This is a genomic window from Vibrio sp. R10-SG3-ISO10, assembly GCF_059834185.1.
The window spans coordinates 345175-402845 of sequence record NZ_JCBDHG010000022.1; the positions used below are offsets into that span (position 1 = coordinate 345175).

Here is a 57671-nt window from a genome sequence, read left to right on the forward strand (position 1 = left end):
TGCAATCCCTTCAATCCCTAAGCCATTATTACGCTCAGCGGCAATGATACCCGCAACGTGTGTACCATGAGCACCCACTGGGCCTTTTACATCATTGTTGCCGTAGCCTTTTTCCCAAGGGTTAGTGATATCGTCCATAACGATGTCTCTACGGGTATCAAAGTCTAGATTGTAGTGATAGTCCAAAGATTCCTTATAACGGCTTGTACGTGACTCTAGATACTCAAATGAATACCAAGAATCAAACACGCCAAGTAATCCTTGTGCCGCTGCAACTACATCAGCGTTAGAGTGAGAAAGCAGAACTTGTAGACCATCAACAGTAAAATCTTTGTGCTCAACCAAGGCTAAGATTTGCGCTTTGTAGCCATTAGCTTGTTCAGTCGCTGCTGTCACTTGTTCTAGAGCCGTGGTGTAATACTCAACGTTCTCTAGGTAGTCAGCCTCAACACCTTGATAGTATTTGCGTTTCTTTGGCGGAATCCAGTGGTTACCCTCTTTAAGTTCTAAGTACTTTTTGTACTCACGGGTCACTTCTAACGTATCTTGATCAACGTTAATTCCTAGCGAGTTACCCAAGAAGTTCCAACCATGCACATCATCAATGTAGCCGTTACCGTCATCATCGATGCCATTACCTGGGATCTCATCTTCGTTGGTCCAAAGTTTGTTTTTTAGATCTTCGTGGTCAATGTCGACACCTGAATCTAGCACCGCAACAATGATAGGCTGAGGTTTAAGTGGTGGCAGCATGAAATCATAAACAATATCTGAGCCTACACCTTGAATACTTGAGTAATTGGCCGACATATTGAACCAATCACCACGATCTTCAGCAGGTGTACTGAACATGCGCATAGACAAAAACGCAGGCTCAGCTGGCTTGGCCGAATAATCTTCAATGATATTGCCTTTAACATCTGTGATGAAAGGAGAATTAACTGGAGTTGGGTCAGCACTGACGTTTGCTGAAACCGACGCTGAAGCCAAAATAGCGACAGCAAGGGCGGAAAGTTTATATCCGTTTTTCATTATGTTACATCCTATATTTTTATATGCTTAAAAAGCGAGCAAAAGATAAAATGCAACAATACGAATATCATTCATGAAATTGATTAATTGAGTTTAAGATCTCATTGTGAGTGTTATTTTTCTGTCAAAGTTTGAGCCACATTCTATTAACATATTCAACACTTACCCTTACCGCCCTTTGTATTGAAAACTCTTTGTAATCAACACATTAGACAATAAGGATTGATTGGATTTTATAGAAATTAGGGATTAATCAGTATGGAAACACATCTAGGCTTTACCTACCACTCAACAGAGAACTGCGTTCAGATCTACCGTGATGGGAGCTTGGTGACGACACTGCGAGGAAAAAGTGCAATTCACTTTACAGCGCGGGCTGCTGAAATGAACCATCAACAACAGCAACAGCTGATGGCGAGAGAAACGGGTAACTATAAACGTGGTAATGAAAAATCAGCCAAATCTAAACACCAAAACAAGTATCGCTAACCACTAGGGTTATCAACAATTACAGGGAATATCGTGAACAGAATGGAACAAACCGCTCTTAGAGCCATTACCAACAATCAAAACTGGTGCCAGCGTGTAGCTGAAATACACCAAGTGGAAACAGAACTTGAAGCGAATTACTGGTGTTCAAAAGACCCAATGCCGACCTTTTTCCCCAATCTAGTCACACTCAATACGTCCGCTGCACAAGCGCTATTGGAAGAGGTTATTCCCGTACAAGGCAGCTACTTTGTAAAAGATTGCTTTGCCGCGCTAAGCCTCGACTCATTAGGGTTCACTAAGTTATTTGATGCGAATTGGTATATCAAGAAAGCTCTGCCGCCGCTTCGACAAAGCGATAGTGTCCAAATCTCAGAAGCGACGAGCGCTGAAGGGTTGGCTGAATGGGAAACTCGCTGGCGTGGGGAAGAAAACTATACGCCTATTTACCCTAGCAGCGTGCTAGATTCTGAGGCCATCAGGTTCTTCACTGCTGAGTCAAATGGGCAAGTCTCGGGTATTACGAGTTTCAATGATACATACACGCTCGGCATCTACAACTTATGGGGTGAGCCGTCGTTATTCTCCGCTCTTATTAGGCATTTGCAAATGCTTTACCCTAATCAAGACATCGTCGGCTATGGAGATGAAAAAGAAGTACAGCGACTAGAATCACTTGGCTTTGAGATTTTAACACCTTTAACAGTGTGGGGACGTTTCACTTAACCGTTCAACTGTTAGTTTTAACGCCGCAGCCGTTGATAATAAGCTGAGTGATGAACTGAGCGGCTTGATGATAATCGTCGTTATCTAGCTGCTCTTTTTTCATGACATTGCAGATTTGCCAGCCAAAGTCGGCATAGGTTTGAGTGGCGGCCCAGATGGTAAACATCAAGTGGTGTGCTGGAACGTCATCCATCAACCCTTGCTGTGACCAGGTTGAAAACTTATCGATGATCATTTGTGACTGCTTAAACAGCTCTTGACCAATATCTTCTGGTAGTGCCTTGGCCCCTGACATCACTTCATTGGCGAATACCTTTGATGCATAAGGATGGTCTCGTGAAATACGGAGTTTCGCTTCGATGTACTCGGTTAGGGCTTGAACTGGGTCTGTCAGTTCTTCAATTGGTCGTGATGCTTCAAGCAATGGCTGGGTTACTGTCTTTAGTACCGCGTAATAGAGCTTATCTTTAGAGCTGAAGTAGTAAAAAACGTTCGCTTTAGGAATATCAGCCGCTTTAGCGATATCGACAATTTTTGTCGCCGCATAACCATGGGTAGCAAACTGTTCACTGGCTACTTCAATAATTAGCTGCTGATTTTTCTGCCTAATACGACTCATTCGATACCCTTATACGTTCACATCGAAATCAGTGTAAACAATATGTTATTTAAGGCAAGACGAGAAACAGCTCCACGTAGCCTACATCACAGTCATAACGAAGAAGTGACGACCGATTGGTCGCCACTTCTTCGTGTGCCTAGCATAGATTTACAATGTAAATTATCGCCATACGCCCCACTCTCCCGTGGTTCCAGGCTCTTCTCCTTTTGTCCACCATTGCGCTGTCCACTCTCTACCATTATGAGTCACAACATCTCCCGTGTCGTAGACCTTATCTCTATCCCAAAGGTTTGTGGGTTCGACAGGGGGTGTATCTGCTTTGATGAGCGAAAGGGCATAACTGAAGGTATTGTTGGGTGCTAAGACTTGGTTGGCGTAGATATTGTTGGTATCAAACATATAGTGGTTCATTTCTGCATGCCAAATCCCCACATACCAATCACCTGTTTGCTGAGAGTTAAACTGATCAGCAATTTCAGCCGCCCATGTTGTGGTATTGTTGGCACTAATAGCTAAAGATACATCGGCAATTTCTGCCCCAGTCGCATCAAATGTGCGGAACCTGATCGTATCGCCAGATTCTACAGGACCAAACCCTTGTGGCACAAAGTAGCCCAATGCCGTCAGATTGTTGTTCGGATCCGTTGGGTCAGTAGGATCGGTTGGTGGATTGGTTCCACTACCTCGCAAGGTAATATCACTACAGTTGTAAAAACCCTCACCTGCCACATCGATACGTTGCCAGCGAGTGTATAGGATCGCGTCGCCTGAGCGTTCTGCCGGAAAGGTCACTTTCATTCGGTAGCGCTTTTGCGCATCGACTGCAATATCGCCTGCGGTATCAATTAGCTCAAGATCATCCCATGTTAAAGGTAACGTAGGGTCGTAGCTTGGCTTGGTTAAGTAGAACTCCCAATAAGAAGGATTGTGTGGAGCTTGGCCGTAGAATACAAAATCTATTTGATTGTTGGCATCCAATGCGACGTTAGTACGCTGCCAATGCGGAGACACTGCATTAAGCCCTTTCTTGGCCGAATCGCCAGCAGAACACAACTCACCGTCAGGCACTATGGCTTTGACATGAGCCATGTCTCGATAGTTAGCCACATTCGCGGCCACTTCACTACGCTGCACAAAGGGATAAGCCCCCGATTGATCATAAGCAGCCTGACACGCTTGATTGGGTATTTCATCAGTCCAAAAACCGCCATCTTCATAACATGTATTTTGGCGCGCGCTAGGGAACTCCGCCCAGCCATGAGCACTCACATTCATCGAGTTCAATGCGGCTAATGCACTTAAACTCATTAGAGGTAGGGTTAGATTCATCTTCATTTTTCATCCTTTTTATTCGCTAACTGACTGCTCAAACAAAGAGTGATCCCTTTGTTTGTCCATCAAAGCTAGCAGGATGAATCGAAGTGACAGGTTAGATTGACGTGATGAATTGTTAGACTTTCGCCTGCTTTCCAAGATTTTTGTCGCCTGACTAAAGAGCCAGTTCACTCTTTCGAGTCACTTCAAACTCTCGGCACTTTAGAACACTGCGCCGATATTGGAGTTAAAGCCGCCTTTTTACTCTCTAATCGCTATAACTGTATTATTATTAAGGATAAAGCCAGTACGCATGTTCAATCATTTACTAAGGACAGTAATACATGCCGCATTTCATCAGAGTATTCGCGATAGTTGGGCTCTTTTCCTTACTCGGCTGCACCGAGCCCATCACTCCAATCAAAGTTGGTGTCGTGTTACCCCTTACCGGAACTTTCAGTGGCTATGGAGATAAAGCGCTGAAAGGGGCTCAGCTCGCAGTAGAGCAAATCAATGCAAGAGGAGGCGTCAATAACCGTCAGATAGAACTGATTGTCCGAGATAATCAGACCGATCCGGCGAAAACCGTTGCCTACACCCGTGAGCTAATTCAACAACACAACGTCCATGCTTTGCTCGGTCCCATAAGCAGTTCATCGCGATATGCGATGAGTGAAATTGCCAGCAAATACCAAATCCCCATGCTTTACGGTATCGACTACGAGGGGGGACACCATGACAACTACCTAATTTGCTATAGCACAATTCCAGAACATTACATCGACCCTGTTATTCCCTATTTCATCGCTAAGAATCAACAAAAATACTTTATCTTTGGTTATGACTATATCTGGCCCCATAAAATGTCACAGCGCATCAAACAAGCTGTAGACGCTAATGGAGGCGAGGTAACGGCTGTCGAATTCACCGCATTTGGTGTGACTGACTATCGCCCTGTTCTAGAAAGGTTGGAAGCCTCTGAAAGTGATGTATTAATGCTCATTCTACCTGGCACGGATGGTTTCGAGTTTATTAAGCAGTTTCGCCGCTACGCTTTTAGCCGACCGATAGAAGTCGTGGCTTTCGCCGCAGACGAAACTTATCTCGACGCTGTAGATGCAGAGCTATTAGAAGGCATCTATACACCCCTGCACTTTTTCAGTGACCTGCAAACTGATTTCACCAAACAATTCACTAAGCAGTATCGGCACTTTCATGGCGAAGAGGAGATAATCACATACTCATCCAAAGCCCACTACGACTTAATCTACCTACTCAAGGCGGCAATAGAAAAATCTGATCTTGCAACCCATCAGCAGGTAATGAATAACTTACATGGTCTGACTCGCTATTCAGGTGCAGAAAAAATACATCTTCGAGAAGACAATCATTTTGACTTACCCATGTATCTTGGACAATACCAACAAGGCACGCTAAAAGTAGTCAAGCAGTTTGGCGTGATCTCTCCACCGGATCAACGAGTAGGAGTGCAATGAGCCGACTGAGATATAAGATCTTTTTACTGTTTGTCCCTTTAATAGCCTGCATATTCCTGTTTGGTCACGGCTACTTCGTTGCTCGCAAAAACCTGATGCTAGAGCACATAAACCAAACCAGTCGGCTGGCAACAGCCCAAGTCGCCGTCGATATTGGCTATTTCGCTGAAAGACGATTTGGCGAATTTGATGATATAAGCGCTCAACTCCAGCAATGCCATCAGATTGAAGTTTCTACTTCACCGATTTCTATCGCCAGTGCGCTGAGCTATTCTGCTGGTTTCTCTGCACTTTTTGTTTCAGATATCAACGGCCACGCCAATCAGTTCACTCTTTCCGCCAACCCTAGTAACCGCTATGTACTGCGCAAGAACTTAAATGGCGCGTCGTTGCTCGACAGTCATCATTTATCACTACTGATGCGATCTGCTGCAGATTGGAAGTTGGCAGCACCGAAACGAGAGAAGCAGCTAAAACAACTGGTCGCTGCGCTATCACAGCTTAAAATCCGCGGTGAAGAGAACTCTATAGCAAGCCGTAACTTAACCCAAGAACTGATTAAGCTCCGCCAGATGAAGCACTTACCCAAAGCGGTAGTGACCATGGTTGACGATACAACCGTTGCCAAACTCGGCTTGATCTATAATACCTCAACCTATTTTTTCTCTCGTCCTCTACTGGATTGCCAGCACAATCTCATCGGCTTTTACACCGTTGTTCTTGATCGAACGATACTGGAAGATCAACTGTTTGCCGTAAAACAGAGTTTTCTAAAACAAGGGTTACATGCGATAGATGTGGCGCTTGTGCGCAATAAAGATCAACACATCATCACTGGCTATCGGTACTTAGAGCAAAATAAGCTCTCAGAGAACAAACTCAACCAAAATACCACGCCCGTGATGAGAGAAGATCTTGGTGGTGTTCTGACTAATCAAGCGGTTGATATTAACCCCACTATTGCCTCCTCACTGTTATTAGACACAAGTCATTCACATAAGACTGGCATTAGTGTGGTTCTTTTTGTCGACCAAGATGAAATCAATCGAATCAGCCAAACCATCAGAAAAGAAGTAGATATCTATATCGCTGTTTCAATCACGCTCTTCATACTGCTATTTCTATTTGTCTCCCGATACGTTGCTAAACCAATCATCGCCTTGCGTAAGCAAATACGCCTTCTTTCTACAGGCGGTAACCCCAAAATAGAGCGAACCACACGAAAAGACGAAATTGGCGAACTGCTCAACGCGTTTGAGAAAATGACCCAAACCATTCGCCATAAAGAGCAGCAGTTAACCAAACTTGCCCAGTATGACCCTCTGACAGGGATCTTTAACCGAAGGGCACTGATGGATTCAGTCAAAGATATAGAAGCACTTCATCACCATACGACCGTCGTTTTTATGCTCGATTTAGATCACTTTAAAATGGTTAATGACCAATTTGGTCATGCAGTCGGAGATAATGTACTGCGCAATGTAACTGCATTAATCAAACAAGATATTCGCCATAGTGATATTTTTGGTCGAATGGGAGGGGAAGAATTTACCGTGATACTTCCAGAGACAAAACTTGAGAAAGGGATACAAATTGCAGAGAGAATTCGAAAATCGATTGAAGTCTTCTTGGGTGATTCTCTTCCAGAGCCTTCGTCACATCACCCTCTTACGATAAGCATCGGTGTCAGCGTTTGGCAAGGAGGAAGCTTTTCAAAAGCCCTTGCTAACGCAGATAAATATCTCTATCGCGCTAAAAAGCAAGGGCGTAATCAAGTGGTTTATGAGGGCAAATGCGAATCCAAATAAGCCTGAGCCTGCTCTTTGCCCATATATTTACCTAATGTTCGAGCCGGCACTGCCGTCAAATCAACCACAATCAAACCATCTAGAGCAAAATTGAATGCAGGGTCCACATTAAAGCAGACCAGTTTGCCATTCATACCTAAATACTGCCTGAGCAAAACAGGCAACCCCATCCCCTGCTCTAAACGACTTAACACTTTAGACAACAGAGGTAACTTGGACAAAGAGCTAAGCATATCTGGGCGCCAGAATTCCTGACCACTTTTTTCTAGTGGAGTTGTCGGAGAGACTAGCTTAGCTTTTTCATCATCGTAATAGTGCACCGACATGACTGATGCAATTAACTGGCGTGCGACTGGGCTGTAGTCATTGCTGATACTGACTGGGCCAAACAAATGGGTGTACTTAGGGTTACGTTGAACAAAACTAGCAATCCCTTTCCACAGTAGAAGTAGAGAGTGCATGTTCCTTTGATATTGCTTTGCGACCACGGAGCGCCCTAATTCTATAGATTGGCCTAAACTATCAACGAAAGCCTCATCATATTTAAACAAGCTCGTCGAGTAGAGCGCTTCAATGCCACCTTTGGCAAGCAACTCATCAACTAAACCCAAACGGTAAGCACCGACTAGATCACGGTTGGCCTTATTCCAGACAAAGAGCTGATAATAATGCTGGTCAAACTGGTCGATATCACAACTGCGTCCACTGCCTTCGCCTACTTCCCTAAAGCTCTCTTCCCGAACTCGGCCAATTTCGCGCATCATGCTTGGCATGCTTGGCGTTGGCGCGCAGAAAACCTCGAAATCCCCCTGCTCTAGCAGCTTATAAGACTCGAGTGCGAGCAATTCGCTTTCTAATGTCTCGACAGACACAGGAGCAATAATAGGCTCAGCGTTCTCATCTTGTAGGGTCGGCGCTTGCTCGTTGCCCATACTCCCCATCAGATAAGTGTTTAATCGAAAGTACTGAGTAATATCCTCTTCGTTATCGAAGTCTTTAATCTCACTGTAAGGAATAGGATTACCCACTGAGACAGAGATGGTTTCTCCCGACTTGTTGAGTAGCTCCCGACCTAGCATCGCCGTTCTGAGTAATGGATGAATTCGCCCTGCCTGATAAAACAGTTTACTGTTCATTCCATTGATGAAAAGCGGAACAGTGGTCGCCTCGGCATGCTTAACAAACTTAGCGACTGATTTACTCCAAGCTTTGTCAGTAATCTTGTTCTCACTGGCTTGCCACGAAGAGACTTCGCCAGCAGGAAAGATTATCAGTACTCCTCCTTCCTTGAGGTGATGATTGGCCTCTTTGATCGCTTGTCGATTGGTTCGCTTGGCTTTTTCACCACCAAATACATCAACTCCAATAAACAACTCATCAAGCTCTGGTATGCGCTTGAGCAGCTCATTCGCCAGCACTTTGACATCTTTGCGTACTTTAGAAATCAAAGAAGCGAGAATAATCCCTTCGATACCACCAAATGGGTGATTGGCAACGATTAAAACCGAGCCTTCCACTGGGATGTTCTCAAGGCTGCCATGATCAACCTGATACTGAGTACCAATTCGAGCCAACGCTTCATGCATAAACTCAAAACTGTCTTCCGGTAACGCATCTTGTTTGTACAACGAGTCGAGCGTAGCAAGACCTGTCGCCCACTCTACGACGGATTCTCCAATACCAAATGGTGTTTTGCGCGGTAATCGAAAAGGACTATCAATCATACTAAGCTCCTTTCGCTAACAGGCTGTGAGTGAATGTACCTTGTGTTTTAACGTCGCGAATAAACAAGAAGACACCGCAACTCCACACGATACACGCCATACCAAACAGTAAACCTCCGTCGCTGCCCACCACTTCGCCCATCGCATTAAACTCTGGCATAACCACACCTAACGGAGTAAACAGGTGGAAGAAGATCGCACCGGTCATAATTCCCGCGCTCATGGCAGCTCCAACACCATGTAATCGAGTGAACAGCAAGATAGAGGCGATGAGCTCAGCAAAGCCAATCATGTAACCGCCATAAACCCCAAACCATTCAATTCCTGACCACTCACCTAAAGTGCCGAAAATATGCTCGGTTTCGTAAGAGCCAGAAAACTTAAAAAATAGCGATTGAATAAACACAAAGGCGATAAAGGCAGAGGGTATATGCTTTAGTGGCGCAAATTTCATGGGTTAGGTCCTTATTATTGTTATTGGATTAATGTCGGCCAGTTTTTATCTGCTGCAGAGGTGTGACCCGCACGGTCATCGTCCCACCAGCTTTTAACTTCTGCGTCATAGTTAAGGTAAAGCTTGCCATCAACGATTGCCCACTGCTTGGGATCGGATGAAGCAAAGTCATTCTTGGCTGAAATCGCCCATGCACAGTAACCACCGTATTGCGGTGCGTATGCATCTGGGTCTGCTTTGAATTTATCGAGATTTTCTTGTGAAGAGAAATACCAGTCAGCGCCTTTATATTCGGTTTGCCATTTGCTATCTCCTTTCACTGGCTTACCTTGGGTAAAGTAGGCTACGGTGTCATAGCCACTAACGGCTTTGTTGCTAAATATTCCGGTATAAATCTCATCCGCAGCAAAGGTAGGAAAACTGAATAACATGATCAGCAGGGCGAATAACTTTTTCATTTGAAAACTCCTTGTTCGACAATGTCGTTTTTAAGGCAACTTAGGCTAGTGCGAAAATCAACATTGCGATGATTGTCGATAGATTGGTAATTCATTTCTTGTTTAGAAGAAGACACGACAACCGAGGTAAAACTTACAGTACGCGCATCATTTCTTTCCATTAATGGTGAAAGATGCGGATAGTTTGCGTCGTAGGTTTGGTGGAACAGGCGACCCACTTCTTGATCAGGCATGGTAGTGATCAACTCATTAAACAGTTTGAGGCGATACTGACGCGCCTCTTCAAAGTGCATCGCTGCAGACACAATCGGGGCAAAAGCATGAGAACGCCTCAGTTGCTCGCCATCCCAAGTCCAAAGTACGGTTTCGTTGGCGGTACGTCTGGTATCAAAAGAAACGACGGTAAAAGGAGCAAACGAGCTTAAATCCATATCGAGCAGGCGGCTATCGACAGTTTGGCTCGAACAACTGCTCGCCAGTCGCTTTATGATAAGACCTCGACTAGTTAACTCTCCATTTGGCGTCATGCCTTGATAAAAGTTGAGCAGACAGACGGTGACACCATGTTCATTGGTTGAAATCCAACTGCCACCACCGACAGGATCAATCGGCATCAGACAATGAACACCGTCAATCAAAACACTTTGAGGTTCAAGTGCAGGCAGGCGAGAACGTTGCTCATCTCGATTAAAGTAAACTTCGTAATGATTATTGCCATGATAAACCCAAGATAATGTACACATACCTATTGAGCCCTCTGGTAAGTTGCCGTTGTGGGAGCGACGCCAAAATGGCTGTCAGAGTCGACACCACGCAAAGAGGCAACGACTTTAGCCATCGCAAAATGATGGGTAGCATGTAGCGCAGCAAACGTCAGCTCACGAACGAATGTTGAAGAGACTTCCTCGACATGGGTTTGCGACAACATGACTTCCGTTTCAACATTGACGGCTTGGTGAAGTTCATTGGACGGTAATTCAAACAGCCACTCGACCAGCTCTCTGATTTCCTGTTTGGCGACGTCTAAGCTTCTTTCTACCGCGTGTCCGCGACGGCGAACGTTGTAGTCGATTTTGAGCGGATCAAGCTTGATGGCGTGAAACAAATCAAGCCAGTGACGAAAGTGCTCACCTATCGAACTACTTACATGCGGTTGAGCAATAAAGACATAATCTTCCTGACTGAGCGTTTCTAAAAACTCGTAACCTTGATTGAGTGTTTCAATGCATCCCACCACAGCTTGGGAAGGGCGCGTCTGAGCATTTGTCGCTAAGCGTGTCATTACATTTTTCATGTTTTTCTTCCTAAGCGCGGCGGTTAATCGGTCATTGGATAAAGCTGAGTTAAGAGTTTCTCTTCCCGCCAAGCTTGCAGTAATGCACCCAATGTCGGGGTTTTGTGGCCTTGTTTTTTATGCTTAGAGCCAATCTGGTAAAGCAAACGATACTGTTTTAAAAGCGTAGTAAAGATATCGCTTAGCGGTGTATCGCTATCCCAAATATGCGCGGCTTCGCTGCTCGCCCCATTGATTTCCAAGATATCAAAACTCTCACCATTCATTAGGGTTTGGATGTCTTGGAACTTGATATCGAGACGACCATAGTGGAAGCCTTCAAAGTCTCCGAGAATCTGATCTAACTTTTCTTCCAGCGCTTGTGTGATGAAATGGTTACCGTCTCGGAAAATAGCACCGCGAGAATGGCTACCTGCAAATGCCAACTGAAACTCGTCCTTATCTGCAACCACCAGATCGAGATGTTCACTATGACGAGGAAGATAAAGATGCTGAAGTTTGCCTGCTCTTGGACACTTTTCGATTAGCTCTTTCAGAGTAGAATGGCCATCTCCAATCACCCTTGGGGAATACTTCAAAGTGATAGAGATGATTTTCCCGCGCGACTCTCCAGGCTGCCGGACATAGAACACGCCAGCTTCGGCACTGTATTGCGACTTCTCTTGCAGTAAGAAACGACCAGAGACAGGAAAGGTTTCAATATAAGTTTGCAGTTGCTCGTCCGAATGAATAAGTTTCACTCCAACCCCACGGCAACCCAGATCAGGCTTTGCCACTAACGGGTACGTCAGCTCTGCTTTTTCAAGTTGGCTTTTAGCATCACTGAGTAAGTCTTGAATACGTTGTTCAGTTTTAGTCAAAGTGATAAATGGAAGAATCCATTCTTTGGTTTCTTTACCCGCAGAAGTGAAAATATCGTGCTTTGACTCCCCGACCATACCACTCAATTTGATGGCTGGATTGGCGATCAATGGCAGCGCCCAATCTCGATGGACGACACTCAACGCCGCACTTTGCAGCACAACGGGTGTGTAGAAAAACCAAGCAGGCAAGAATTCAAACGGAGAAATTACTCGTTTAGGCTCTTGGAGTACGGGCATACCCGCATTGACCATTCCCTGTGGAATCATTTCAACGTTAGCGAGCTGTGTCATACGCATCCCTTAAAAGTGTTTTAGTAATCAGTTTGTTTAGCAGCAACATCAGGCACAGACCCAGTGGAATAAATAGCCAGCTCACTTGACTATCTTGAAGCCATTGCGCGTTGCCAAGTTGGAAGAAGGAGCCAAAAACCAGCGCTGTCCACAGACCCGTCGCCGTCAAGACAGCAATAAAGAATTTAATTTTTGGCACATCTAGAAAACCACTCAATGTGAAACCAATCGTTCTGAGACCAGGAATAAAGCGCACAATGAACAAGGTCATAAACGCTTGTTGATGAAGCTTGCGCTGCATGCTCCTTGCTCGCTGATAACGGAACAAACGATAACGAAGAAAGCGCACTTTTTGCGCCGCCTTGCCCATCAAGTAAAGGCCAAGATCACCAGTACTGATACCGACAAATATCGCCATCAGGGCAACAGAGGTCGGCATCAACTGCTCGACCGCTAAGGTCGCTGCGGTCACTATCGCTAGGTCTTCTAATAGGTAAGAGAGTAAAACGATGCCAATAAATAGCATCGTCACAGAGACATTGTCTTGAAACAGCCAAGCTTCTATTGTCGCCGCTAACTCTGTCATAACTCGCCCCGAACTGCCCTTACCTAAAAACAACACGCAACTGGCGTGTTAACTGAGTGTTATCTTCTGCAGCAACGATTGGGTTAGTAAGTTTATGATTCACACCCATTTCATACGCCACATTGATAAAGATAGGATAGTCCGCAGAAAAATTTCACTCAGGGGCAAATTTTAAGAATTGGTTCATTTGGTGTTGACTGTAAATATGAACCACACTACATTATGAGCCATTACATCAAATGAACCATGATAAGCTGACTATGGCCACTTACATCTACACGCGTTTTTCTCCCAAAAACCGAGCCTACACTGAACACCTAGAATTACTTCAAAGTGCTGCTGCAGAGAGTGAACACATTGAAGATAAAGTCCGTGGTAATGTACCGCCACTGGAACGCCCAGGTTTCAAGCTGTTACTTGAAAAGGTCAAGCCCGGCGACACCCTATACATCTGGTGGTTAACGGTGTTTGGTCGCGACTTTTCTCAGGCCAGAAACACGCTAGAAGCACTACTTGATAAAGGGCTAACCATCAAAACCCTGTGCGAACCATTAACTCTGCAAAGCGGCTGCACTCACACTCAATCAATGCTCAGCTTGCTGTCTGGTTACGCGAAAGTTCAAATCCAGCATCGGCTATTTGCTGCTGAGTTAGGTCGAGAAGAGTTAAAGGGAGATCCCGAGCGCTGGAAAGAGAAGTTTCGTGGTCGGCCTGCCGACAAACACAAGCATCAGCAGATCAAGTCTTTGCTTCTTGAAGGCGAGACGATGCAAAGTGTCGCCACTGCCTGCGATGTCAGCCTATCCACCGTCAAACGAGTCAAAGCAAAACTTAACAAGCTCGACCAAGAAGGTTGTTTACGCCGTCGTGGTCATCATGGCGACCCATCTGGTGAGGTGTAATGAGTAAACCCATTCAATTTCGAACCATCTTACTGGCGTGTTTAATCATCAGTATTGGTCAGCTCAGCATGGGGCTAGTTTTCCCATCGCTGCCATGGATCGCGAAAGACTTTTCTATCTCGCTCGATCAAGCACAGCTTTTAGTCAGTGTGTACTTACTAGGCTTTGGCCCCTCACAATTTATCTACGGTCCAATTTCCGATGCTCTGGGGCGCAAAAAAGTCCTGCTTACCGGATTACTGATCGCCCTTTCAGGTCTGATGGTGATCATTGTGTTGAAAGACTCCTTCAATGGCATGGTGTTGGGGCGCTTTCTGCAAGGGTTAGGTACGGGCTGCTGCGCAGTACTCGCTAGAGCATCAACCAGAGACAGGTACAGTGGTGCCCAGTTACCTGTCGCCCTATCCTACATCGCAATGGCCGCTTCCATTACTCCATTGGTTGCGCCTGTTATCGGTGGCTTTATTAACTACCATTTTGGTTGGACGATGGTGTTCGTTTCTTTGCTAGGTTACGTCGCTATAGCCTGGGGACTACTCGCTTTCAGATTTGATGAAACGCTCTCAGCGACCAACAAGATTCCGTCACCAAAACAGATGGTTCAGCAATATAAACAGTTACTGACATCGCGCTATTTCATGAGTTTTGCCAGCATAGGTTGGCTTAACTTTAGTCTGATGATTACCACTGTCTCCATCATGCCTTTTATCATGCAAGACCAGATCGGCATGACATCAGACGAATACGCACTATGGGCGATCATTCCCGCACTGGGGATGATTACCGGTACCAGTATCTGCAATCGTGTCAGACCTATGATTGGCAGCAAAAAATTACTGCTATTTACGCCGATACTACATTTAAGCTCCGCACTGTGGTTTTTCATTTGTCCCCTTGAACCTCTTTATATGATGATCGGCCAATTGCTGATGATTCTCGGAAACGGGATTGCGCTCCCTTGTGCCCAAGCTATGGTCATGCAACCATACAAAAAACAGGCAGGAGCGGCTGCAGCAATGTCTGGGGGTGGGCAAATGATCGTTTCTTCGATTGTCAGTATGGCGCTGGTTCAACTTGGTTTAAGTCAGGCATGGCATTTATCGATTGTTATCGTGATTTTTGCTGTGATTACCCTAGGGAATATCTTGCGCGGCTTTAATGCGGTGCAGTCCATGGAGCAACAAGGAAAAAGCATCACAACATGAAGTCACTCTCTCTATCTCAAGCACAAAAACTTGCCCTCATCGCCCAAGGGCTTCCCGTAGGAAAGTCAAAAGGCAGTGCTTACAGCAAAACACTCAACGCTTTCGAGCAACTAGGGTATGTGCAGATAGATACGATTTCCGTTGTTCAAAGAGCCCATCACCATACACTTTGGAGTCGTAACCCAAGCTATCAACCTAAGCATCTTGATCAGCTTGTCGCTGACCGTAAAGTCTTTGAATACTGGTCTCACGCCGCCGCTTATCTACCTATGAGCAACTTTCGCTACAGTTTACCGCGAAAGGCGGCGATCAAATCCGGTCAGCAAAAACACTGGTACTGCAATGACCGTCAATTGATGATCGATGTTCTTAAACGCATCGAGTCCGAAGGCCCACTGATGGCAAAAGACTTTGAGTCAAAAGCCCATAAAACGGATGGGTGGCATACCAAGCCGACTAAGCAAGCCTTAGAAAACCTATACATGCAGGGCGATCTAATGATTGCTGAGCGAAGAGGGTTTCACAAAGTCTATGACTTAACTTCACGCGTGTTACCCACTAGCGTCGATACCTCGATGCCAACCCCTCAAGAACACGCGCGATTTCTTGTCATGAGTTACCTGAAAGCGCACAGCTTTGGTACTCTCGCGGAGATGACCTATCAGCTTAAAGACGTCAAACAGCATGTGAAGCAAGCGCTACATGAATTAATAGAGAGTGGAGAAGTTGAGCAGATAAAAATAGGTGAAGGCGAGTATGTGGTAGAAAGCGAAGCACTTCAGTTGCTCGACAAACGCATCAATCGCAAACGGGCAAAGATACTCTCTCCGTTTGATAATCTGCTTATTCAAAGAAAACGTGCCAACGCCGTATTCAACTTTGACTATCTGATTGAATGCTACGTCCCCCAAGCTAAAAGGCAGTTTGGCTACTTCTGTTTACCTATTTTATGGGATGGCAAATTAGTCGCACGGGCAGACAGCAAGGTTGATAAGAAGAAGTCTGTACTAAACGTACTCCACCTGTTCACCGAGCCTTCAATAAAGGATAAAGCGGCATTTCTAACCGCATTAGACGAAGAGCTTCAAGCATTTGCCACATTCAATCACTGTGAACATTTCGCCATCTTGAAGCTGTCTGAAAACCGCTAGCGTCTTTATGATACAGAAGCGCTAATTCCTCAAACTAAGACGCCATGACAGGCTTGTTGTCGATGAATTTGGTCATTGATCTCTAAACCAAGATGGTTAACTATCAACGAAGAGTCACAGCAACAAATATCGACATAATGAAAAGACTGACTATTTTAGATGGAGGAATGGGACGAGAGCTCAAGCGAATGGGTGCGCCTTTTTCTCAGCCTCTCTGGAGTGCTCAGGCACTGATTGAGTCACCGCAATGCGTAGAGCTGGCCCACACCAACTTCATAGATGCTGGCGCTCAAATCATTACCACTAACAGTTACGCCTGTGTTCCATTTCATCTTGGGCAAGAGCTGTTCAACGCTGAAGGAGCGAATCTCGCTGCAAAAGCAGCCAAAATAGCAAGACTATCAGCTGACAAAGCATCACATGCAGTACAAGTGGCAGGCGCTCTACCACCCGCCTTTGGCAGCTACCGACCAGATTTGTTTCGTCCAGCAGAGGCAAAGCAGATCTTTAACCTACTCTATCAGGCACAAGATAAATACGTAGATATCTGGCTAGCGGAAACCATCTCAAGTTTGGAAGAACTCAACGCTATTGTATCGGTTCTATCTCAGACAGATAAAGCAAGCTATTACGCTTTTACTCTTGCGGATACCACTAGTGAGACTGCTCAATTGCGCTCTGGTCAATCGGTGCGAGAGGCAACAACACGCGCTTGTAAAGCTGGTGGCAGCGGCATCTTTTTTAATTGCTCGGTACCCGAGGTCATGGTTAACGCGGTGACCGAAGCGAAACAAGTTCTTAATGAGCTAGGGGGCTCAATCGAGATTGGCGTCTACGCCAACAACTTCACCCCAATCGGTGATGAACATGAAGCCAATGACACCATTCAAGCGATGAGAGAGCTAACACCACAAGATTATCTTGAATACAGTAAGGCGTGGTTTGAGAGTGGAGCGACGATCATCGGAGGCTGCTGTGGAATAGGCCCTGAGCACATAAAACTACTCAGTGAATGGCAAAGCACACTCAAGCCTTAGTACCTACCACGTTAGCGGTGGGCGGCACCTTTACCGACAGGTTTAAGGAACTTATAATCTGGCTCGCTGCTGAAGCATCTTCATCAACGCGATGATTTAGCTAAACTCTCGCTTATTTACTCACCTCATATTTATCCTTTGGAACCTTTTATGTCATCAGCAAATTCCGTTATTGTCCTCGATTTTGAGACTACTGGCTTATCACCAAATATGGGCGATCGCGCCATTGAAATAGGTGCAGTAAAACTCGTTAACGGCGAGGTAGTGGATACCTTTCAGCAACTGATGAATCCTGGGTTTCGAGTCAGTTCCTTTATTGAGGGGTATACGGGCATTACCAATAATATGCTAGCCCATGCGCCAAGCTGTGAGGAAGTAATGGCAGAATTCTGTGACTTTATCGCTGACGACAACCTTGTCGCACATAACGCTTCGTTCGATAAACGCTTTTTGGACGGAGAGCTAGAACGTATTGGCCTTTCCTACCAAGGCCATTTTGCCTGTTCGCTATTGGTTTCTCGTAGACTGAATCAGGAAGCGCCAAGCCATAAACTAGGTGACCTAGTACGTTTCAAAAACATTGACAATGACGGCGTGTTTCACCGTGCTTTAGCCGACTCGCAAATGACAGCAAAGTTATGGATGATAATGCTTGAAGATCTCGAACAGCAAGGTATCCACCAGCCTTCCTTTGAGCTTATGCAGAAAATCAGCAAGACCAGTAAACATGCGGTGGGTAAGCTCCTTGAGCAGCATCGATAAACTCAATGCCACTAATGAGTAACTAGGGTTCAAGCTGCTCACCTATGTAAAAACATAGTTTCATTTGACTAATTGTATACTCGAGCAAGGGTTCCCATACCTTGGTAATGATACATTATGGAGTCATGAGGGATAAATACAGACTCACCTGGTTCCAATCGTATCTGTGTGTCGTCGGTAGAAAGTGTCATTTCCCCTTCGACACAAAATACGATCTCGGCGCTGCGAACGTACTGGTGGCTTGGCGTTTGCTCTGAATACAGAATATCAAAACAAAAATCATCCACTGCAATAGGATAGGTAATCTTACCTTGCTTCTTAACTGGGATTAACTTGACCTCTTCAGGCTTGATCGGTTCGAATTTGGTATTGTCGATCAGTTCAGCGATATCAATGTGTTTGCGAGTGAGCCCCGCGCGTAAGACATTGTCTGAGTTTGCCATGACCTCAAGCCCTGTACCTTCCACATAGGCATGGGGAGTCTCCGCGTCTAGAAACATAGCTTCACCAGGTTCGAGCTCGACGGTATTGAGCATTAGCGGAGCAAATAAACCAATGTCTCCGTCATAGTAGGTTTTGAAATCCGCGCAGTATGATAGCGCTTCTCGACACATAGCGGTTCGAGCAGGACGCTCAATCGCACGATACAATTCTCTGAGCGCTTTCGCTTTACGTTCGTCGCTCACCGACATCACCGAAGTAAAGAATGACCTCAGTCCTTGGCTCGTCTGATTACTTTTTAGTCGTGAAACCTCATCATTGAAGGTAGCTATCCCGGTTTGCTGGAACAGTTCTACTATATGCTCAATCGGACGAAAGCCGTTGATTGCTTTATAGAAAGTCAGTGCGTATACAAGCTCTGGTTTATGGTTGGGATCTTTATAATTTCGATTTGCCGCACCTAGCGCAATACCTTGAGCATTTTCTCGAGCAAAACCTATTTCAGATTTACGCTTATTAGGATGCACCTGAATAGAGAGTGGGGTTTCTGCCGCAAGCACCTTAAATAGATATGGAAGCTCTCCAAATCGAACCGAAGTATAATCACCAAGAGCGTCCTTTCGATTTTTCTCAATGTAATCAGACAAAAGGTGGCCTGACCCAGCAATTTTCGAACAGCCTCCCGGATGCGCGCCCATCCAAACCTCAGCTTGCGGAACATTATTGGGGTTATCTATACAAAATAACTCTCGAAGCGAATTTTTACTGCCCCAGGCATAGTTCTGTATGACGTTTTCCAGTTTATATAAAGGCATTACAGACCTCACTCAATATCAGATAGTTCCGCCAATTAAGACAGAGTCAGTAGTGTTTCAAACTTAAACATGTTGTCGAAGCGACAGAACTCGACGGCTCCATGTTTAAGTCGTCCAAACTCATGCTGAAAACGTTCTTCAATACGCTCCGAAGTCTGCTGCAACTCCTGTTTCTCGCCCTGCTCAAGTTCCAGAATTCGATAACTCAATGTGATATGAAAATGATACGAATCGAACTCTGGCATGTTAATGCCTGTCGATGTTCTCAACCTCTTTCTGCAATTAGCTAGTGCTTGTCGCGACGATTCTGTCGCTGGCTTCAAGCGAATCGAAGTACCACCTGTTGGGCAGTTGTATACATAGTCAAACTCCATTTCGAAACCAGAATGCGCACCAATCTGGCTAACCTCAGTGGCAAATAGATCGGTCGTATGAGCCAGAGGTGTATCTAACGGCAGTTTAGTAGTCCATTTTTCTGGCAACCGCACTTGATCACAAACCCCTTCAAATACCGTCATATGCATTGACGATATCGGCAAGAACGAAAATTTAGTCCCACACTGCATTTGCTTAAGCTCATTTTGAGCCCATTCAAGCAAAGTGATGAGTTCAGAAGATTGGTCGATATGGCAAATAAAAGTATTGCCAGGAAATTGCCTTACCGTGCCATCATGGTTGAATTTTATTCCTACGGCTGGTGCATAGTTCATACGTGTTTCTCCACAAAATTTCCGCTCTATACTACCGCGATTAAATTAAATTAGTTAAGTTAATTTAAACAAAGAAGTAAAAATGTGAGATAGGCAGAGGGAAGACCTTCAAGTTAAACTCCCAGAAACTTCTAATTCATTGATTTAAAAAGAAAGTCAATTAATGACAAGCAATACATAAGGGTAGCAAATGAAAGAACTAACCTGTTTTAAGGCCTATGATATTCGTGGCAAATTGGAACAAGAGCTTAATCACGATATCGTCTATCGGATTGGCCGCGCTTTTGGTCAATATCTCAACGCACGTAGCGTCGTTGTGGGAGGTGATGCCAGAGCAACATCGATACCTCTAAAACAAGCCCTAGCAGAAGGGTTAATGGATGCTGGGGTCGATGTCATAGACCTTGGGTTAACAGGTACTGAAGAAATCTACTACTATGCGCAAGTTATGGATGTTGATGGCGGCGTAGAGATTACCGCGAGTCACAACCCCATAGATTACAACGGATTAAAGCTAGTAAGGGAAGGAGCGAAACCCATTAGTGGCGAGAGCGGTCTAAAGGAAATTCAATCTCTAGCTGAACAAGGCCTGTTTACTGAGCCGGCCTGTAAAGGCAACTACCGAGTAACCTCTCATCTTGCTGAATACACCGAACACTTGCTTAGCTACATTGACCTCAAAAACATCGCACCACTTAAGTTAGTTGTTAACTCTGGTAATGGTGCCGCAGGGCATGTAGTTGATGCACTCGAACAGCGCTTTTTACAACTCGGTGTTCCAATAGAATTGATTAAACTTCACCACGAGCCTGACTGTCGCTTCCCTAACGGAATCCCTAATCCTTTGTTACCGGAAAACCGCAAAGATACCTCCGAAGCCGTTTTGGCACATAATGCAGATTTGGGAATCGCCTGGGATGGTGATTTTGACCGCTGCTTCCTATTTGACGAACGAGGCCAGTTCGTCGAAGGGTATTACATTGTAGGTCTGCTCGCTGAAGCGTTTCTCGTCAAAAATCCAGGGGCTAAGATCATCCACGACCCACGCCTAACGTGGAATAGCATAGATATAATTGAGCGCAATGGTGGCAATGCCATCATGTCTAAAACTGGTCACGCGTTCATCAAAGAGCGTATGCGTTGTGAAGATGCCATTTATGGTGGAGAGATGAGCGCCCATCACTATTTTCGAGACTTTGGTTACTGCGATAGCGGTATGATACCTTGGTTACTGGTCAGCGAATTATTGTGTTTGAAAGGCGACACACTGTCGAACTTGGTGGCTGAGCGTATTGCAGCGTTTCCTTCCTCGGGTGAAATTAACTGCAGATTAGCCGCACCCGAATCGACACTTCAGCGCATTAAATCTATCTTTGAGACAGATGCATTAACGGTTGATCACACCGATGGTATTAGTATGGAGTTCTCCGACTGGCGGTTCAATTTAAGAACTTCTAATACCGAACCTGTCGTTCGCTTAAATGTCGAAACAAGGGTATGTACTCAATTGTTGAAAGACAAAACCGAGCAGCTTTTAGCACTTCTAAACTCGAACTAATCCCTTTTTCAGAGCTGCCAATTGGGCAGCTCTATCTTATTTGTTACTTAAATTAACGACCTTAATAAAACCTCATCATTTCCACAAACAAGATCACACTTTCATTATCTTTTATTAAGAAAACCTCTAACAAAGCTCAAGCCGTGAACACTTTCACAAAAACATTAAATTAACCAAGTTAATATATTTGTCATGTTAGTGCCCTACTCTACGCTTTGACAAAAGACAAACTTCGACAATAAAAGGCAATCGAATGTCACGACTAGAACTAAAAAATATCTGTAAAAACTTTGGCGACTTTGTAGCGTCAAAAGACATCAGTTTTGTTGCAGAAGAAGGGGAAATGGTCACCCTTCTTGGCCCATCCGGTTGTGGCAAGACTACACTGCTCAAAATGATCGGTGGCTTTCACTCCCCAGACTCTGGTGAAATCGTTATTGGTGATGAAGTCGTTAACAATCTCTCCCCAGAGAAGCGCAATACCGCTATGTGTTTCCAGTCATACGCACTGTTCCCGCACTTAAGCGTCGACCATAACATTGCATTTGGTTTGCAACAGAAAAAAGTGACTAAGAACGAACAGGTGCGACGTGTTGAAGAAGCAGTATCTCAAGTTGATCTCGATGAACACGCTCACAAGATGCCAAGCGAACTTTCTGGTGGACAGCAACAACGTGTTGCGCTCGCTCGCGCCATGGTAACCAGACCGGCAGTGATTCTATTTGATGAACCTTTGTCTAACCTCGACGCTAAATTACGTGAATCGGTACGTTTTGAGATTCGAGAGCTGCAAAAGCGCTATAACCTAACCGCCATCTACGTCACTCATGATCAAGCAGAAGCACTAGCAATGTCAGATAAGATTGTCGTGTTAAATAAAGGACGAATCGAACAAATAGGTACTCCAGAAGATATTTACTATCGTCCGGCGAGCCGATTTGTCGCAGACTTTATCGGAGCAGCAAACATCATGCCTGCGCAGGTAAAACCACTCGCTCAAGATAACACCTACCAAATCGATACCGAGCTGGGTCAATTTGTTGTCGAGTCTAGTGAGCAGCCAAAGAGTGAGTACGTTTATGTTTGTTGGCGACCAGAAGACGCATCCGTCGCCACCAGCAGTTGTGAGAACAGCTTTGCTGCCAATGTACAAAAAATGGCATTTATGGGTAATGTGACAGATTTGGTTGTACAACCTGAGCAAGACTCGACTATCGAGGTTCGCATTCAGTTACCAAAGAAACCTGTATTCGACAACCAATCACTAAACTTTTCGATTCCAAGAACAGGTATCCGCTTCTTAGAAGAGGTCACAGCATGAACAACAATCTCACCAGCTGGAAAGTTTGGCTGATGCTGCTTCCCGGTGTCGGCACTATCATGCTTTTGATGGGGTCAACCTTCTATATGGTGATCTCTCAAAGCCTGGGGTTTCACAATATGATGGGGGAAAGTGGCTTTTCACTCTCATTCTGGCAAGAAGCTCTCAGCGACGCAAAACTACATAAGTCGCTGATTTATTCAATTAAGGTTTCCGTAATCGGTGCGCTTGGCGCCGTAGCAATGGCCTACCCGTTGGTACTTTGGTTGCGCAAACCGTTTCCAGGGTCAACAACAATCACTGGGGTTCTTAGAGCACCAATGTTTATCCCAGGTCTAGTTGCAGCATTTCTCTTGGTAAACGTCATTTCTTACCACGGTATCGTAAACCAAATTTTCATGGGTCTAGGTATCACTGACAAACCCATCCGAATGCAAAACGACGATTTTGGCTGGGGTGTAATCATGCTACAAGTGTGGAAGCAGCTGCCATTTGCCATGATCTTGCTGGCAGGGGCGGTCAACTCTATCCGAAATGATGTATTGGATGCCGCTTCAGACCTAGGAGCTTCTGCATGGAGCCGATTTAAAGGCATCATCTTTCCCATTTCGATTCCATCACTTCAGGTCTCGTTGATCTTAATCTTCATTGGCGCCTTAGGCGACTACTCGTTCTACTCTATCGCCGGGCCGAAAAACACTTACTCACTGTCAATGCTCATGCACATTACCTCTACAGAGTTTATGGAATGGAATAAAGGTGCAGTTATCGCCGTGATCATTATGGTAACGGCTGTTATCGCAGCGCTTGCTATCTCTCTGTTAACCGCGCCACTTGCTTATAAGAAAGGGAGATTGAAATAATGACTTCTTTGGTATCAAAAGCTCTACCAAGCGGGAGCTCTCCAAAAGTGAAAACCAAAAATGGAAAGCTGATCAACAAAATCGCTATCGGTCTATTTATCGCAGTAAACTTCTTTTGGCTCGGCGTTCCTTTCATCATGGCTTTGTTATGGTCTTTAGTCGACCCAGAGCATCCATGGAGCTATCCAGATGTATTACCTCAAGTACTGTCATTTGGCCGTTGGACAGACATGTGGGAAAACTCGGGGCTGGTAGAAGCGCTACAAAACAGTTATACCATTGCTCCTGCTGTGGCAATCCTTACTGTTCTCTTGGCTTTGCCCACTGCGTACGCCTTTGGCCGTATTGAATTCAGAGGCAAACGAATTGCAGAAGTGATCACGCTACTACCTCTTGTGATGCCGGGTATGATAATTGGTGTGTTCTTCAGCTCAATGTTGATTGCTCTGGATTTCTCCAACGCATACATAGGCATCGTCGTTGGTCATACTGTCCTAGCCCTACCATATGCTATCCGCATTTTGTCGGCGAGCTTTAAGAGCGTGCCACAAGACTTAATCGATGCTAGCCGAGATTTGGGGGGAAACTCATGGACTACGTTCAAAAATGCCTACCTACCGATGCTAAAACCCGGGTTACTGGCATCACTGATCTTCTGCTTAGTCATCAGTATTGAAGAGTTCAATATTGCATTTGTGCTTGGCTCACCAGACTACGTCACCGTGCCAACCATTCTTTACTCTTATCTGGGCTATTCATTTATTCGCCCGAATGCGGCGGTGGTTTCTCTGATACTGGTGATTCCAAATGTCATTCTAATGCTGATTATTGAACGTCTGCTTAAAGGTAACTACCTCGCAGAATCCACAGGCAAAGCCTAAATCATAACAAGCTGTACCCCTATAAACAGAAAATTATAAAGAGACACAACAATGAAAAAACTCCTTCTTACCGCTGCCATAGCAACAACTGCCAGTCTATCGACGAACACTTTTGCTTATGACCTAAACACCATGACTTGGGATCAAATCGTAGAACAAGCCAAAAAAGAAAAAATGGTCAACGCCTACATTTGGTACCTTCAACCAGAATTCCGTAAGTTTTTCCGTTCATTCGAGAAAGAGTATGGCATTAAGGTGCGTGTACCAGAGGGAAATGAAGCAGGTAACCGCAACAAACTACTCGCTGAAGCGCGCAAAGATCAGGGAACCATTGACGTGATGGCATTGGACACCGTCAAACTGCCAATGATGATTCAAAGCAACGTCGTCTATGGCCCACTCACTGATATTATCCCTGGTAGCGATAAGCTACGCACCAACTTAGTCGGAGTCGACACCCAAGGATATGCTTACGCGTTTTGGGGTAACCAGACCGGTTTTGCCTACGACCCAATGCGTGTTGATGAAAAGTCGCTACCGCAATCTTTTGACCAGTTAACTCAATGGATTGAAAAACATCCAGAGCAGTTTGGTGTTAACGATCCGAATAAAGGTGGTGCAGGCAATGCGTTTATTCAACGTGCTATCTACCATGTATCTGGCAGCAACGATACTTACTTCCAAAGCACCATGGACAAGTCAGCGATGACGCAATGGTCCAAAACTTGGCAGTGGTTTGAAGAGCAAAAAGACAACATTATCATCACCGCATCTAACGCTGACAGCCTGACACGGATCAACGATGGCGAAATCGCCATGGCACCAGCATGGGAAGATCATTTAGCCGGTTTGCAAAAAGATGGCGCAATCACGCAACGCATTAAATTCTATATTCCAGAATTTGGTATGCCAGGTGGTGGTAACATCATCATGATTCCAAAGAATGCTAAGAATAAAGCGGCGGCTGCAGTATTCATTCACTGGATTACTTCAGCACAGGCTCAGACAGGTCTAAACACAGTGTTCGGAGCAGCTCCTCAACACCCAGATGCAGATGACTCCAACGCACTAGTCGATAGTACGCAACGTTCATACAGCTCTGAGTTCTTTACATCAGAGTACGCAACTGAAGCGAAAAAAGCGTTTGTAGAGAACGTATTAATGTAATAATTCAGGCTCGGTTTCGATCGAGCCTATTTGATTAATAACTTGAATAAGAAACCTCAGGTGATTAATCAAATAGTAGTGTCCAATAACAGTCTAACCAACAAGATGCGTAGAGTTTGTGTGGTTAGCCAATGGATGAATAACAAGAAATTAAACCTAAACGGTTAAGGATTGAATGTGATTGATTTTGGCTCCGATACACAGCGTCAAATACTATCGATAATCCATCGCAACGCACCAACAACACGTGCAGCTATCGCGGAGAAAAGTGGTCTGACACCAGCAGCGATAACAAAAATAACTAAGAAGATGCTTGATGACGAGCTGATCATAGTCACAGGGAAACAAAAAGGATCACGTGGACAGCCCGGAATTGAGTTGGGAATAAACCCCAACGCCGCTTACAGCCTAGGTATCAATATTGAGCTTGAAAAAATAAGTATCGAGCTGGTCGATTTCACAGGTGAAAGTGTCTTCTCACGTGCTATACGCGGTATTTTTTCTGATCCAGAATCGGCCATCGATGAGCTTTCTGACTTGCTTAAAGTGACTTCAAAAGCGTTTGAAGAAGAGTTTGCTAAGCTGATTGGAATTGGGATGACTACCAGCTGTAACTTTGTTCAAGGTAGCAATAACATTACGATGCCACCACACCTTAAAAAATGGGAAGAGATCGATATACCAAAACGTATTGGGCAACAATTTAATTGCCCATGCTGGATAGACAACGATGGCAACGCAGCAGCGCTGGGGGAATCAGTGCGTTCTAAACGGGCTCGCCATGCCAACTTTTTCTATCTCTATCTAGGTTATGGTATTGGTGGTGGCCACTTCTTCAATGGCCAAACCTATCGTGGTGCAGGCGGGAACGCCGGTCGTATCGGTAAGTTGTTTCCCGACCGCAATAATCGTCCATCTTTGTCGTGTTTGTATGACTATCTGGGTATGTCAGATCCAAGCCCACACCGTGAAGAAATTTTATCAACCTTGCTAGCCAAGAACCCAGAAAAAGTCATCGAGTGGAAAAAGAATGCTCAACAACAGTTGGTTTCTGCACTGCAAGCCATTCGCGCCATCTGCGACCCGGAAGAGATCATTGTCGGCGGACTCCTTCCCTCTCAGTTGGTAAAAGATCTGCATAATGCGAGCATCAATTCGCTAAAGAACTACCTCGAAGATGAAGAAGTTATGCCCAACATTACACCTGCGACACTTTCTGGCGACAAAATGGCCGCTACTGGTGCCGCGATGATACCTCTATACCAGCTGGCCTATTCTGCATCATAAACTCATATGGGTGCGGTTAGTCGCACCCTACAAAAACCTGTTCCCAATTATATAAAGCACCCATGAAAAATCAGACACATAGCCCAAAAACTAAGCAAAATTCGTCAAAATGCGACCAAAAGCTAACAAAACAGCATTGGGTTCCACAAACCATCGCTGCCGGAGCTTACTTTAATTCAGCCCCAATAGCTGGGTTCAAAATGGCCCAAGGACCACTTGGCAATCCACTTCACCCTAATACTGAAACGACTTTTGAAACTGATTTAAAAGCTAGATTTAGCGCGACCAAAAAATCACATCCAGAAATTGAATTAAAACGCATCCATTTTGAAATGCCACATTTCGAGCCAGACTCACTTCCAAGCGTGGATGATTATACCCCTATTGAGTTACCTAAACCGCTAGCAAGTACGTCTGTCACTCTAGCGTGGGCAAAACAGAAAAACCTGAAAAAGACTCGTGTAGGCTATCATTTTACAGGCAACCAACTGGCTAACTTAAGAGATAGACTCAATGCAGGTCCTTCATTTCGCGGTTTAGTCGGTAACCTAGGTTACTTCATGACCCGAGACCTTAACGTCGGTGCTCATAAGTGGTCACATCAGCATCGATATTCTGATCCTGATCACCAGTTACCAGAGATACTTTCCTACTTAGGCTTTTACTACTTTACCGATTCACAAGGCAACATTGAAACGGCAGGTTTTGACAGTGCACATAGTGCTGCAATTGGCATTAAACATAGCGGTGAAGTCAAGGTTCTACCTAATATTCGCAACTACGCTTACGACATTACCATCGCGGGCCACACTATCAAAGCAGATAACATTAACCCACCGATGGACCAGGTTGAACAACTTGACGTAGCCCTGTTTAATCCAAGCTATCCATATGAATATCAAGGCTCGCTGGACACCTTTGCCCCTATGCTGGCCGTTAAAGATCGCGTCAATGTTTTCATTAGCAATCAGGGGGAGGGGCAAAAGCCGTATGAGCAAGTGGTCAAAGTTTGGTGTGGCGAATGTCCGCTGCCTTCATTTGGTGCCGTGTTGTCACTTAAAACTGAACGGTTTAACCAACTCTACCCCAACGGATTGTCAGCTAGAACCCCTGTTTCCGTGATTCCTTACTCACGCTCTTGTGATTTCTCAGAATATACCCAGATTCTAGGTGGGTTGGTGCCCTCGGTCATTGATGGACAAAGTATTGTTCCAACCGGAGCTCAGTTTAGTGCCCAGCAAGCAGAAAAAGCCCTAGATGAAGTCGCAAAAACTGACGCTGCTCTGTCACGCACGGGAAAAGAAACCAATAACTTTGACGCTATCATCCGTGAACCTGGGGGGTTGTTCATTGAAACTGACAACCATGTAGGTTATCTGCTGTTTGATGGGCGGCACGAAATGAGCGTTGGAGTAAACATTGTTGATGTCGCAAACCTTGTGCGTCGCTTAGCGCAATCAGACATCAATTTCTTCGACGGCGAAACAATACGAAATGCCATCTCAATCGATGGTGGATCAGCAATGAAAGCATACGCGGTCGAGGTTCAAAGCGGCGATGTTTCAATGGATATTTTAAATCGCGTTGCCGCAGGAAGCCGAAATGCTCCTGGTAACGATGAACAAGGTTTAAACCTTTACTCTACAGTTGTTATGGAACTATAAGTTATGAGAATTTTGTTAACTCACTACCGTGTCGGCGAAACTGACGGCGTTTCACTTGAGATGGATAAATGGAAATGGGCGCTCGAGCAACAAGGGCATCAAGTCTTTTACATGGCAGGCAGTTCTGGCAGTGTTGAAGCAGAATGCATCAACGCTCTGCAATATGAAGACGAACTAAATACCAAGATTACTCAAGACGCGTTCATTGCACCTCAGTATTTCGAAACCGAACAGTCTCTGCTTGAAGCCATTCACTCTCAAGCTGAAGAGATCGCGTCTCAAGCCACTGCAATCATAGAAAAGCTTAATATCGATGTGATTGTACCCAACAATATCTTCGCTGTTGGACACAGCTTAGCCGCCGCAATTGGTCTAGAAAAAGCAATCGAGAACACCGGGGTTAAAGTAGTCAATCACCACCACGATTTTCACTGGGAACGTGAGAAATTTAGTCAGCCTTGCTACCCAAGCATTCAGCAGATACTCGACAAGCATTTTCCTCCACAGCGCCCGCAAGACAAGCACTGCGTCATCAACAAGTTAGCTAAGGAATCATTAAGAAATGCGACAGGCTATGAGTCGACTGTTGTACCCAATGTATTCGACTTTGACCATTCAGACTGGAAGATCGATGACTACAATCAAGATATTAGAAGTGAGTTTGGCATTCGAGATCAGGACATTGTTATCCTGCAAGCCACACGGATTGTTGCGCGTAAAGGCATAGAGCTCGCCATTGATCTCATTGCGGCACTAAACCAAAAGCTCCCTGACTGGATCGGTAGAACTCTCTATAATGGGCAACAAATTCAGCCCGATAGCCAAATCATTCTTGTTCTTGCAGGTATGAATGAAGAAGATGAATACTACGATAAACTCAAAGCGAAAGCAGACCAGATGAATGTGACTTTGCTTGATATTAACCATCGCATCGAGCACTCGCGTGGTAGCAAAAACGGCATCAAAACCTACTCATTGTGGGATGCTTATGTCCACGCTGATATTGTAACCTACCCAAGCTGGCTTGAAGGTTGGGGGAACCAATTCCTTGAAGGCTTGATCGCTAATGTTCCGCAAGTCGTTTATCGCTACCCAGTATACAAGACAGATATTGAACACTTTGGCTTCCACATCATAGATCTAGGAGAAGAACTAAGCTGGGATGCCAATAATCTAGCTCAAGTGTGTCCAACACGTATCGACAGTGCAGCAAAGCAGACCGAAAGCTATCTGTTTGATGACGCGATGCGTCAGCAACATATGCAAGAAAACTACACCATTGGCCAGACTTCGCTTTCCTACAAGGCGCTTGGTGAAATACTCAACACGGTATTCTAATCGTAATGTAAATATTGGCTCACTGGTAGTACTCGCTAAGAAGTATTAGTCGGCGCCTAAATTCACTGTCAGGTATGAGCCTATTGTTAAAACAATTCCACCCGCAAGATGCTTGCGGGTGGAATTGTTTTATAAGAAACATTGAAGCTATTTAGACATCTTGCCCGACATCTTCTTCCTCTAACATTGAGGAGAACTTAATTTCAAACTGATTGAAGTTAAAGGTACTCGGCCCATGAACTCGCTTGGTCGTGACTTTCTCTTCGCCAAATTGAACCGTTACGTGAGTATAGACCTTGCCTTTCACTTCAATGATAGATTCTTCTAATGCCACTTCTAACTCCTGCTCATGAGTATCACGAGCGTGTTTGACTTTTTCTAGGTGAGCATTGGCATCGCTCTTGTCCGCTTCGAGTTTCTCTTCTTGTTCTGGAGTTCGCTCTGATTTAGGAATTTTCTTTAACTCCAACTCTTTACGAACCATATCCATGGTTGCTTCTTGAGCTTGGGTGTACTGCTCTTTCAACTTAGCTTGCTTGTCTTTAAACATTTGGAAGCGAGCAAAGGCATGCACATGAGTGGCGGTGTCACCCTCAACCCCAAGATTTACACAAGTTACTTTGTCGCCGACTTTTGCGCTACCACCGCTAAGTGTTCCTTGCCTTTCATTGGCGTCACATACCACTAAATTGTGTCCGCATCGTACTTCATTATTCATACAGTGCACGGCAAGGTGAATATCAGTGGCCGCTTGCAATTCGCTAAACTGCGCGTAATTGGCTGTAATTGAACCACCCGATTTCACCACACAGCTTTTCTTCTCATCCTCAGAGACGTTGTGACCAATAATACCTTTCGCCACCTCTATGTCGCCTTGCGCCTGAACGTCGGCAGACTCAATAAAGCCACCGACAGTCAGTGACCCCGTGGTACGGACAACCATGTCGGACTCAATATTGCCAAATACCACCACATTGCCTTTAAATTTAACATGCCCAGTTGATACACCTATCGTTGGCAAACAAAGTGCGTCTTCCACATCGACACTCTTTTCCTTTAACACGGGCATACCGGAAACTTCTGCGACCAATAGATTGGGATTATCAGGCGATACTTTGGTTCCTTTACCTGCTTTAAGTACAGAGTCATTGCCCGGTTTAGGCGGAATAATTTTCCCTTGTACTGTAATGCCAGGCTTGCCTTTTGTCGCCGGAACTCTTTTCATTAAAGGGTCATTTTCAGAAACGGTAATGGTTTCACCAAGATTAAGCATATCCACTTTGCCGTCTTCATCAGAGGCTTTGGGGGCAAGAACTTGTTTGGTTGGATCTTCGACAAGAGGAACGAACTTAGCATCGACGCCTTGGACAGGGTTTTTACCTTTAGCTACTGGCTGAGTAAAGGTTTCCCCCGCCTTTAACTGATGACTCATTACCAAAACTTTTTTCAACGCAAGCTTGTTAATGCCTTTGGTAACATGCGCCTGTGCAAGAGCTTGCACAATTTGCGGTCCACGAAGTGGCTTGCCTTTGTAGGCACCAACCACAACCATACTCGCCAACATGTCATGCTCAGAAAGCACCACTTCAACCGTCGCATCTTGCACTTCAGCAATCGAAATCCCGATATAAGCTTCACTCTTCATCTCTTTGGCGAGATTGATAAATCGAGCGACTTCATCATCAAGTAGCTTGTACTCATCAGCACCGATCGCTGCCAATGCATCATTTAACCCTCTGGTGTCGAAGTTATTATCCACTGTAATATCCGGTGATAACTTCGCGACAACCTGTTCCTTGTCTTCAGAAAAAGCGACAAACTTGTTCCACATGCCATTCTGCCCTATGTACGTCCTTACTTGAGTGTATAGAAGTTATTCCCCCAACTGTATCAAGTGTGTGACAAATTAAGGCGTACATCACTAGAAGGCGTTTTTACACTGTAAATAACGTTAGCTAGAGCTCGGAAAGTGATGAGCAGCACCTATAGAGTACACAGCGGTAACACGACAGCCTTGTTTGGAATACTCCAACGAATCACATAATTCAGAAGCAAGAATAATGCCTCGACCGTGAGTTTGGTTTTGCCCTGACGAGTTGTGGGCCCTCTCGTAATTGAACCCCTCTCCATTGTGCTCAAGATCAAGCGTCACTTTTTGCTGCTTAGGATCGTAGTTAACTCCGAGCTCAATCCAAGCATCGTCATCAATCTGTTTTATTTTTTCTTCTTTCATTTGATAGAACAGAAAGAAGCCATCAGGTTGCTCTTTAATTGAGGAATCAAGCTTGAGTAAACCATGATCAATAGCATTGGCAAACAGCTCGGAAAGTACAGAACAAACCAAGTCTAAGTGAGCGCCACTGATTAAAATGCCTGCTAAAAACTTTCGTACTTCGGTCATGACTGTCACTTGGCGCAACACGCTACCATCTAGCCGAAGCGTAGAGTTACAAGGAATTTTGTTGTATTGAATGGGTTCAATAGGAACATCTTGGTTGTTGCCGTTTAAAATAGGAAACTTCATGGTCAGTATCGATAAATCATCACCCACAGATTCATCGGCAAACTGACGTACGGATTCGTAAAGAACGGGAATCACCGACTGCTGACAGGTAAATGAGGCTTCAAGGCGCTCTTGGCCAAACTGCTCACCAGACTCATTGGTCGCTTCGATAACACCGTCAGTGTAGCAAATGATTTGTTGGTCGGGCTCCAGTTTGAAGTGAAGTAAATCAGATTCAAACTCGTGAGTTTGTAGCACCCCCAGTGGCATATGAGTGGAGGTTAATCTTCTAACAATAGTGCCGTCATTATCGATTAAGTATCCGTCAGGTAACCCCCCTCCCCACCAAGAGACTTCGAATCCATTTGCACGGACTTCAAAAATACTGGCTGCTAGCATCATCCCCATAGGTAAGAAACGAACCAATACATCGTTAATCTCTCTTGCTATTTCACCGAGTGAGAGCCCTTTGGCAGCCATAGAAAAAAATGCTCGAGTCGCGGGAATCGCAGAAATTGCCGCAGGCAATCCATGCCCTGTTGCATCGGCAATCATGACATACACACCACCATGAGGACGATTTGCAACAACAATCAAGTCGCCATTAAACACCGTTGAAGGAGTAGATAAATAGTTAATGCCATAGATGTTTTTAACCTGCGAACTCATCTCATGCATTAGATTGGAGAAGATAGATTCCGCAATGGCGTAGTCATAGCTGACTTGCTCACGGAATTGGCTCAGTTCATCGCGTTGTTCTTTTACTTCATTATGCATTTTAACGATTCGGCAATGCGCTTGCACCTTAGCGATCAAAACACTTCGTTCAACCGGCTTAAGAATAAAGTCATCTCCGACTGTTAGACAGCGTTCAAACGAGACATGGTCATCAAGTACCGTGAGAAAAATAATGGGAATATGAACATCAGAAAACGCATGCTTAATTTCTTCCGCTGTAGTGAAACCATCTTTAATCGGCATCATTACGTCTAGCAGGATAACGTCGGGCAAATTATCCATCTCTTTCATAGCCTCCACCACCCCTTCACCGTTTTCAAACGTAGTGACAGTTTCAGCTAGATGATTGAGCATGAATCGGCATAGTTCTCGATTGGTCGCGTGATCATCAACGATCATTACATGCATAACTAACCTCCGAGTTATTACTCAATGGCAAACTTCTTATCGAAGCGAGATATGGTTAAAATCTTTCTCACCTGTGGCAAGGTATTGGTTATTCGAATCATGCCATCTTCCTGGCCTAGGTAGTTGTGCATATTGAGCAACATACCAAGGCCCGCACTATCTATGTAATCAACCTTTCTCAGATCAATTGTGAAACGAAACTCTTGGCGATCGTTATAGCAACGACGAAACTCTTGAACCAAATTAAATCCAAACGCACCTTCAATCAAAATGGTGACATGCTTGGTTGCGGAATCAATCACTGTTTCTACTGACATACTCTTCCCCTTTGACCTTATGTAATTAACGTATGTTAATGGTTAGAAAAGCTCGACTTCCCCTTCTTCAATGCTTTCTTGCGATGCGGCTGGCGCCCCTCGACTTTCAACCTGAGATTGAAGTGCTACGACTGCTTCGGCAAAATCTTGCTGATCGATATCTTGACGAGTCCATTGCTCGCAAAGGTTGATGAACTCTTGCAGATAGGCGACGGACTGCTTAGCGTAGTCACCCTGCTGAACGATGATGTCAGCAAACTGTAGCGCTCGAATACCATTATCAACCTGGGTATGTAATCGATCCCCACTCGAACGTATCTTCTGTACTTCTTGCTCCACTGAAATATTCACTTCTTGGACACCGCGGAGCATCTCATCAACCTTGTCTTTCGATTCAATCGCTTCTGTCATATCAATAGAAGCCATCTCACCTACCGTCTTGTTTGCCTCTTGCACTGTCTGTTGCGCGACATTGATTTCCGCTTCAATTTCATCGTTGAGCTCTTTCGCTTTGTGTGAAAGATTACGTACCTCTTGTGCGACGACCGCAAATCCTCGTCCAGCCTCACCAGCACGCGCAGCCTCAATCGCTGCATTAAGTGCCAGAAGGTTCGTCTGTTCGGACAAACCTCTAACCTGAGCCAATAGCTTAAATACCGAATCTAGTTTGTCCGACATATCATGGATACTGTGCACTGCCGAGATACTTTTTTCGGAAACATTGACTAAGGTATCGACAAATTGACGAATAATCGCTTCGGTCTTAGGTAGCACTTGGCTTATGTCGCTTTCATGATCACGGTTACCGAGCAGGTTATCTACAAGCTCTGATGTGATCTGACTTTGTCCCTCAGCTAACTTTTGCAGCTCAAAATAGCTTTCGTTGAGCGTCTCTACGGATTCATCGACCACACTTCGTTGGTGATCAAGCGGGTCGGTTAGTTGCTGAGAAATTAAGCTCAGCATCGGGGAGATTTCGCCAGGTGGAGTGCTGCCAGACGAAAGAACCTTTTCACTAGCTTTTTTAGATGGCACTTCGCTTGTCACTCGCTTAGGCAATACAAACCATGGAATTGCTGCGGCGAGTACAGTCAATGCTACATGAGCGATAGAGGTAGACATACTCATAGCGATAGACAAGAGCACAACTTGCGAACCAATTGCGATGAAGTATCGAGTTTTTATATTGCTTGTTTTAGCTTTCATCGGTCTTCCTTGAGGTTGTATGTCACCTGACTACTCATCAGGAGACAAAAATTGACATATCTGTTTGGGGACTTTCTTCAGGTCGAGAACGGATAGAGCAGCATCCATCTCCACCGCCACACGGGGCATCCCCCAAACAACCGAAGAGGCTTGATCTTGCGCGATGGTTTTGCCCCCCGCTTGTTTCATACGAAGCATTCCTTGTGCTCCGTCTTTCCCCATACCAGTAAGAATGACGCCGATTGCATTTTTGCCAACGGTTTCTGCAACCGCATCAAACATAACGTCAACCGAAGGTTTGTGGCGATTCACCGCTGGTCGGTCATCCAGTTGGCAATAAAGATGATTACCACGTCGTACAACAACGAGGTGCTTGTCTCCAGGAGCGAGATAAGCGCAGCCATTGACCAACGGCGCCCTATTCGCACTCAATTCTTTGACATTAATCTTGCTATGCTCATTAAGCCGCGCCGCAAAGGAGGTCGAGAACATAGCGCTAATATGTTGAGTAATGATGATAGGGGGGAGCCCTGCGGGCAATGCCGAAAGCACCTGTTTCACCGCTTCCGTTCCTCCGGTTGACGCGCCAATCGCTATCACTTCAACTTTACTTTGACCTTTAATCGTCGGTAATACTTCCGGTTCAACGGCTGAGCCTTTACCTGTTACATTTGCCCCTGCCGCCATTTTTATCTTTTCGTTAACCAGTTGCTTGTAATTAACCATCTCCGCAGTGCTTTCGACCGAAGGCTTGGGAAAATAATCTACCGCACCAAGCTCTAAAGCCGCGAGTGTCGCTTCAGCACCATGCTGAGTGAGCGTGGATATCATGACGACAGGCATCGGCCTCAAACGCATGAGATTCTTTAGAAACTGAACCCCATTCATTTTTGGCATTTCGATATCTAGAGTAATGACGTCGGGGTTATGTTGCTTAATCAGATCTCTCGCTTGAAATGGATCTTCCGCCATGGCAACAACCTGTAGCTCTGGATCTGAGTTAATGAGTTGAGAGAGCAATGCTCTAAAAACAGGAGAATCATCGACGACTAAAACTTTAACTTTCTTCATTAGAACAGCTCCACGTCATCGTCATGTGGGCGATGACTTTCTTTATCCAACTGACTGGCGTATTTTTCTTCTTGATGTTGTAGATTATGCATTTCAGTAAATGGAATACGCTTAATCCAAGCTTTTCCGCTGATTGGATCAAACAACACTCTTCTTGGCTCTAGCCCGCCAAGGTCTTGAGCAACAACATTAAGGCTTTCTTGTTCGACGTAACTTAAGATGAACGCGATATTCTTTTCCCCAACCATGCTGTTGCGCCCTAACATTTGTGCACCTCCAAACAGTTTGACCTGTAGATTGCTTCGCCTCGCTCCCCGTTCTATCAGTGCATTGATCAGTATTTCCATCGCATAGCTGCCGTAGCGAGAGGCAGTGGATACAACTTCTTCTGGCTTCCATGTTTTTAACTGTGACTTACTGTCAAAAGGCAGTAAGAAATGGTTCATTCCTCCCACTTCTGATTCTTTATCCCACATACACGCAGCAATACATGACCCCAAACCTGTCGCGATAATTTCATCTGTCTTACGACTACAATACACCCCCCCAGGAAACACCTTTACAATGTGTTTTTCTTTTAAAGGATGATAGAAGCGATCAAAGTGACTGTTTTCGTACTTGGGTGTTTCCGCTCTTGCCCAGCTCATGGTTAGCGCCTACTTTTTTACGTAAATGGTATGTCCTAGATGATGGAAAATATCTAAGCTCGCAGGCACACCCTCTGAATGACCTAAAAGCAGTACCCCGTTGGGTTTTAGCTGCTGATGAAAGCGTTTAATTAATTTTTCTTGGGTTTGCCTATCAAAATAAATCATCACATTACGACATGAGATGAGGTCAAACTTTTCTTCAAAATGCCAATTTTCAAGTAAGTTCAACCGATGAAAATTGATTCTTTTTTGTAGGCCAGCTTTGCACTTAATGCTACCTTGATGCTGCCCTACCCCCCGAACAAAACAGGGTTTAAGATATTTTTTGGGTATACTTGCAATAGCTTCATCACTATAAATACCCGTTTTTGCATGCGCCAAAACTTTGGTGTCGAGATCAGTGGCAGTGAGGCTTACATCGTCAAACTGGGATAGCGCATTCGTCCAATGTAAGGATGATATTAAGCTATAGGGTTCCTCCCCCGTAGAGCACCCCGCTGACCAAACTTTAAGTCTTTTCACCCCTTGTTGGCGCCACTCTTTCATCAAAACTTTCTCGATAAACTCAAAGTGATGATACTCACGGAAGAACTGCGTTTTATTGGTTGTTAAGCAGTTAATAAAGCTAACCTGCTCTTGAGGGTCTTGTTCTATAATCTGCCGATATTCGCTAAAACGCTTAAGGCCTAGCCGCCTAAGCTGACGGCTAACCCTTCCATATACCATGGTTCTTTTTCGATCCGAGAAGAAGATGCCGACATTCTTGTGCATAAACCACTGAATAAACTTGAAGTCTTTTCCAGTCAGCTCGAACTCTTCGTTGTCTGGCACCGCACTCTCAGTTTGAGCTAGAACTCTTCCCATTCGTCTCCATCCTCTTCAAGCTTGAAGCTTGAGTTCGCCACTTTCGGTGTTCGAATCTCACGGATATTGGTATCGCGCCCGCCCTTATCTTTGGGTTTTGACTCAAATGTGGTGACGTTATTGTCAGTGGCAAAAAAGTTCATTAGGTGGAGTAGCTCTTTACCTTCATCCTTGAGCGATTGACTCGCCGCTGAAGTTTCTTCAACCAGTGAAGCATTTTGCTGAGTCATCTCATCCATGGTGGTGATAGAGCGATTAATCTCATCAATACCGGTCGATTGCTCAAGGCTTGAAGAAGCAATTTGGGCAATCAGCTCTGTCACTTTCTGTACCGCTTCAACGATTTCGTTAAGAGTTTCACCGGATTCGTCGACTAAGCGAGAACCTTCATCGACTTTCTCAACGCTGTCTTTGATTAAGCCCTTAATCTCTTTCGCCGCCGCCGCACTGCGCTGTGCTAGATTGCGAACTTCGCCCGCAACAACTGCGAAACCTCGACCCTGCTCACCCGCTCGTGCAGCCTCTACCGCAGCGTTAAGGGCAAGTAGATTGGTTTGGAACGCAATCTCATCAATCACGCCTATGATGTCAGCAATCTTTTTACTAGCGGTATTAATCTCAGCCATGGCGGAGACAGCCTGTCCAACGACTTCACCGCCTTTACCTGCTTTCTTCGCCGCATCATCAGACAGCTCATTAGCGCCCTTCGCATTGTCTGCATTTTGACGTACCGTTGCCGTCATCTGCTCCATACTCGCCGCAGTCTCTTCTAAGTTAGAAGCTTGAGCCTCAACTCGCTGACTAAGGTCATTATTACCTTCGGCAATCTCTGTAGATGCAGTGGCAACTCGAGCAGAAGATTGAGTAATCTTATCGACCATATTCCTTAAGTTAAGGATTGAGGTGTTCACCGCATTAGAAAGTCGAGCAAACTCACCGGTATTATCTTCTGGCATCGTGGTATTGAGATTGCCATCGGCAACTTGACTCATTACATCAATACATTGCCCGATAGGTGTCACCATGGTGTCTAACAGGTTATTGATCCCATCGCCTAACTCTTTCATAAATCCATTGTAAACACTGGTATCGATACGCTCATTCAACTCACCTGCAATGGCTTTCTGAATCAGTGATTCGACCTGGCGTTGACCATCTTGCTGCTCGGTAATATCAACCCACTGGAGCGCAGGTCCAATATAGTTGCCTTCACCATCACGCATTGCGATACAGGTTAGATTGAACTCCAACCCACCCACAGCGATATTTGATGAGAAAGGAAGTCTGTCTGGATTATTGATGATGCTACGTTGATTAGCAGGATTCTTGTGGAAAACATCAATGTTCTTACCAACGAGATTACTGGCATCAAAACCAGGGAGTGCCTCTTTGAGATCTCTTTCACGACTACTCAATAGGTTTTGTAAGGCGGGATTAAGATAAGTAATGATACCGTCCTTATTCGCCATCATTAGGTTCGTTGTCATTCCAGAAACAGCTGAGGCTAAACGACCAATTTCTTCTTCTTGAGCACGTTCTTCCGTCACATCACGCCACTCAAGAGTGTTGCCAATATAACTCCCCTGAGCATCATGGATAGCGGCAACGTTTAGCTCAATTTTTATATCCGCAATGGTGATATCTGTGCTGTATGGTAAGTTACTGGGATCAGCGAGAAGCTGGCGCTGGTGAGCAGGATTGCGATGAAACTCATCAATACAGCGTCCCATCAGCCACTCTTCACTAGCAGTAAACCCAGACCAGACCGTTCGCATTGTCGCCTCGTGTTTTTTGAACAGAGTAATAGTCTCTTGGTTTGCGTAGGTAATTTGGAAATCTCGGTCAATCATCACCATAGCGGTTTGGGCTTGGTTAACAGCCGCTTGTAAGCGAGAGATTTCATTGTCTCGTTTTACACTCTCGGTAACGTCAGACCATTCAAGAGTGTTACCAACATAGTTCCCTTGAGCATCGATAATGGCGCCGACGTTAAGCTCAATTAGAACATCTTTGACTTGAATGTTGGTGGTATACGGCAGGTTGGATGGGTTAGACAGCATCTGACGCTGATGACTTGGATTAGAATGGAACAAGTCAATACAGTAGCCTAATAGAAACTCTTCCGTAGCACGGAAATTGGGCCAAATTGACTGAAACAAGGCTTCATGAGTTTTCAGCAGATCGACTGATTTTTGATTGAGATAAGTGATATTGAAATCACGGTCAATCATCATCAAAGCCGTTTGCGCTGCATTTAATGCAGAGAAAAGCTGTTCCTTGGTGACACCTTGTTCATGCTCAGGTTCAAATTCTTCAGTTAGTGTATCCTGCGTTGGCGCTTCAAATTGAGCAGCAGGCGCTGTTTTCCGATTCCAAAATGCCATGAGTTTTCCCTCACTGGTTGCTTCTTCTGACGTGTATTACCAAAACGAATAGACCACACCCGTCTTGGTATTAGGCCCAACTCTCTTCCTCTTGGCTGGGTACAGGAAGCTCGGCAACATCAAAGAGAGCCTCCAAATGAATAAGTATTAAATGCCCGTTAGTCACCGATGCTATGCCGCGCACGTAACTGTGATCGACGCTAGTAGATACATGTGGTGAAGGTTTTATTTGTTCTTCCGTTAACGGGTAAACCTCTGACACTCCGTCGACAATGATGCCAAGCGGGTGTTTATGTGAATCATTTAGCACGATGACTACGGTCGTCGAACTAATCTGTGCCGGAGACAAGCCAAAACGCATTCTTAGATCGACGATAGGAACGTATTCGCCTCGAATCTCTAGCACGCCTTTCATGTACTCTGGAGAATTTGGCACTTCACGAACAGAACTCCAACCGCGAACCTCTCGGACATCCAAAATCGGCACACCATACTCTTCTTCTTCCAAAACGAAGCTGAGAAACTCTTCTGTCATAATCATTATTCAGCCCTCAGAATTCGGTCTATATTGAGCAATTCTTCAGTATCGAGCAGTGACATAACGTGATCGCCCACGTTAATCAAACCTTGTAGGTAAGGCGTTACCTTAGACTCGCCAACCGCTGGATACAGGTCGTTGTCGCCACGACTGACAACATCGCTCACTCCATCAACCACAAGCCCCATTAAGCGATCCTGATCCTCATCACTATAGCGAAGCACAATAACAACGGTTGTAGGGCGGTATTCATTAGATCCGACCGAGAACCTCAACCTAAGGTCAACCACAGGGACAATCATTCCGCGTAAGTTAATCACCCCTCGAACATATTGAGGTGCTCGTGGTATTGGGGTTGGACGCTCCCACACTCGAATCTCTTCCACATCTTTGATTTCTACGCCATACAACTCGTGAGCGAGTTTAAAACTAAGGAAGTCGGCACTTTCGCTGACCTCTCCACTAACATTGTCCAAGAGTACTTCTGCCTGGGCTTCTATGTTCTGCTTCGCAGCATCTGACATGTCATGAATATTGGTTACTTCGCTTGTCACTGCTTCCATGCTCGCTCCTTAAGCTGCCACGCCTTTGTGAGTGGTTTCGGAGGCTCTTTTTAAGAAGTTGGTGATCAGCCCCTGAATATCGAGAATAAGCGATACCGAGCCATCCCCTAAAATGGTCGCACCTGAGATACCCGCGACTTTGCAGTAATTGGACTCCAAGCTCTTGATGACCACCTGCTGCTGATCAAGTAATTCATCAAGTAATAAGCCAACTCGATTACCAGCCGCTTCAACAAAACAGAGAATACGCTGCTCTAAGCCTTCGCTATTGCCCATTTCGAGCTCATCTTGAAGACGAAGAATTGGAATGTTTTCTTCACGGAGGCGATAAAGTTCGATTCCTCCAGAGGCGAGCTTGATGCAGTTGGGATCAATTTGAATCGATTCAACAATCGTAAGGAGTGGGATCACATACACTTCACCACCCACTCTGACTAACTGTCCATCAAGAATGGCAAGGGTTAATGGCAAACTAATCGTAAAGCAACTCCCCGCACCAAGCGCAGATTCCACTTCAATATGCCCACCAAGCTCTTCGATATTTCGGCGCACGACATCCATGCCGACGCCGCGACCGGATATATCCGAAACCTCTTCTGCGGTAGAGAAGCCAGGGGCAAAAATCAGATTCATGATTTGTTTATCGGAATACTCTTCGCGGCGAGACTCCGCAGCAAGTACGCCTTTTTCGAGTGCTTTGTTCCACAGCTTGTCGCAATTTAGGCCCGCACCATCATCCTTAATTTCAATGACAATCGAGCCCCCCTGATGATAGGCGTTGAGCTCAATAGTCCCCATTTCACTCTTACCTGCTTCAAGGCGCTGCTGGGGTTGTTCGATGCCGTGATCGATACCATTTCTAACTAGGTGAACTAAAGGATCGACAATTCGCTCTAGAACGGTTTTGTCTAATTCGGTTTGCTCGCCTTTAATTTGTAGATCCACTTGTTTATCCAATCGACTCGACAAGTCGCGGACAAGGCGTGGAAAACGACTGAAAGCAAAGCTCATCGGTAACATCCGGATATTGAGGACATTTTCTTGTAAGTCTTTGCTGTTCTGCAGCAACTGATCTAAGCCGGTTTTGAGTTTTTCTAGCTTTTCAATGGTGAAGTCGTTACCAATTTCAGTCAGCATAGATTGTGTAATGACGAGCTCACCGACTAAGTTAATCAAGCTATCGACCTTATCGATATCGACGCGAATTGAACTTACATTGGAGTCTGACTTAGCCACCTTAGTCGATTTATTCGGTTCTTTGCTTTGTGCGGTATTCACTACCTCGGGAGTAGCGCTTACCACGCCCTCAGCTTTACTTTGCTGTTTGGCATTTTCGATAAGATCTGAAGACTGTTCTTCTTGCTGCAGTTGCGGTGTTTGCCCAATCTTTAGGTCACACTCATCTTCAACCCATTCGAACACTTCATGGATTTGCGCTTCTTCAACGCTGCTATCTAAACTAGCAGTCCAAGCAAGGAAACACAGCTCGGCTTCAATGTCATCGATTTCTGGAAGTTTTGTTGTATCTACAAAGATCTGACAAGACTCGTCTAACTCTTTCAATTCACGGAGAATACGTAATGGGTCATTGCCACTAAAAAACATTTCAGGGTGAGGAGAGAAGGTGATCTTCCAAGGTTGATTCGAACCCTTGCTACTAGTTGCTGGATTCTGTTCGGATTGAACATCGACTGTCTCTGATGGCGCCTCACTGAGCAACTGTGCTAACTTAACTCCGACTTCTTCTTTTAGCGCGACGTTTACTTCGTTACCCAACTCGTGACCTTCGAGCATGCTGTGAATACAGTCACCACTTTTAAGCAATAGGTCGATCGTTTCAGCGGAAAGTGAACGCTCATTGTTGCGCACCAAATCGAGATAGGCTTCGACGTTGTGGGTAAACTCACTAATATCAAGTAGGTTAAACGTCCCTGCCCCTCCCTTAATCGAGTGGGCTGCACGGAATATGGTGTTGATTGACTCTTCTTCTACCTGAGCCGGGTCTAAGTTAAGTAGTACATCTTCAAGCACTTCAAGATTTTCACGACACTCCTCGTAAAACATCTTGCGCAGCTGTTCCATATCTAAAGCCATATTGTAGCCTCACCAATTGACGTTGCTGTGAGAAGAAACCGTTTAGATTACGCGTTTTAGTGTTTTTAATAACGTATCTGGATTAAACGGTTTCACTAACCAACCTGTTGCTCCCGCTGACTTACCTTGTTGCTTTTTATCTGTACTGGTTTCTGTTGTCAGCATCAGAATTGGGATAAATTTGTATTGTGGTTTTTCGCGCAGCGCCTTCACTAACTCAAAGCCTCCCATATTTGGCATGTTGACATCGGATATCACCACATCAAATTTGGCTGTTGTCACCTTGCTTAACGCATCTCTTCCATCATTTGCAGTTTCAACGTCATACCCTGCGTCGCGCAAAGTGTGACTCACCATCTGACGAATTGAGACGGAATCATCCACAGCTAGAATTTTAGTCATATTTACAGTTCTCCAACTTCGGTGTTCATATCAAAATGATCATCCAGTCCAAGTGTACTAATACCTTCGATCAGTGACGGAGTAGGTTGTACTAATTGAATGTCTATCTGATTGGATTTGGCAGAGAGGAATAATGACGCCAGAGCCTGAATACCAGCAGCATCAACGCGGCTGACATGTGACGCATCTATATTGAGTTGATTGTCTTGAGCAAGCCAAGTTTTGTATTGGGTCGCGGAGTCGAGTACCGTTGAGATATCTAATGACTCAGGTAACAAACATTCCATGTTTTCAACCTTAACTACTTTGTTATTATTCCTAGCCGATATTAAGCATGTTGCTTAAGAATGAGTGTAGGAAGGAATCATTAATTCGCAAGTTGCTTATATACGGAATATGGATGAGTCTTTGTTGATAGATTTAATGTTGCAGGAGATTATCTTTACTTTTTAGATAATTACATAGTGTTGCATTGTTTCAGGAAATTATGATTTTTTTCCAATGGATGAGCCAAGTTCTGATGAACAGCGTTAGGCGTGATTTCAATTTACAGTGTAAAAAAGTAGTTGTTTACACTGTAAATTCTTACTTTTATGGCCGCAGCCAACATTGTTTTACAGTGTAAATTTGGGCAGCTTAATTACCAACGTAACTATTACTAATGATAGAGGTAAGAAGCTGAGCTCTAAACTCCTGTTCTGCCTGCTTACTCCCAGCAAAACCGAACTCTCTAGCGCACCATTGCCAGTCTTTACGTTGAACCACCTTTCGAATGAAAAAGTCACTCATGGTATCCAATACATGCGGCGAGTTCTTCCACCATAGATCGAGCAATGGAACTACGCTGTCAAAGCTCGCTCCCCCGTTGCAATAGTTTTTTATTAGGCTATTCAGTTTAGGCTTTTCAACGGAAGCATTATCTTTTGCGAGTAAACTACGGACAAGTTCAATCTCAAGTTCGCAGTAAGTTTCACTCACAGCATATTGGAAAGAGAGATCAAAATAACCCTCGACTTGATGACCCCAATCAAGGTCACCGCTTAGCATGACGACTGAATAAGTGCCACTCGCCTGCTCTCTCTGGCTGCCTAGCTTAACGGGAAAAAAACCACAGCTACGCCAAAAATGAATCAGTTCCGCAGTGGCACCAAAGCTGGTGGAGTAAAAATCGTAACGACCACTTTGGATAAGTTGCTTGACCATAGCATTGCCGATACCTGCTCTTTGCATACTAGGGTGAACGGCGATGCGCATAATTCGTTGGCTCGACTGCAAAGCGGCCTCAGTCACGCCAAGTTGATTGGCTAATAAACTTGGCACTAAATGTCCTCGTGGGCGGCGCTTACCTAACTGAACTTGCTCAACCAATTCCGGAGATAACCTCCCCTCTTCTACCGTGAGCATGCAACCTAGACATTGGTCATCCTCCAATATCGCATGTAGCTGTATCGCATCATCTTCAAGTAATAGCATTAAGTCATTGGGAGAGGTCTGATAATGAGCATTCACCAATAAAGCAAAACACCTTCTTAGAATCGAAGTTTGAGCGACGAGCTTTCGCTTATCTAACTGGATAAGTTGATTCGACGAAGCTTGCTGTTTCACATCGGCCAAATCAGCATTTAATAGGAACGTATCAAAGAGCCATTGCTCAAGCGGGTCACCCACGCTCCAACGGATGGGTGCATCCAAATGGAAAAACCGAGCACCAGGACGTTGTTGCTTTAGCCATGTTTGGAATTTAACACTAAAGCCTCGGCCACATCCTTCATAGCCATGAATCGTGGTCGAAAAAACAGCGCGATGATGCTGTTCAACCATAGTCTTCAACATGGGAATGGGGATAGCTGACGCTTCATCGACAAACAGACAATCACACGTTTTCTGGCTGCGAAGCAGTTCATCCGGCGCAACAAACTCTAGCACTGATAGCTGAAATTGAAGACGGCCTTTATCAGCAGTTGCTTGAGGTAGCAACCGTTGAGCATGCTCAAAAACTGGCTGAACGGTCGCTAAACTTGGTGCCGTCACCACGATATGGATAGACCGTTCTTGCATCAGTTTCGCGGCAGCAATACCCAAAGCACTGCTTTTTCCTCTGCCACGATCAGCGGTCATCACTAGAGGACGCTTGCGATGCCCTTCAACGACTTTAAGGATTTTCTCAATAGCCTGGTTTTGCTGTTCAAACTTTTCATGAGCTTGGTTTTCACTGCACGGAGGCATGGATAACTTGCCGTCCTCTTCAACCACAATGAGATTGTGAAAAGCATTGTTTAACCATGTTTGGGCAAGCGTTGGGCTGCTGGTTTTCTCAGGTAGAATGATCACCAGCCCACCACCTTTCACACAGCCTGTTGCAGCAGTAAAGCTATTAGCGTCAAACCCTTCCCGGAAATCACAGCACAACAATAGGCATTCTTGCCCTAAGAGCTGATGACCCTTCTTGAAGCCGACTTGTTTTTCCACCTCATCATTACAATCGCCCCCAAGCAAGAAAACATCTTTACCAGCAACCAAAGAAAAAAGAGTATCGAGGCATTGCTTCTGCCAATGCTCACTACCTTGTAACACAACACCATAGCGATGGTTAGACTTAGCGGACAACGCGAGCAAGCTGGAAAAATAGTCTTTGATTGCAGTCATAAACTCATAAGCACGATAGGATTGGAGTTAGCGATATTATGGCATAAAAAAAGCCGCAAATAGCGGCTTAATAAATGAGTGTGATGACTTAGTGTAGCTTCTTCGCAACTAGGTCTAGTAACTCTTGCATCAAAGCGTCATCAACTTTTTTCAAGTTTAACGTCAAGTTGCTGCCTTTGCGGGTATAGCTAGCGCGACCCTTCACTAACTCTGTTTTAGCCACGGCGGATTTCTTAGTTGGTGATAGCTCTTCAATCCAAGCTTCGATGGTTTCTGTCACTTCTTTAGTGATTCGAGCCACCCCTTGAGATTGAGTACGCTGCCAAACAAAACCTTCATCTGAGCTGCACTTATTGAGAAGTTTGCTCTGCTTATCTGACTCCAAAGCATTAAATTGCTTATGCAGTTTAACGATTGTTGGGCGGCCCAGCTCAGCCACATTTGGGTAAGCTTGTAGAAGTTCAAGCGGAAGATCAGCAGCTTTGAGTGCGCCACTCACTAGTGCTTCACTGCACTGGAACATCTTGGCTAAAGCTTTTTGGTCTTCAGCTTCCCCACTTTCCAGTTTAGCTAGCATCTCGCGACCTTTCTCATACAAAGACAAAGGTTTATGAGCGTTCGCGACGTCAGACAAGAACTTAGCGTGTTCAGTGCTAATATTCTCTCCGACATAAATCATGAACTCTTTGTCTGCAAGAATACAAGACATGCGACGGCGACTACCATCCAGGACTTCAATCTTGCCATCTTCACGTCGACGACCGACTGCTGGATATTGCTGACCACGCTCTTTCAACGTAACCAATACATCTGATAACGCATGTTCGTTTAAAAACGACTGCTCACGAGCGTTTTCTGCAAATACAACCGTTGACTCACCTATTTTTTCAGCAGGGATACGCACTAATTCGAATTGAACTTTCTCTTCACCAGCAACGGCAAGTTCAATCACCTGAGCTTGTTCTTTCGCCGCTTGTTGCGCTTCTTGCGGTGTAGTGACATGACGCTTATTCGCCTTGCCAAATAATCTCGCGTTTAAATCTGAAGTTTTAATTGCCATTTTCTAATTACCCCTGATTTAATGATGACCAATGACTATGCAGAACTCGTTCAAGTTCTAATGCACTTTTCTGTACCGCATCTTGCGCAGTCGCTAGGGTCTTCTTACCCCCTTCAAAGTCGCCTGTCGTCAAGTCAAATACCGTGCTGTAGGTATCAGCACATGTTTCAAAAGCGCGACTGCGAGGAATAGTCGCCATCGTTACTTGATCACCTAATAAATAATTCATTTCGGTTAATACTGCGACCTGCTTTTTGTTGTCATCTTCAAACATAGTCGGCATCAGACGAACAAACTCAAGACCCTGCCAATCTTCTGGGAACATTTCGTACACGGTTGGCAAATGCTGGAAGAAGTTAACCGTTGATGCCCAGTCCAAACGCTTCGCAGCACACGGAATCAGTAGCGCATTTGAGGCGTACATAGCGTTCCATACCAGTGGATCGACGTGTGGGCCAGTATCAATCATGATGACATCGAAGTCGTCAGCAATCTGATCGATCAGTTTTTCCTTCAGCAGCTTCACGATATCCAAAGACTGATTCTGCGATAAGTGTTGCCACGCTTCAGCGTTAAACATCGCGTCTTCAGGGAAAGCAGAAACCGTCTTTAAGTTTGGATACTGTGTGGGCAGCAGGACATTTTTATGTAGGAACTCGTTATCGACTTCCACCCCTTCTGGCACATTATCCAACATGATATCAACGGCTGAATAGATGTTGTCGTGGTCGGTCAGACTAATTTGTGGGTTTAAGAATAGACGTAGCGACCCTTGAGGATCTAAATCGATAAGACAAATACGGTAACGCTTATCTAAATTCAGCGCTAAGCAAGCCGCAAGGTGTACCGCTGTCATCGACTTACCTGTACCACCCTTTTGGTTTTGTACGTTGATGATCCATGGCTTATTGTCACCATTCTTCTTACGCTCATGAAACTTAGGGATGCCCGCCGCATCCATCAACATATGCGCTTCTTGCAAAGAGATTGAATAATGGTTGGCATTATTCTTAGTGAATTGGTGGCCAGACTCTTCAAGCTTGCTAATTGCATCATCCAATTTACGTCGAGTTAAGCCCGAACGCGTTTCCATCAACGCTTTCGACATTGGAGGAAAATGCTCATCGCTGCGTTCTTCCAAAACTATTTCGATACGATCAGCTTGAACCTGAGCAGTTTTTTCTGCTAGCTGAATGAGACTCTCAATCGTATGTTCTCGTTTCATTTGCCAAATTCCGTTAGTAGTGACCTGATGATTATTGTACAGCACTTTGCATAATATACAATAAAAAGGTGAACATACAATTATAGATATCAATCACATTAAATAGAAATACGACATGTATTTTAAAGTCAAAGAGCAAAAACAGGTCAAATCATTGTTAAAAAGTTCTTTATAACAACCTTAAAGTCTAACAACAATAAAAGTGTTACAGCATCACTTATTTACAATGTAAAAATAATAGTAAATGCATCTAATCAGCTACCTCTCCGGAACGATTAAGAATTAGCTCTATTTTACGGTTGGTGCAATTTTGACTTAAGTCGCGCAGCAAAATGAAAAAGCCTCCACCCAAGTAGCCAAATTCGTTCATGCTAGAAATACACCGCGCTAGAACTTTACTGGAACAATGATCAAGGAAGGCATGGTGATCATGCTTTCGGCAAGTTTTGATGTTTAGGGAACGATGATCAAGGAATTTTCAGCTCAGAAACAAGGCGACTCTAGATCCTAAACAAATGATCAAAGATCGGAACAATGATCAAGTAACACTCACCACCGGAAGCATGAAAAAATGCAACCGAATTACGGAAGAATGCAGATGGACTAAGAGATAAGAGCCAATACGGTATTGCGAGAGCAAATTGTTGAACTACAACTAAACAAATTCAGGAACGATGTAACTTGCTTGATCATGCTTTCGAAACAATGAAGACTAGCGATAAAAGCACATCAAAATAGACGACTTGTCGTTCAACTACAGATATTGTTCAGATAACAATCAATATCCGTTGTTACATCCGTCTTCCTTGATCATCGTTTCGGAAGTTAGGCCAGGAAAAAGAGAAGGTTTCGTCGTCAATCTCAAACAGTTATTCTTGGTCCTGTGGATAAAGTGTGTAGGGCTGATGATCATGCTTTCATAGGCACGTTGATCATAGATTCGAATTAATGATGATCATCGTTCTAGTAATATTTGATCATGCTTTCAAAGACTTATTGATCATGCTTTCGGGTTTATCATGATCATGCTTTCCAAAGGTTAAAAAAAAATCTCTTTATGTACATGCACTTACAGACACCAGAACGCCCGGATCAATAGATCATATAATCAATTAAGATCAGATTAATCAAAAAGATCAGTTATTTAAAAGCAATAATTTTTTCTTTATTTATGATCTTTTTTTCTTTATTCTTTCGGAACTATAGCGATATTACGGCTAGTGTGACACGGATCTAATAATGAGCTCAGACGAAAAACTACTGATCAAAGCGCCAAGAAGCCACAAAGATGGACACTTATTTGAAGTATCTGAAGTTGCTGTTAATTGGATAGAACAGTACCAACACTTCAAAGGCGTTACGAAAAGTATCGTCGAACTTCTTAATCTCATTTCCCTAAGAGGTTTTAGTAGCAAAGATGGATTAGTTTCTACAACTGAACTGATTGATGCCACTGATGGTCAAGTAACCCGCGCAGCTATCCAGCAAAGGTTACGCGCAGCCGTCAATATTGGTCTTTTTCAGCAAGTTCCTGTTCGATTTGAAGAAGGTCTGGCTGGTAAAACCATGCTGCACCGTTTCGTGAACCCCAATCAGCTAATCTCCGTTTTAGGTGCAACGAGTCTGGTTACAGAGTCTGTTAAACAAACCGAGAAACAGAAACGCTCAAAAGCTTTGGCGCAAACTCAAGTCAATAAACGATTATTGAATGAGCACGGGCTAAACACGCCACCAGCAATGAAAGATGAAGCAGATCAGTTTGTTGTCTCACCAACCAACTGGGCTGGTATCATAGATCAAGCTTTAGCGCCGCCACGTACGCGTAAAAGCTATCAAAAAAGTATGGTGTCGATCTCGGGAACACGTGCTGTGATCGAAACACGATCATCTAAAAATATAATGACCGTCGATGATCTCATGACCTTATTCGCGCTGTTCACTTTGACTGTGCAATATCATGAGCATCACCAACATCAGTACCAGTTGGATGGTACTCATGTACCGAATAAAACTCCGCTGTACATCACCGATATTCTATCTCTGCGTGGGAAAAAAGACAGTGGTCCGGCCCGTGATTCTATTCGTGACAGTATTGATCGAATTGAGTTCACTGACTTTCAGTTGCACGAGCTTACTGGTCGATGGCTTAGCGAGAACATGCCAGAAGGCTTCAAGAGCGATCGTTTTAGATTTTTAGCCCGTACCATTACTGCATCGGAAGAAGCCCCTACAGAGGGCGCTGACGGCGAAATACGCATTAAACCAAACCTATACATCCTAGTATGGGAACCATCGTTCTACGAAGAACTGCTTACGCGTGATTATTTCTTCTTGTTTCCGCCTGAAATCCTGAAGCAGCATACTTTAGTGTTTCAGCTGTACAGCTACTTCCGAAGTCGTATGTCGCGTCGTCATTCAGACGTGATGTTACTGAGTGAGTTGAACCAGAAACTGGCGCGAAATATTGAATGGCGTCGCTTCTCGATGGATCTGATCCGCGAGTTGAAGAGACTGGCTGAAGACAAGGGCACCGAAGATCTATTTCTGGTCAACCTTTGGGGTTACCACTTAACGATCTCGGCAATGATCGAAAATGGTAAAGTCAAAGATTATCAGTTTGATATTAAGTGTGATGCCGAAGAAGTGTTGCGTTACTCGCGCGCTCGAACCACCAACGCGGGTAAGCGTAATATGGCTCCAACCTTGCCAAACCCGCTTCGTAACGAAATGGTGTCAAAACAGCAGCTTGAAGAGATGTCTCAGATCATCGATGGTGAATTTGAGCCAATCCAACGCAAAGAGCGTTCACCGCGCGGTAAGTTAGGCCGTCGTGTTAAGCAACGTAAGCACCTGGTTGAGATCAATGCGGATGAAATTACCATTACTCTATCCAAATATACCTCCTCAGAGGCTCTAGAACGCTCTATATCGGCTCTAGCCGCTATGACAGGGCATTCCCATAGCTCAATCCAAGAAGAGTGTCTGGAGCTGATTGACAAGCTTGATTACCTACGAGTCGGCCAAGAAGCGATTCCTTACGAGACACTCAGCAAAATGGTAGAGCTATACAATGGTCAAAGTGAGAACAAGCATTTGTCTATTGAGCGCTTAATTGCAGGTTTGGCTGTGCGTCGTAAAGTATGTAAACAAGTTTTTGAAGGTCACTTAGACGAAACTGTGTTCCGAGCGCTAGATGAGGTGGCTGTTTAAGCCATCAAATAGGGCAAGATACGAAGCCAGCGATTCAAACGCTGGCTTTTTTGTGTTTATTTACTCTGATATACACCTTGTTACATTCTTTGCGCTATTAAACAGAGCTACTACATTCCCCTGACAGTGCACTGACATTGACTCAGGAGCAGTTGGATAATATTTATCCCGAATAGACAACCTTTTGTCCTTTCTGATGAATGAGGGATAGGATTATCCCTGATAGATTGGCTCATATTGTTACATTCATTCTGAATATTTTGCGAGTTCTCCGAGCTCGCTTTTTTTTGCCTAAAATTCAGCAGATTACCTGATTATTGCGAAACGATGATCAAGGTAACTCCCCTTGATCATCTTTCCGTTATTGTATTGAGCCTATCCTGTAAAGCAGGTTTCACTGAATAACACAGTGAACGTCTAGTGCTTTAAACTCGATAAGCCTTGATCATTGTTCCGCGGTTCATTCCAAGCATGGGCTGCCATAAACTGAACATGGGCATCGATCAATTGATGAGACTCTTCCTGCCAGCTGCAATGACTTTGTTGATTGCAGAACTCCAAGCTTAATACTGTCAGGTGCTGCATACGCTTCATACACCAATCTTTCAGTTCTAGCTCACTGGCCGGATTCGAAACCACATTTTGCAGTCTGCTATAGGCCAGCTGTAAAAATTGGTACGCTTTATCAGGTTCGTCGTAACGAGCATGATTAAAGATACGCAGGCAACCATCTAACCAACAGGCAATCGCCTTACTCTGTTGATCAGAAATTAACGGCCCCCAAATTTGCTCTGGAGGTGACAGGATCAATGATTCAAGATTATTCCCTTGATCATGCTTTCGGTGTTGATACCAGATCCCGATCTGTTCTACCCACGTATCTAATTGACTCATGCTGCCTTAACCCAATGTTTTACAAAGTGATTTCGTCCGACTCGATCAAACCCTTCTTTAACAATCGCACTTTGCTCACGGATCTGATCGGCATCTAAAGAATAGTTTGGTTCATTTTCCACTAATTGACCAAATGGCAGATCTGGATCGGGTACCGCAGAGATCAGTAGCTTAGTGTAAGGATGTTGCGGATCGGTTAAGATCGCTTGAGTATCACCCCATTCAACAATCTGCCCCTTGTACATAACCGCCGTTTCTTCGGCAATGTAGTGCGCGGTCGCAAGGTCGTGGGTAATGTACAAAAAGCCAATACCTAGCTCTTTCTTCATTCGTTGCATCAGGTTGAGGACACCAAGACGAATAGAGACATCTAGCATAGAGGTCGGCTCATCAGCAAGTATTACCTCAGCGCCCACTGCGAGTGCTCTTGCCAGATTCACCCTTTGTCTTTGGCCGCCGCTTAGCTCATGTGGGTACTTGTCTAATGTATCAGGAGCCAGTTCCACTAACTCGATCAGCTCCTTCAGCCTAGCGGGAATATCGGCTTTGTTTGCCACTTGTTTGTGTATCTTCAGTGGACGAGTTAAATGGTGCTCAATGGTTTGGGTTGGATTTAACGAGCCAAATGGGTCTTGAAACACCATTTGCACCTTGCTGCGATAATCTAGCAGCTCTTTCTTACTGGTGATTTCATCGATGTTCTTACCGTTAAACAGGATCTCGCCAGATGTGGTTGGGTAAACCTTGGTGATCAAGCGTGCGCAAGTACTCTTACCGCAGCCAGATTCTCCAACTAGCGCTAAGGTACGGCCTTTATGCAGGTTGAGGGTTATCCCTTGCAGGGCTTTAAATCGCTCAATAGACGCAAATCCTCCGCCAATAGTGAACTCTTTAACCACATTGTTAAGTTGAATGATGGGTTGGCTCATGCGAGGGCTCCTTGCTGTTGATGTTTACCTTCGTGAATGTTCGGGAATGAAGCCCATAGCTTTTGTGTATATGGGTGCTGAGGGTTGTTGCGAATTTGCTTAGACTGATTGACCTCGACAATTTCGCCATGACGCATGATGGCAATGCGATCGCACAATTGGCTCATCAGAGCTAAATCGTGGGTAATAAACAGAACCGAGAATCCAAACTCTTCACGTAGCTGATAGATTTGCTGCAATATTTCACGCTGGACCACCACATCGAGTGCTGTAGTCGGCTCATCCATAATGATTAGCTTTGGATTGAGCGATAGAGCAATCGCGATAACCAGGCGTTGTCTCATACCACCACTGAACTGGTGAGGGTACTCAGTGAGTCGCTCTCGGGGAATGTTGACTAAATCAAGTAGCTTTTCCGCGCGATCTTTGGCTTGTTCCTCACTCATGCCTCTATGGTGGCGCAGTACATCGGCAAATTGCTCTTGAATTGGCAACACGGGATTAAGTGAGTTCATGGCACTTTGAAAGACCATAGCAATTTCGCTCCAGCGGATAGCACCGAGCTCTTTATCGGATAGCCTAAGTAGGTCTTGCCCCTCGAAATGAATTTCACCGCCAGAGATAAACGCAGGTGGCTTATGTAGACGATTTATTGCAAAAGCGATGGTGCTTTTACCACAACCTGATTCGCCGGCAAGGCCAAATATTTCACCTTTACCAATGTCAAAACTGACTGACTTCACCGCGTTGAAGTCGCCCGTGTCGGTAATGTAGTCGACACATAAATCCCGAATCTTGATGATCGGGTCTGCATGATAGGCATGCGTGCTGGTTAGTTTACTCATAATCTTACTCAAAAACACAAAAGATAATGATTATCATTAACTCTTATTTTTTGAGTGAAAAGAAGTACGATTGAAAACAGTGAAGTGACTCGAAAAATGCGCTCAGAATGTGTTCAGTACTGGGGGGCTAGAGAAGAAAACGCTGAAGAAAAAATGAGACCCGGATCGCCTTCATTTCTGTAGGGGTAATCCTTTAAATGTACTGTGCGACAACGGCCGGCGCAAAACTTATTTATACAAAAAACAGTAAGAGTTTCTGAACTATTAGCACAATCACATTATGAGACTAAAATTCTTAACAAGGGGCGAGTGGTTTTGCTACAGATTACCTGTCCCTAGCATGGTTTGTTCGGAGGTTATTATGTCCATTAATTCTATTGACCATGATGAAATGAGTAAAATTGCTGGCAAGTGGGACTTCACGGAAGAAGTAGAGTCACAAAAGCCGACTAAGGGTGCCAAATCTGCCGAAGCTCGTCGTCGTATCGAAGCATTAAAAGAGATTCGTGAGAGTGGGTTAACTATCGAAGAGGCAAAGGAACTAGGCATTCTGCACTAGTTGTGACACACATATGCGATTACCTAAGGGGGGCACAGGAAAGCCCCCCTTTGTTTTTGAGAGTTTTTTGATCTAACCCTTCACTCCCTCTGCAATTCCTCGCTACATTCGCGTTGGGTGTGGTATATTCCCTCCCCATATTTTTACAGATTTAAATTTTGCTATGTCGATAAACCTGTCAACTCTCCCTGCAAGCGAAAAAAACAAGATTGAACTTGATAAGCAAGCCTCATTTTTGGTTTGGAAGCTTCGTGAAGCGAAAGCTGTGCCTGATGAGATTGATCAGGAGGCAGCCAAAATTGCCGATGAAGAAGAAAAGGCTTCATTCCTAGAGTCTGTAGCTAAATATAAGCGAGTAATGGGCGTCGCGTAACGTAACCATTTCCTCTGCAAGGCGAGAAATTGAAATGTGCTCGCTTTTTGCTAAAATCCTTCGCGTTAAATTGAATTAGAGAGAACATCCCGATGGGAAGAAGTTTTGAAGTGCGCAAAGCCTCAATGGCTAAAACTGCTGGCGCAAAAATTAAAGTTTATTCCAAATACGGTAAAGAAATTTACATGTGCGCGAAAAATGGCGGTGCAGACCCAGACATGAACTTGTCTCTTAAGCACCTGATCGCAAAAGCGAAAAAAGACCAAGTTCCTGCACACGTTATCGACAAAGCGATCGATAAAGCAAACGGTGGTGGCGGTGAAGACTACGTTCCTGCGCGCTACGAAGGCTTTGGTCCTGGCGGCACAAGCGTCATCGTTGATTGTCTAACTGACAACGGTAACCGTACTTTCCAAGATGTACGCCAGTGTTTCGTTAAAACAGGTGCGAAAATTGGTGTTGAAGGTTCTGTTTCACACATGTTTGATCACCAAGCAGTATTCCAGTTCAAAGGCGATGATGATGAAATCATTCTAGAAACGCTGATGATGGAAGACGTAGACGTAACTGACGTTGAACTTGAAGATGGCGTGATTACGGTTTTCGCTCCTCACACTGAGTTCTTCAAAACTAAGACTGCTCTAAACGGTGCGTTCCCAGACCTGACTCTTGATGTAGAAGAGATCACTTTCGTACCTCAAACTCACACGCCAGTTGCGGGTGAAGATGCAGAGAAATTCCAGAAGTTCTTAGACCTTCTTGATGACTGTGATGACGTTCAGCAGGTTTACCACAACGCTGAGCTGTAATCGTTAAGCGCTGCAAATCAGATAAACTAAAAAGGGATCGATTCGATCCCTTTTTTTGTTTTCGCGTGTTAAAAATAGGGCTGATACCAAACTCGAAAGAGCAATCATTCTGCTCACTCTGTTATTGAAGGACCAATGATGAATAAATTTATTCCGATTGTACTGGGTTGTAGTTTGGCGTTTTCCGCTGCTTCTACTGAGCTGGATCTCGTGACGCAAGCGCAGCAGCTCTACGAAGCAGGCGATACGAAACAAGCGCAGATTTTGTTTACTCAGGCGGCTGAGCAGGGCAATGCTGAAGCGCACTTTAGACTTGCTTACCAATACACTTTAACGGATGAACAGAGTGTCTACCATTTGCAGCAAGCCGCGGTGCAAGGCCATCAAGAGGCTTTAGAATACTATCTAGATAAGGTCTTTTTCCGCGCGGGCAGTATTAGAATGTCTGACCCTAAAAGCGCACTAGAGACTTACTATAAAGCCAAACAGACAAATCCTAGTTTGTCTCTCTATGACGAACAAGAAAAGGTGCAAGTACTGACCTACGCTGCCGAAGTCCCCGAGCGTGACCCTGATGCGTTCTTTAAAACTTATCAGGTAGAGGATGAAGATGGAGATTGGCCCTTCTACGATGTATGGGAGTTAGCTGAACAAGCTTCAAAAGAAGGTGGTAAGTTTGGTAATCCCGATCCAGAGCTGGTGTTTTGGTTGATCACGCGTGGTGGTGATGTACCTGCAGAGCTGTCATTCGCGGTGACCGATTACTATAAACATTGGAAAAATGATCAAGTGGTGCCTTTTAACCTTTGTCATTACGTGACCAGTGGCGCGGGTGCTGGGTATTGCGCTGATAGGGATGCCGTAGAGCAGGAGAAACGTCGCCAAAGTGAGCTTTCAGCGTTAACTGAAAAACTGCCTGGGGAGAGCCTAGCTCTGTTGAATCTCGCCTATAAAGAGATGGAAGATTATGTCACGCTCAAAGCGCAGCAAGAAGAAATGCATGGTGGGACTGGGCGTACTGCTTGGATAATAGACTCGATTCAATCGCAGAAGGATCTTTACCTTTCAACGCTAGATAAAGCCATTCAAGGTGATATAGAGGCCGTTTCCACGCCACTCAGTGA

At 44.8% G+C, this 57671-nt stretch carries 53 protein-coding genes (2 of these 53 only partly in view); 22 read left to right on the forward strand and 31 right to left on the reverse strand.

Annotation, left to right across the window (positions count from 1 at the left end):
* Positions 1-1032 carry the 5' portion of a S8 family peptidase gene (locus tag AC6R16_RS15050; protein WP_500674897.1) on the reverse strand. The gene continues 675 nt to the left of window position 1, outside the view, so the window shows 1032 of its 1707 coding nt (coding positions 1-1032); the start codon lies at positions 1030-1032; the stop codon falls past the left edge of the window.
* A 258-nt stretch (positions 1033-1290) separates the two neighbouring features.
* Here AC6R16_RS15050 and AC6R16_RS15055 point away from each other — a divergent pair, with 258 nt between their 5' ends.
* Positions 1291-1521: a hypothetical protein gene (locus AC6R16_RS15055; RefSeq protein ID WP_500639859.1), complete on the forward strand. Its 231-nt coding sequence runs from the start codon at positions 1291-1293 to the stop codon at positions 1519-1521.
* A gap of 42 nt (positions 1522-1563) precedes the next feature.
* Positions 1564-2247 (forward strand): hypothetical protein, encoded by a 684-nt coding sequence (locus tag AC6R16_RS15060; protein WP_500675349.1) that lies wholly within the window; start codon positions 1564-1566, stop codon positions 2245-2247.
* Between the two features lie 4 nt (positions 2248-2251).
* Here AC6R16_RS15060 and AC6R16_RS15065 read toward each other — a convergent pair whose 3' ends face one another.
* Together AC6R16_RS15065 and AC6R16_RS15070 are read right to left on the reverse strand one after the other, a co-directional pair.
* Positions 2252-2866, reverse strand: coding sequence for a TetR/AcrR family transcriptional regulator (locus tag AC6R16_RS15065; protein WP_171320401.1), 615 nt, complete (start codon positions 2864-2866; stop codon positions 2252-2254).
* Between the two features lie 162 nt (positions 2867-3028).
* Complete coding sequence (locus AC6R16_RS15070; protein ID WP_500674898.1) at positions 3029-4204, reverse strand: lytic polysaccharide monooxygenase; 1176 nt, start codon at positions 4202-4204, stop codon at positions 3029-3031.
* Positions 4205-4527: 323 nt separating this feature from the next.
* Here AC6R16_RS15070 and AC6R16_RS15075 point away from each other — a divergent pair, with 323 nt between their 5' ends.
* Together AC6R16_RS15075 and AC6R16_RS15080 are read left to right on the forward strand one after the other, a co-directional pair.
* Entirely contained in the window at positions 4528-5679 is a 1152-nt protein-coding gene (locus tag AC6R16_RS15075; RefSeq protein WP_239854022.1) for a substrate-binding protein, read from the forward strand.
* Complete coding sequence (locus AC6R16_RS15080; RefSeq protein WP_500674899.1) at positions 5676-7487, forward strand: sensor domain-containing diguanylate cyclase; 1812 nt, start codon at positions 5676-5678, stop codon at positions 7485-7487. Before AC6R16_RS15075 ends, AC6R16_RS15080 begins: the two co-directional genes overlap by 4 nt.
* Here the strand turns inward: AC6R16_RS15080 and AC6R16_RS15085 are convergent.
* Genes AC6R16_RS15085 through AC6R16_RS15115 form a run of 7 tightly spaced genes read right to left on the reverse strand, consistent with a single transcriptional unit; the run spans position 7460 to position 13157 of the window.
* Complete coding sequence (locus AC6R16_RS15085) at positions 7460-9211, reverse strand: bifunctional lysophospholipid acyltransferase family protein/GNAT family N-acetyltransferase (RefSeq protein WP_500674900.1); 1752 nt, start codon at positions 9209-9211, stop codon at positions 7460-7462. The two genes, AC6R16_RS15080 and AC6R16_RS15085, sit on opposite strands and share 28 nt — an antisense overlap.
* A 1-nt stretch (position 9212) precedes the next feature.
* Entirely contained in the window at positions 9213-9665 is a 453-nt protein-coding gene (locus AC6R16_RS15090) for a hypothetical protein (RefSeq protein WP_069668778.1), read from the reverse strand.
* A gap of 20 nt (positions 9666-9685) precedes the next feature.
* Entirely contained in the window at positions 9686-10123 is a 438-nt protein-coding gene (locus tag AC6R16_RS15095; RefSeq protein ID WP_500674901.1) for a YHS domain-containing (seleno)protein, read from the reverse strand.
* Positions 10120-10866, reverse strand: a complete 747-nt coding sequence (locus tag AC6R16_RS15100; RefSeq protein WP_004746357.1) for an NRDE family protein — start codon at positions 10864-10866, stop codon at positions 10120-10122. Before AC6R16_RS15100 ends, AC6R16_RS15095 begins: the two co-directional genes overlap by 4 nt.
* A gap of 2 nt (positions 10867-10868) precedes the next feature.
* A complete protein-coding gene (locus tag AC6R16_RS15105) occupies positions 10869-11405 on the reverse strand; it encodes a hypothetical protein (RefSeq protein WP_500675350.1) in 537 nt (178 codons plus the stop codon).
* Positions 11406-11440: 35 nt separating this feature from the next.
* Positions 11441-12571 (reverse strand): D-alanine--D-alanine ligase, encoded by a 1131-nt coding sequence (locus tag AC6R16_RS15110; RefSeq protein WP_500674902.1) that lies wholly within the window; start codon positions 12569-12571, stop codon positions 11441-11443.
* Complete coding sequence (locus tag AC6R16_RS15115; protein ID WP_500674903.1) at positions 12555-13157, reverse strand: DedA family protein; 603 nt, start codon at positions 13155-13157, stop codon at positions 12555-12557. The genes AC6R16_RS15110 and AC6R16_RS15115 overlap by 17 nt, the downstream gene beginning before the upstream one ends.
* A 260-nt stretch (positions 13158-13417) precedes the next feature.
* Between AC6R16_RS15115 and AC6R16_RS15120 the strand changes: the two genes are divergently transcribed.
* The 5 genes from AC6R16_RS15120 (at position 13418) to AC6R16_RS15140 (ending at position 18214) form a co-directional block, all read left to right on the forward strand.
* Complete coding sequence (locus tag AC6R16_RS15120; RefSeq protein ID WP_500675351.1) at positions 13418-14059, forward strand: recombinase family protein; 642 nt, start codon at positions 13418-13420, stop codon at positions 14057-14059.
* Positions 14059-15264, forward strand: a complete 1206-nt coding sequence (locus AC6R16_RS15125) for a multidrug effflux MFS transporter (protein ID WP_500674904.1) — start codon at positions 14059-14061, stop codon at positions 15262-15264. The genes AC6R16_RS15120 and AC6R16_RS15125 overlap by 1 nt, the downstream gene beginning before the upstream one ends.
* A complete protein-coding gene (locus AC6R16_RS15130) occupies positions 15261-16415 on the forward strand; it encodes a winged helix-turn-helix domain-containing protein (RefSeq protein ID WP_500674905.1) in 1155 nt (384 codons plus the stop codon). Before AC6R16_RS15125 ends, AC6R16_RS15130 begins: the two co-directional genes overlap by 4 nt.
* A 137-nt stretch (positions 16416-16552) precedes the next feature.
* Positions 16553-17452: a homocysteine S-methyltransferase family protein gene (locus AC6R16_RS15135; RefSeq protein WP_500674906.1), complete on the forward strand. Its 900-nt coding sequence runs from the start codon at positions 16553-16555 to the stop codon at positions 17450-17452.
* A 150-nt stretch (positions 17453-17602) separates the two neighbouring features.
* Positions 17603-18214 carry a 3'-5' exonuclease gene (locus tag AC6R16_RS15140; RefSeq protein WP_500639879.1) on the forward strand — a complete coding sequence of 204 codons (612 nt, stop codon included), beginning with the start codon at positions 17603-17605 and terminating at the stop codon, positions 18212-18214.
* 68 nt (positions 18215-18282) lie between these two features.
* Here AC6R16_RS15140 and manA read toward each other — a convergent pair whose 3' ends face one another.
* Together manA and AC6R16_RS15150 are read right to left on the reverse strand one after the other, a co-directional pair.
* Entirely contained in the window at positions 18283-19470 is a 1188-nt protein-coding gene (gene manA, locus AC6R16_RS15145) for a mannose-6-phosphate isomerase, class I (protein ID WP_500639880.1), read from the reverse strand.
* 35 nt (positions 19471-19505) lie between these two features.
* A complete protein-coding gene (locus AC6R16_RS15150; RefSeq protein ID WP_500674907.1) occupies positions 19506-20180 on the reverse strand; it encodes a DUF1868 domain-containing protein in 675 nt (224 codons plus the stop codon).
* A gap of 190 nt (positions 20181-20370) precedes the next feature.
* Here AC6R16_RS15150 and AC6R16_RS15155 point away from each other — a divergent pair, with 190 nt between their 5' ends.
* The 8 genes from AC6R16_RS15155 to AC6R16_RS15190 all read left to right on the forward strand — a co-directional run bounded on the left by AC6R16_RS15155 (position 20371) and on the right by AC6R16_RS15190 (position 30259).
* Complete coding sequence (locus AC6R16_RS15155) at positions 20371-21738, forward strand: phosphohexomutase domain-containing protein (RefSeq protein WP_500674908.1); 1368 nt, start codon at positions 20371-20373, stop codon at positions 21736-21738.
* Positions 21739-21991: 253 nt separating this feature from the next.
* On the forward strand, positions 21992-23059 hold the full coding sequence (locus AC6R16_RS15160; RefSeq protein ID WP_500639883.1) for an ABC transporter ATP-binding protein: 1068 nt from the start codon (positions 21992-21994) through the stop codon (positions 23057-23059).
* The gene (locus AC6R16_RS15165) at positions 23056-23922 is read left to right on the forward strand and encodes an ABC transporter permease (RefSeq protein ID WP_500639884.1); all 867 of its coding nucleotides are present in this window, start codon (positions 23056-23058) and stop codon (positions 23920-23922) included. Before AC6R16_RS15160 ends, AC6R16_RS15165 begins: the two co-directional genes overlap by 4 nt.
* The gene (locus tag AC6R16_RS15170) at positions 23922-24803 is read left to right on the forward strand and encodes an ABC transporter permease (protein WP_500674909.1); all 882 of its coding nucleotides are present in this window, start codon (positions 23922-23924) and stop codon (positions 24801-24803) included. The genes AC6R16_RS15165 and AC6R16_RS15170 overlap by 1 nt, the downstream gene beginning before the upstream one ends.
* Before the next feature lie 51 nt (positions 24804-24854).
* The gene (locus AC6R16_RS15175; protein WP_500639886.1) at positions 24855-25970 is read left to right on the forward strand and encodes an extracellular solute-binding protein; all 1116 of its coding nucleotides are present in this window, start codon (positions 24855-24857) and stop codon (positions 25968-25970) included.
* Between the two features lie 177 nt (positions 25971-26147).
* Positions 26148-27257, forward strand: coding sequence for an ROK family transcriptional regulator (locus AC6R16_RS15180; RefSeq protein ID WP_500639887.1), 1110 nt, complete (start codon positions 26148-26150; stop codon positions 27255-27257).
* Between the two features lie 200 nt (positions 27258-27457).
* Positions 27458-28921 carry a hypothetical protein gene (locus AC6R16_RS15185; protein ID WP_500674910.1) on the forward strand — a complete coding sequence of 488 codons (1464 nt, stop codon included), beginning with the start codon at positions 27458-27460 and terminating at the stop codon, positions 28919-28921.
* A gap of 3 nt (positions 28922-28924) precedes the next feature.
* Positions 28925-30259 carry a glycosyltransferase gene (locus AC6R16_RS15190; RefSeq protein ID WP_500674911.1) on the forward strand — a complete coding sequence of 445 codons (1335 nt, stop codon included), beginning with the start codon at positions 28925-28927 and terminating at the stop codon, positions 30257-30259.
* Positions 30260-30410: 151 nt separating this feature from the next.
* On the opposite strand, the gene AC6R16_RS15195 is transcribed toward AC6R16_RS15190, so the two are convergent.
* The 16 genes from AC6R16_RS15195 to AC6R16_RS15270 all read right to left on the reverse strand — a co-directional run bounded on the left by AC6R16_RS15195 (position 30411) and on the right by AC6R16_RS15270 (position 48928).
* Positions 30411-32090: a flagellar assembly protein A gene (locus AC6R16_RS15195; protein ID WP_500639890.1), complete on the reverse strand. Its 1680-nt coding sequence runs from the start codon at positions 32088-32090 to the stop codon at positions 30411-30413.
* A gap of 120 nt (positions 32091-32210) precedes the next feature.
* The gene (locus AC6R16_RS15200; RefSeq protein ID WP_500639891.1) at positions 32211-33908 is read right to left on the reverse strand and encodes an ATP-binding SpoIIE family protein phosphatase; all 1698 of its coding nucleotides are present in this window, start codon (positions 33906-33908) and stop codon (positions 32211-32213) included.
* 17 nt (positions 33909-33925) lie between these two features.
* The gene (locus AC6R16_RS15205) at positions 33926-34225 is read right to left on the reverse strand and encodes an STAS domain-containing protein (RefSeq protein WP_004746336.1); all 300 of its coding nucleotides are present in this window, start codon (positions 34223-34225) and stop codon (positions 33926-33928) included.
* Positions 34226-34267: 42 nt separating this feature from the next.
* Entirely contained in the window at positions 34268-35431 is a 1164-nt protein-coding gene (locus tag AC6R16_RS15210; protein ID WP_500674912.1) for a methyl-accepting chemotaxis protein, read from the reverse strand.
* A gap of 30 nt (positions 35432-35461) precedes the next feature.
* Positions 35462-36502, reverse strand: a complete 1041-nt coding sequence (locus AC6R16_RS15215) for a protein-glutamate methylesterase/protein-glutamine glutaminase (protein WP_500639893.1) — start codon at positions 36500-36502, stop codon at positions 35462-35464.
* Complete coding sequence (locus AC6R16_RS15220; RefSeq protein ID WP_500674913.1) at positions 36502-37149, reverse strand: chemotaxis protein CheD; 648 nt, start codon at positions 37147-37149, stop codon at positions 36502-36504. Before AC6R16_RS15220 ends, AC6R16_RS15215 begins: the two co-directional genes overlap by 1 nt.
* Before the next feature lie 9 nt (positions 37150-37158).
* On the reverse strand, positions 37159-38016 hold the full coding sequence (locus AC6R16_RS15225) for a CheR family methyltransferase (RefSeq protein WP_500674914.1): 858 nt from the start codon (positions 38014-38016) through the stop codon (positions 37159-37161).
* Positions 38001-40400 carry an aerotaxis transducer Aer2 gene (gene aer2, locus AC6R16_RS15230; RefSeq protein WP_500674915.1) on the reverse strand — a complete coding sequence of 800 codons (2400 nt, stop codon included), beginning with the start codon at positions 40398-40400 and terminating at the stop codon, positions 38001-38003. Before aer2 ends, AC6R16_RS15225 begins: the two co-directional genes overlap by 16 nt.
* Positions 40401-40470: 70 nt before the next feature.
* Positions 40471-40941, reverse strand: coding sequence for a chemotaxis protein CheW (locus AC6R16_RS15235; RefSeq protein WP_494504076.1), 471 nt, complete (start codon positions 40939-40941; stop codon positions 40471-40473).
* Complete coding sequence (locus tag AC6R16_RS15240; protein ID WP_500674916.1) at positions 40941-41501, reverse strand: chemotaxis protein CheW; 561 nt, start codon at positions 41499-41501, stop codon at positions 40941-40943. The genes AC6R16_RS15235 and AC6R16_RS15240 overlap by 1 nt, the downstream gene beginning before the upstream one ends.
* Positions 41502-41510: 9 nt before the next feature.
* Positions 41511-43595, reverse strand: coding sequence for a chemotaxis protein CheA (locus AC6R16_RS15245; protein ID WP_500674917.1), 2085 nt, complete (start codon positions 43593-43595; stop codon positions 41511-41513).
* Positions 43596-43637: 42 nt separating this feature from the next.
* Positions 43638-43997 carry a response regulator gene (locus tag AC6R16_RS15250; RefSeq protein ID WP_500639899.1) on the reverse strand — a complete coding sequence of 120 codons (360 nt, stop codon included), beginning with the start codon at positions 43995-43997 and terminating at the stop codon, positions 43638-43640.
* 2 nt (positions 43998-43999) lie between these two features.
* The gene (locus AC6R16_RS15255) at positions 44000-44284 is read right to left on the reverse strand and encodes an STAS domain-containing protein (RefSeq protein WP_500639900.1); all 285 of its coding nucleotides are present in this window, start codon (positions 44282-44284) and stop codon (positions 44000-44002) included.
* 349 nt (positions 44285-44633) lie between these two features.
* Entirely contained in the window at positions 44634-46643 is a 2010-nt protein-coding gene (locus AC6R16_RS15260; RefSeq protein ID WP_500674918.1) for a tRNA(Met) cytidine acetyltransferase TmcA, read from the reverse strand.
* An 88-nt stretch (positions 46644-46731) separates the two neighbouring features.
* Positions 46732-47703 carry a ParB/RepB/Spo0J family partition protein gene (locus tag AC6R16_RS15265; protein WP_004746317.1) on the reverse strand — a complete coding sequence of 324 codons (972 nt, stop codon included), beginning with the start codon at positions 47701-47703 and terminating at the stop codon, positions 46732-46734.
* A gap of 7 nt (positions 47704-47710) precedes the next feature.
* Positions 47711-48928 carry a ParA family protein gene (locus AC6R16_RS15270; RefSeq protein WP_004746316.1) on the reverse strand — a complete coding sequence of 406 codons (1218 nt, stop codon included), beginning with the start codon at positions 48926-48928 and terminating at the stop codon, positions 47711-47713.
* A 1239-nt stretch (positions 48929-50167) separates the two neighbouring features.
* Between AC6R16_RS15270 and AC6R16_RS15275 the strand changes: the two genes are divergently transcribed.
* Positions 50168-52138: a replication initiator protein RctB domain-containing protein gene (locus AC6R16_RS15275; protein ID WP_272787769.1), complete on the forward strand. Its 1971-nt coding sequence runs from the start codon at positions 50168-50170 to the stop codon at positions 52136-52138.
* Positions 52139-52555: 417 nt separating this feature from the next.
* On the opposite strand, the gene AC6R16_RS15280 is transcribed toward AC6R16_RS15275, so the two are convergent.
* The 3 genes from AC6R16_RS15280 to AC6R16_RS15290 are packed head-to-tail and all read right to left on the reverse strand — an operon-like array spanning position 52556 to position 54806.
* On the reverse strand, positions 52556-53032 hold the full coding sequence (locus tag AC6R16_RS15280) for a transcriptional regulator (protein ID WP_500674919.1): 477 nt from the start codon (positions 53030-53032) through the stop codon (positions 52556-52558).
* Entirely contained in the window at positions 53029-53961 is a 933-nt protein-coding gene (locus tag AC6R16_RS15285) for an ATP-binding cassette domain-containing protein (RefSeq protein ID WP_500674920.1), read from the reverse strand. Before AC6R16_RS15285 ends, AC6R16_RS15280 begins: the two co-directional genes overlap by 4 nt.
* Positions 53958-54806 carry an ABC transporter ATP-binding protein gene (locus AC6R16_RS15290; protein WP_500674921.1) on the reverse strand — a complete coding sequence of 283 codons (849 nt, stop codon included), beginning with the start codon at positions 54804-54806 and terminating at the stop codon, positions 53958-53960. Before AC6R16_RS15290 ends, AC6R16_RS15285 begins: the two co-directional genes overlap by 4 nt.
* 361 nt (positions 54807-55167) lie before the next feature.
* Here AC6R16_RS15290 and AC6R16_RS15295 point away from each other — a divergent pair, with 361 nt between their 5' ends.
* The 4 genes from AC6R16_RS15295 to AC6R16_RS15310 form a co-directional block, all read left to right on the forward strand.
* Complete coding sequence (locus AC6R16_RS15295) at positions 55168-55365, forward strand: PA3496 family putative envelope integrity protein (protein ID WP_004746308.1); 198 nt, start codon at positions 55168-55170, stop codon at positions 55363-55365.
* Between the two features lie 163 nt (positions 55366-55528).
* The gene (locus tag AC6R16_RS15300; protein WP_038202197.1) at positions 55529-55738 is read left to right on the forward strand and encodes a DUF3283 family protein; all 210 of its coding nucleotides are present in this window, start codon (positions 55529-55531) and stop codon (positions 55736-55738) included.
* Positions 55739-55830: 92 nt separating this feature from the next.
* Positions 55831-56547: a YebC/PmpR family DNA-binding transcriptional regulator gene (locus tag AC6R16_RS15305; RefSeq protein ID WP_008074122.1), complete on the forward strand. Its 717-nt coding sequence runs from the start codon at positions 55831-55833 to the stop codon at positions 56545-56547.
* A 135-nt stretch (positions 56548-56682) separates the two neighbouring features.
* A protein-coding gene (locus AC6R16_RS15310) for a lysozyme inhibitor LprI family protein (RefSeq protein WP_500674922.1) crosses the window boundary here: on the forward strand, positions 56683-57671 show its 5' portion. 244 nt of this gene lie beyond the right edge of the window; the window shows 989 of its 1233 coding nt (coding positions 1-989); its start codon is at positions 56683-56685; the stop codon falls past the right edge of the window.

Bases quoted from the DNA above. Each gene is read 5' to 3' on its own strand.
- AC6R16_RS15300 (WP_038202197.1), top strand. From the start codon at position 55,529: ATGTCGATAAACCTGTCAACTCTCCCTGCAAGCGAAAAAAACAAGATT.
- AC6R16_RS15215 (WP_500639893.1), bottom strand. From the start codon at position 36,502: ATGAAGAAAGTTAAAGTTTTAGTCGTCGATGATTCTCCTGTTTTTAGA.
- AC6R16_RS15245 (WP_500674917.1), bottom strand. From the start codon at position 43,595: ATGGCTTTAGATATGGAACAGCTGCGCAAGATGTTTTACGAGGAGTGT.
- AC6R16_RS15200 (WP_500639891.1), bottom strand. From the start codon at position 33,908: ATGCATGTAATGATCGTTGATGATCACGCGACCAATCGAGAACTATGC.
- AC6R16_RS15075 (WP_239854022.1), top strand. From the start codon at position 4,528: ATGCCGCATTTCATCAGAGTATTCGCGATAGTTGGGCTCTTTTCCTTA.
- AC6R16_RS15060 (WP_500675349.1), top strand. From the start codon at position 1,564: ATGGAACAAACCGCTCTTAGAGCCATTACCAACAATCAAAACTGGTGC.
- AC6R16_RS15070 (WP_500674898.1), bottom strand. From the start codon at position 4,204: ATGAAGATGAATCTAACCCTACCTCTAATGAGTTTAAGTGCATTAGCC.
- AC6R16_RS15280 (WP_500674919.1), bottom strand. From the start codon at position 53,032: ATGAGTCAATTAGATACGTGGGTAGAACAGATCGGGATCTGGTATCAA.
- AC6R16_RS15110 (WP_500674902.1), bottom strand. From the start codon at position 12,571: ATGACACAGCTCGCTAACGTTGAAATGATTCCACAGGGAATGGTCAAT.
- AC6R16_RS15270 (WP_004746316.1), bottom strand. From the start codon at position 48,928: ATGAAACGAGAACATACGATTGAGAGTCTCATTCAGCTAGCAGAAAAA.
- AC6R16_RS15175 (WP_500639886.1), top strand. From the start codon at position 24,855: ATGAAAAAACTCCTTCTTACCGCTGCCATAGCAACAACTGCCAGTCTA.
- aer2 (WP_500674915.1), bottom strand. From the start codon at position 40,400: ATGGCATTTTGGAATCGGAAAACAGCGCCTGCTGCTCAATTTGAAGCG.
- AC6R16_RS15165 (WP_500639884.1), top strand. From the start codon at position 23,056: ATGAACAACAATCTCACCAGCTGGAAAGTTTGGCTGATGCTGCTTCCC.
- AC6R16_RS15185 (WP_500674910.1), top strand. From the start codon at position 27,458: ATGGCCCAAGGACCACTTGGCAATCCACTTCACCCTAATACTGAAACG.
- AC6R16_RS15255 (WP_500639900.1), bottom strand. From the start codon at position 44,284: ATGGAATGTTTGTTACCTGAGTCATTAGATATCTCAACGGTACTCGAC.
- AC6R16_RS15115 (WP_500674903.1), bottom strand. From the start codon at position 13,157: ATGACAGAGTTAGCGGCGACAATAGAAGCTTGGCTGTTTCAAGACAAT.
- AC6R16_RS15130 (WP_500674905.1), top strand. From the start codon at position 15,261: ATGAAGTCACTCTCTCTATCTCAAGCACAAAAACTTGCCCTCATCGCC.
- AC6R16_RS15260 (WP_500674918.1), bottom strand. From the start codon at position 46,643: ATGACTGCAATCAAAGACTATTTTTCCAGCTTGCTCGCGTTGTCCGCT.
- AC6R16_RS15140 (WP_500639879.1), top strand. From the start codon at position 17,603: ATGTCATCAGCAAATTCCGTTATTGTCCTCGATTTTGAGACTACTGGC.
- AC6R16_RS15240 (WP_500674916.1), bottom strand. From the start codon at position 41,501: ATGGAAGCAGTGACAAGCGAAGTAACCAATATTCATGACATGTCAGAT.
- AC6R16_RS15265 (WP_004746317.1), bottom strand. From the start codon at position 47,703: ATGGCAATTAAAACTTCAGATTTAAACGCGAGATTATTTGGCAAGGCG.
- AC6R16_RS15150 (WP_500674907.1), bottom strand. From the start codon at position 20,180: ATGAACTATGCACCAGCCGTAGGAATAAAATTCAACCATGATGGCACG.
- AC6R16_RS15275 (WP_272787769.1), top strand. From the start codon at position 50,168: ATGAGCTCAGACGAAAAACTACTGATCAAAGCGCCAAGAAGCCACAAA.
- AC6R16_RS15160 (WP_500639883.1), top strand. From the start codon at position 21,992: ATGTCACGACTAGAACTAAAAAATATCTGTAAAAACTTTGGCGACTTT.
- AC6R16_RS15125 (WP_500674904.1), top strand. From the start codon at position 14,059: ATGAGTAAACCCATTCAATTTCGAACCATCTTACTGGCGTGTTTAATC.
- AC6R16_RS15090 (WP_069668778.1), bottom strand. From the start codon at position 9,665: ATGAAATTTGCGCCACTAAAGCATATACCCTCTGCCTTTATCGCCTTT.
- AC6R16_RS15220 (WP_500674913.1), bottom strand. From the start codon at position 37,149: ATGAGCTGGGCAAGAGCGGAAACACCCAAGTACGAAAACAGTCACTTT.
- manA (WP_500639880.1), bottom strand. From the start codon at position 19,470: ATGCCTTTATATAAACTGGAAAACGTCATACAGAACTATGCCTGGGGC.
- AC6R16_RS15225 (WP_500674914.1), bottom strand. From the start codon at position 38,016: ATGGGAAGAGTTCTAGCTCAAACTGAGAGTGCGGTGCCAGACAACGAA.
- AC6R16_RS15285 (WP_500674920.1), bottom strand. From the start codon at position 53,961: ATGAGCCAACCCATCATTCAACTTAACAATGTGGTTAAAGAGTTCACT.
- AC6R16_RS15170 (WP_500674909.1), top strand. From the start codon at position 23,922: ATGACTTCTTTGGTATCAAAAGCTCTACCAAGCGGGAGCTCTCCAAAA.
- AC6R16_RS15295 (WP_004746308.1), top strand. From the start codon at position 55,168: ATGTCCATTAATTCTATTGACCATGATGAAATGAGTAAAATTGCTGGC.
- AC6R16_RS15195 (WP_500639890.1), bottom strand. From the start codon at position 32,090: ATGTGGAACAAGTTTGTCGCTTTTTCTGAAGACAAGGAACAGGTTGTC.
- AC6R16_RS15065 (WP_171320401.1), bottom strand. From the start codon at position 2,866: ATGAGTCGTATTAGGCAGAAAAATCAGCAGCTAATTATTGAAGTAGCC.
- AC6R16_RS15235 (WP_494504076.1), bottom strand. From the start codon at position 40,941: ATGATTATGACAGAAGAGTTTCTCAGCTTCGTTTTGGAAGAAGAAGAG.
- AC6R16_RS15120 (WP_500675351.1), top strand. From the start codon at position 13,418: ATGGCCACTTACATCTACACGCGTTTTTCTCCCAAAAACCGAGCCTAC.
- AC6R16_RS15100 (WP_004746357.1), bottom strand. From the start codon at position 10,866: ATGTGTACATTATCTTGGGTTTATCATGGCAATAATCATTACGAAGTT.
- AC6R16_RS15055 (WP_500639859.1), top strand. From the start codon at position 1,291: ATGGAAACACATCTAGGCTTTACCTACCACTCAACAGAGAACTGCGTT.
- AC6R16_RS15085 (WP_500674900.1), bottom strand. From the start codon at position 9,211: ATGATTGATAGTCCTTTTCGATTACCGCGCAAAACACCATTTGGTATT.
- AC6R16_RS15190 (WP_500674911.1), top strand. From the start codon at position 28,925: ATGAGAATTTTGTTAACTCACTACCGTGTCGGCGAAACTGACGGCGTT.
- AC6R16_RS15250 (WP_500639899.1), bottom strand. From the start codon at position 43,997: ATGACTAAAATTCTAGCTGTGGATGATTCCGTCTCAATTCGTCAGATG.
- AC6R16_RS15105 (WP_500675350.1), bottom strand. From the start codon at position 11,405: ATGACACGCTTAGCGACAAATGCTCAGACGCGCCCTTCCCAAGCTGTG.
- AC6R16_RS15155 (WP_500674908.1), top strand. From the start codon at position 20,371: ATGAAAGAACTAACCTGTTTTAAGGCCTATGATATTCGTGGCAAATTG.
- AC6R16_RS15095 (WP_500674901.1), bottom strand. From the start codon at position 10,123: ATGAAAAAGTTATTCGCCCTGCTGATCATGTTATTCAGTTTTCCTACC.
- AC6R16_RS15080 (WP_500674899.1), top strand. From the start codon at position 5,676: ATGAGCCGACTGAGATATAAGATCTTTTTACTGTTTGTCCCTTTAATA.
- AC6R16_RS15290 (WP_500674921.1), bottom strand. From the start codon at position 54,806: ATGAGTAAACTAACCAGCACGCATGCCTATCATGCAGACCCGATCATC.
- AC6R16_RS15205 (WP_004746336.1), bottom strand. From the start codon at position 34,225: ATGTCAGTAGAAACAGTGATTGATTCCGCAACCAAGCATGTCACCATT.
- AC6R16_RS15135 (WP_500674906.1), top strand. From the start codon at position 16,553: ATGAAAAGACTGACTATTTTAGATGGAGGAATGGGACGAGAGCTCAAG.
- AC6R16_RS15305 (WP_008074122.1), top strand. From the start codon at position 55,831: ATGGGAAGAAGTTTTGAAGTGCGCAAAGCCTCAATGGCTAAAACTGCT.
- AC6R16_RS15210 (WP_500674912.1), bottom strand. From the start codon at position 35,431: ATGAAAGCTAAAACAAGCAATATAAAAACTCGATACTTCATCGCAATT.